The sequence below is a fragment of the Zoogloea sp. genome, from assembly GCF_041914405.1.
Taxonomy (GTDB): Bacteria; Pseudomonadota; Gammaproteobacteria; order Burkholderiales; family Rhodocyclaceae; genus Zoogloea.
This window is the reverse complement of sequence record NZ_JAYSDK010000024.1, coordinates 1-52,619: the sequence shown is the minus strand read 5'-3', so window position 1 is coordinate 52,619 and position 52,619 is coordinate 1. Positions and strand designations below refer to the sequence as shown.

The 52,619-nt window shown below is 65.7% G+C and carries 40 protein-coding genes and 2 pseudogenes; 28 read left to right on the top strand and 14 right to left on the bottom strand.

The window, feature by feature from the left end:
- A pseudogene (locus tag ACE3RX_RS14965) lies at positions 1-988 on the top strand (hypothetical protein); the annotation flags it as partial.
- A gap of 284 nt (positions 989-1,272) precedes the next feature.
- Here the strand turns inward: ACE3RX_RS14965 and ACE3RX_RS14960 are convergent.
- Both ACE3RX_RS14960 and ACE3RX_RS14955 read right to left on the bottom strand, forming a co-directional pair.
- Positions 1,273-1,953, bottom strand: a complete 681-nt coding sequence (locus ACE3RX_RS14960) for a Crp/Fnr family transcriptional regulator (protein ID WP_374485335.1) — start codon at positions 1,951-1,953, stop codon at positions 1,273-1,275.
- Positions 1,954-2,076: 123 nt separating this feature from the next.
- Positions 2,077-3,828, bottom strand: coding sequence for a DUF4214 domain-containing protein (locus ACE3RX_RS14955; RefSeq protein WP_374485333.1), 1,752 nt, complete (start codon positions 3,826-3,828; stop codon positions 2,077-2,079).
- Between the two features lie 190 nt (positions 3,829-4,018).
- Here ACE3RX_RS14955 and ACE3RX_RS14950 point away from each other — a divergent pair, with 190 nt between their 5' ends.
- The gene (locus ACE3RX_RS14950; RefSeq protein ID WP_374485330.1) at positions 4,019-5,143 is read left to right on the top strand and encodes an acyltransferase family protein; all 1,125 of its coding nucleotides are present in this window, start codon (positions 4,019-4,021) and stop codon (positions 5,141-5,143) included.
- Positions 5,144-5,153: 10 nt separating this feature from the next.
- Here ACE3RX_RS14950 and ACE3RX_RS14945 read toward each other — a convergent pair whose 3' ends face one another.
- The 3 genes from ACE3RX_RS14945 to ACE3RX_RS14935 are packed head-to-tail and all read right to left on the bottom strand — an operon-like array spanning position 5,154 to position 8,869.
- On the bottom strand, positions 5,154-6,437 hold the full coding sequence (locus ACE3RX_RS14945; RefSeq protein WP_374485327.1) for a hypothetical protein: 1,284 nt from the start codon (positions 6,435-6,437) through the stop codon (positions 5,154-5,156).
- The gene (locus ACE3RX_RS14940; RefSeq protein WP_374485323.1) at positions 6,434-7,486 is read right to left on the bottom strand and encodes a glycosyltransferase family 4 protein; all 1,053 of its coding nucleotides are present in this window, start codon (positions 7,484-7,486) and stop codon (positions 6,434-6,436) included. Before ACE3RX_RS14940 ends, ACE3RX_RS14945 begins: the two co-directional genes overlap by 4 nt.
- A gap of 24 nt (positions 7,487-7,510) precedes the next feature.
- Positions 7,511-8,869: a class I SAM-dependent methyltransferase gene (locus ACE3RX_RS14935; protein WP_374485319.1), complete on the bottom strand. Its 1,359-nt coding sequence runs from the start codon at positions 8,867-8,869 to the stop codon at positions 7,511-7,513.
- 177 nt (positions 8,870-9,046) lie between these two features.
- Here ACE3RX_RS14935 and ACE3RX_RS14930 point away from each other — a divergent pair, with 177 nt between their 5' ends.
- Positions 9,047-10,168 (top strand): acyltransferase family protein, encoded by a 1,122-nt coding sequence (locus ACE3RX_RS14930; RefSeq protein WP_374485317.1) that lies wholly within the window; start codon positions 9,047-9,049, stop codon positions 10,166-10,168.
- Positions 10,169-10,219: 51 nt separating this feature from the next.
- Here the strand turns inward: ACE3RX_RS14930 and ACE3RX_RS14925 are convergent, their stop codons facing one another.
- From ACE3RX_RS14925 to ACE3RX_RS14915, 3 genes are read right to left on the bottom strand one after another with little or no spacing between them, the layout of a single operon-like run.
- Entirely contained in the window at positions 10,220-11,467 is a 1,248-nt protein-coding gene (locus ACE3RX_RS14925) for an ABC transporter ATP-binding protein (protein WP_374485315.1), read from the bottom strand.
- Positions 11,464-12,264 carry an ABC transporter permease gene (locus ACE3RX_RS14920; protein WP_374485313.1) on the bottom strand — a complete coding sequence of 267 codons (801 nt, stop codon included), beginning with the start codon at positions 12,262-12,264 and terminating at the stop codon, positions 11,464-11,466. The genes ACE3RX_RS14925 and ACE3RX_RS14920 overlap by 4 nt, the downstream gene beginning before the upstream one ends.
- A 20-nt stretch (positions 12,265-12,284) precedes the next feature.
- A complete protein-coding gene (locus tag ACE3RX_RS14915) occupies positions 12,285-12,605 on the bottom strand; it encodes a hypothetical protein (RefSeq protein ID WP_374485309.1) in 321 nt (106 codons plus the stop codon).
- 100 nt (positions 12,606-12,705) lie between these two features.
- On the opposite strand from ACE3RX_RS14915, the gene ACE3RX_RS14910 reads away from it, so the two are divergent.
- Positions 12,706-13,815, top strand: a complete 1,110-nt coding sequence (locus ACE3RX_RS14910; RefSeq protein WP_374485305.1) for a glycosyltransferase — start codon at positions 12,706-12,708, stop codon at positions 13,813-13,815.
- On the opposite strand, the gene ACE3RX_RS14905 is transcribed toward ACE3RX_RS14910, so the two are convergent.
- Positions 13,785-14,933, bottom strand: coding sequence for a glycosyltransferase family 4 protein (locus tag ACE3RX_RS14905; RefSeq protein ID WP_374485302.1), 1,149 nt, complete (start codon positions 14,931-14,933; stop codon positions 13,785-13,787). The two genes, ACE3RX_RS14910 and ACE3RX_RS14905, sit on opposite strands and share 31 nt — an antisense overlap.
- Positions 14,934-14,964: 31 nt before the next feature.
- Here ACE3RX_RS14905 and ACE3RX_RS14900 point away from each other — a divergent pair, with 31 nt between their 5' ends.
- Positions 14,965-15,831 (top strand): DNA ligase, encoded by an 867-nt coding sequence (locus ACE3RX_RS14900; protein ID WP_374485298.1) that lies wholly within the window; start codon positions 14,965-14,967, stop codon positions 15,829-15,831.
- Positions 15,828-16,793 carry an NAD-dependent epimerase/dehydratase family protein gene (locus ACE3RX_RS14895; protein WP_374485295.1) on the top strand — a complete coding sequence of 322 codons (966 nt, stop codon included), beginning with the start codon at positions 15,828-15,830 and terminating at the stop codon, positions 16,791-16,793. The genes ACE3RX_RS14900 and ACE3RX_RS14895 overlap by 4 nt, the downstream gene beginning before the upstream one ends.
- A 75-nt stretch (positions 16,794-16,868) precedes the next feature.
- On the opposite strand, the pseudogene ACE3RX_RS14890 reads toward ACE3RX_RS14895, so the two are convergent.
- Positions 16,869-17,066 (bottom strand): annotated as a pseudogene (locus ACE3RX_RS14890) (ISAs1 family transposase); the annotation flags it as partial.
- Between the two features lie 809 nt (positions 17,067-17,875).
- Between ACE3RX_RS14890 and ACE3RX_RS14885 the strand changes: the two are divergent.
- The 10 genes from ACE3RX_RS14885 to ACE3RX_RS14840 all read left to right on the top strand — a co-directional run bounded on the left by ACE3RX_RS14885 (position 17,876) and on the right by ACE3RX_RS14840 (position 33,661).
- Entirely contained in the window at positions 17,876-19,144 is a 1,269-nt protein-coding gene (locus ACE3RX_RS14885) for a hypothetical protein (protein ID WP_374485291.1), read from the top strand.
- Positions 19,145-19,150: 6 nt separating this feature from the next.
- Positions 19,151-19,582, top strand: coding sequence for a hypothetical protein (locus ACE3RX_RS14880; RefSeq protein WP_374485287.1), 432 nt, complete (start codon positions 19,151-19,153; stop codon positions 19,580-19,582).
- Positions 19,579-21,897: an ATP-binding protein gene (locus tag ACE3RX_RS14875; RefSeq protein ID WP_374485284.1), complete on the top strand. Its 2,319-nt coding sequence runs from the start codon at positions 19,579-19,581 to the stop codon at positions 21,895-21,897. The genes ACE3RX_RS14880 and ACE3RX_RS14875 overlap by 4 nt, the downstream gene beginning before the upstream one ends.
- 87 nt (positions 21,898-21,984) lie before the next feature.
- Complete coding sequence (locus ACE3RX_RS14870) at positions 21,985-25,965, top strand: PAS domain S-box protein (RefSeq protein ID WP_374485280.1); 3,981 nt, start codon at positions 21,985-21,987, stop codon at positions 25,963-25,965.
- On the top strand, positions 25,962-27,176 hold the full coding sequence (locus ACE3RX_RS14865; RefSeq protein ID WP_374485276.1) for a response regulator: 1,215 nt from the start codon (positions 25,962-25,964) through the stop codon (positions 27,174-27,176). Before ACE3RX_RS14870 ends, ACE3RX_RS14865 begins: the two co-directional genes overlap by 4 nt.
- Before the next feature lie 361 nt (positions 27,177-27,537).
- Positions 27,538-28,176: a hypothetical protein gene (locus tag ACE3RX_RS14860; protein ID WP_374485272.1), complete on the top strand. Its 639-nt coding sequence runs from the start codon at positions 27,538-27,540 to the stop codon at positions 28,174-28,176.
- A gap of 246 nt (positions 28,177-28,422) precedes the next feature.
- On the top strand, positions 28,423-30,798 hold the full coding sequence (locus ACE3RX_RS14855) for a TonB-dependent receptor plug domain-containing protein (RefSeq protein ID WP_374485268.1): 2,376 nt from the start codon (positions 28,423-28,425) through the stop codon (positions 30,796-30,798).
- Positions 30,799-30,914: 116 nt separating this feature from the next.
- A complete protein-coding gene (locus tag ACE3RX_RS14850) occupies positions 30,915-31,733 on the top strand; it encodes a class II glutamine amidotransferase (protein WP_374485264.1) in 819 nt (272 codons plus the stop codon).
- 31 nt (positions 31,734-31,764) lie between these two features.
- The gene (soxC, locus tag ACE3RX_RS14845; RefSeq protein WP_374485261.1) at positions 31,765-33,075 is read left to right on the top strand and encodes a sulfite dehydrogenase; all 1,311 of its coding nucleotides are present in this window, start codon (positions 31,765-31,767) and stop codon (positions 33,073-33,075) included.
- A complete protein-coding gene (locus ACE3RX_RS14840; protein ID WP_374485257.1) occupies positions 33,062-33,661 on the top strand; it encodes a c-type cytochrome in 600 nt (199 codons plus the stop codon). Before soxC ends, ACE3RX_RS14840 begins: the two co-directional genes overlap by 14 nt.
- Before the next feature lie 103 nt (positions 33,662-33,764).
- On the opposite strand, the gene ftrA is transcribed toward ACE3RX_RS14840, so the two are convergent.
- Complete coding sequence (ftrA, locus tag ACE3RX_RS14835; RefSeq protein WP_374485253.1) at positions 33,765-34,760, bottom strand: transcriptional regulator FtrA; 996 nt, start codon at positions 34,758-34,760, stop codon at positions 33,765-33,767.
- A 141-nt stretch (positions 34,761-34,901) separates the two neighbouring features.
- Here ftrA and ACE3RX_RS14830 point away from each other — a divergent pair, with 141 nt between their 5' ends.
- Both ACE3RX_RS14830 and ACE3RX_RS14825 read left to right on the top strand, forming a co-directional pair.
- Positions 34,902-37,346 carry a TonB-dependent receptor plug domain-containing protein gene (locus ACE3RX_RS14830; RefSeq protein ID WP_374485250.1) on the top strand — a complete coding sequence of 815 codons (2,445 nt, stop codon included), beginning with the start codon at positions 34,902-34,904 and terminating at the stop codon, positions 37,344-37,346.
- A gap of 28 nt (positions 37,347-37,374) precedes the next feature.
- Positions 37,375-38,715: an aminotransferase class V-fold PLP-dependent enzyme gene (locus ACE3RX_RS14825; protein ID WP_374485248.1), complete on the top strand. Its 1,341-nt coding sequence runs from the start codon at positions 37,375-37,377 to the stop codon at positions 38,713-38,715.
- 78 nt (positions 38,716-38,793) lie between these two features.
- Here the strand turns inward: ACE3RX_RS14825 and fghA are convergent, their stop codons facing one another.
- Both fghA and ACE3RX_RS14815 read right to left on the bottom strand, forming a co-directional pair.
- Positions 38,794-39,642: an S-formylglutathione hydrolase gene (gene fghA / locus ACE3RX_RS14820; RefSeq protein WP_374485246.1), complete on the bottom strand. Its 849-nt coding sequence runs from the start codon at positions 39,640-39,642 to the stop codon at positions 38,794-38,796.
- Between the two features lie 246 nt (positions 39,643-39,888).
- Complete coding sequence (locus ACE3RX_RS14815; protein WP_374485244.1) at positions 39,889-41,007, bottom strand: S-(hydroxymethyl)glutathione dehydrogenase/class III alcohol dehydrogenase; 1,119 nt, start codon at positions 41,005-41,007, stop codon at positions 39,889-39,891.
- A 123-nt stretch (positions 41,008-41,130) separates the two neighbouring features.
- Here ACE3RX_RS14815 and ACE3RX_RS14810 point away from each other — a divergent pair, with 123 nt between their 5' ends.
- From ACE3RX_RS14810 to ACE3RX_RS14785, 6 genes are all read left to right on the top strand, one after another.
- Positions 41,131-42,039 carry a LysR family transcriptional regulator gene (locus ACE3RX_RS14810; RefSeq protein ID WP_374485242.1) on the top strand — a complete coding sequence of 303 codons (909 nt, stop codon included), beginning with the start codon at positions 41,131-41,133 and terminating at the stop codon, positions 42,037-42,039.
- A 220-nt stretch (positions 42,040-42,259) separates the two neighbouring features.
- Positions 42,260-43,429, top strand: coding sequence for a PAS domain S-box protein (locus ACE3RX_RS14805; RefSeq protein ID WP_374485240.1), 1,170 nt, complete (start codon positions 42,260-42,262; stop codon positions 43,427-43,429).
- Positions 43,426-44,058 (top strand): response regulator, encoded by a 633-nt coding sequence (locus ACE3RX_RS14800; protein ID WP_374485238.1) that lies wholly within the window; start codon positions 43,426-43,428, stop codon positions 44,056-44,058. The genes ACE3RX_RS14805 and ACE3RX_RS14800 overlap by 4 nt, the downstream gene beginning before the upstream one ends.
- Before the next feature lie 257 nt (positions 44,059-44,315).
- Positions 44,316-45,938 (top strand): methyl-accepting chemotaxis protein, encoded by a 1,623-nt coding sequence (locus ACE3RX_RS14795; protein ID WP_374485236.1) that lies wholly within the window; start codon positions 44,316-44,318, stop codon positions 45,936-45,938.
- Between the two features lie 62 nt (positions 45,939-46,000).
- The gene (locus tag ACE3RX_RS14790) at positions 46,001-46,771 is read left to right on the top strand and encodes an MBL fold metallo-hydrolase (protein WP_374485234.1); all 771 of its coding nucleotides are present in this window, start codon (positions 46,001-46,003) and stop codon (positions 46,769-46,771) included.
- Positions 46,768-48,969: a putative bifunctional diguanylate cyclase/phosphodiesterase gene (locus ACE3RX_RS14785; protein ID WP_374485232.1), complete on the top strand. Its 2,202-nt coding sequence runs from the start codon at positions 46,768-46,770 to the stop codon at positions 48,967-48,969. Before ACE3RX_RS14790 ends, ACE3RX_RS14785 begins: the two co-directional genes overlap by 4 nt.
- A 21-nt stretch (positions 48,970-48,990) precedes the next feature.
- Here the strand turns inward: ACE3RX_RS14785 and ACE3RX_RS14780 are convergent, their stop codons facing one another.
- Positions 48,991-49,926, bottom strand: a complete 936-nt coding sequence (locus ACE3RX_RS14780; RefSeq protein WP_374485230.1) for a LysR family transcriptional regulator — start codon at positions 49,924-49,926, stop codon at positions 48,991-48,993.
- 123 nt (positions 49,927-50,049) lie between these two features.
- On the opposite strand from ACE3RX_RS14780, the gene uraH reads away from it, so the two are divergent.
- From uraH to ACE3RX_RS14760, 4 genes are all read left to right on the top strand, one after another.
- Positions 50,050-50,400, top strand: a complete 351-nt coding sequence (uraH, locus tag ACE3RX_RS14775) for a hydroxyisourate hydrolase (RefSeq protein ID WP_374485227.1) — start codon at positions 50,050-50,052, stop codon at positions 50,398-50,400.
- Between the two features lie 42 nt (positions 50,401-50,442).
- Entirely contained in the window at positions 50,443-51,636 is a 1,194-nt protein-coding gene (locus ACE3RX_RS14770) for a urate hydroxylase PuuD (protein WP_374485225.1), read from the top strand.
- A gap of 44 nt (positions 51,637-51,680) precedes the next feature.
- Complete coding sequence (gene uraD / locus ACE3RX_RS14765) at positions 51,681-52,196, top strand: 2-oxo-4-hydroxy-4-carboxy-5-ureidoimidazoline decarboxylase (protein WP_374485223.1); 516 nt, start codon at positions 51,681-51,683, stop codon at positions 52,194-52,196.
- Between the two features lie 17 nt (positions 52,197-52,213).
- Positions 52,214-52,619, top strand: a 406-nt coding sequence (locus ACE3RX_RS14760; RefSeq protein ID WP_374485220.1) for a polysaccharide deacetylase family protein, incomplete at its 3' end; no start/stop codon positions are given.

The window sequence follows — 52,619 nt, the reverse complement described above, 5'->3', positions numbered from 1 at the left end:
CACAGCGGCCAACCTGGTGGCGCATCACAGCTACACCGACGCCACGGCCTACAAGCTGAGCGCGAATGCCACCGACCTGTCGACCACCGATGCGACGACCCTGGAAGGCATCACGGGGTTTGACGCCAATGGCCACACCTTCACGGTGCTGGACACGGCGGCCAACCTGGTGGCGCATCACAGCTACACCGACGCCACGGCCTACAAGCTGAGCGCGAATGCCACCGACCTGTCGACCACCGATGCGACGACCCTGGAAGGCATCACGGGGTTTGACGCCAATGGCCACACCTTCACGGTGCTGGACACGGCGGCCAACCTGGTGGCGCATCACAGCTACACCAACGCCACGGCCTACAAGCTGAGCGCGAATGCCACCGAGACCGCGACTGATGCTCATACCCTGATTGGCCTGACCGGTTTCGACGCCAATAGCCATCTCATCACCGTAAACGCGGACGGTACTGGTAGCTTGGATTTCTCATCCTTCACCGGATCACTTGCCATTATTGGTGATGCGAATGCCAACACCATCGCCGGTGGTGCTGGTGCCGACCAGCTGACTGGTGGTGCTGGTGTGGATACGTTCGTGTTTGCGACTGGTGACTCCACGTTGGCAAACATGGACACCATCACCGACTACCGTGCGGCGGGTGGCGACAACGCAGGTGCGCTGGATCTCATCGACCTGACGGGTGTTTCGGCACAGGTTGGAGATGCAACCGGTGTGGTCTTTGATTCTGTAACTGACTTCGGCCCTGGGACTACACTGGCTCAGACTTTGGATGCGGTCGCATCTGCGAATTCGGTAAACAACGGCACGTATGTATTCACCAACAATGGTGACACCTACGTCTACATTGAGTCAGCTGGTGGTGCCAATACCTACCAAGCGGGAGATACCGTGATCAAGATCATAGGGACTCCTTGGGTAGCGGGTACCGATGTCGGCACCTTGGGTGTCGACGGCATCGTCGTCGGCCCCTAATTTTCCCCGGAGACGCCGCCTACCCCTGTAGGCGGTGCTGGTGAGAACCTCGGAGCCCCTGCTGCCCAAAAGGCAGTGGGGGCTCTTTTTTGTGCGCTCGACGCCGTCGCACCCCGACCGCTCACCGCCTTAACATCCTCGTGGCCGACCTCCGCCGAGGTCACGCCGACACCGCGCCCCTTCCGGTTCCCGCCGGACGGGGCGCTTTCTTTTGTCCCGCTGACGAGGAGTCAGATGTGACTCGTTTATTTCGCCTAATTGTTATGGGGCTGCGCTGCTCGCAATCACCCCTGCCCAGCCATCTCAGCCAGTTTGTCCGGCTGGCGGATGATCAGGCGGCTCATGTCCTTTTCGACGATCCCTTGTGATAGCAGTTCGTTGAGGGCTCGGGAGACGGTTTCGCGGCTGGTGTTGATCATGATGGCGATTTCCTGCTGGGTGGGCAGGGTTTCGATCTGGATCAGGCCGCCGGGGGAGACGCGCGTCAGGCTGGCGAGGAGTGCGTAGACCCGCTGGTAGGCGTTCTGCATGCCGAGGAGGGTGCGGATGTCGGACAGTTGCCGGATGCTGCGGGCGAGGTGGGCGAACATCATCGCGGCGGCGCTGGGCTCTTGGTAGAACAGTTCTAGCGCGTGTTCCTTGGGGAGAAAGGCGACTTCCGAGTGACTGAGGGCGATGATGGACGCGGAGCGCGGGAGTCCGTCGATGACTGCGAGTTCGCCAAAGAAGGCGCCGGGGCTGATCAGGTTCAGGCCGACTTCGCGGCCGTCGGCGGTGACGCTGGTTGCCTGCAGCTGGCCGAACAGCAGGAACAGCAGTGCGTCGCCTTTCGAGCCTTTCGTGACGACGGTTTCCCTGCGGGCAAACGAGCGTACCGTCATCACCTTGGACAGTCTTTCCAGGGTGGCGGGGGATGCCTGAGATAGCAGTGGGATGCGTTTAAGGACATCCTGGGAAAGGGTCATGTCTCTATCTGGTTTCTTTTATCTGGCGAGATGCACGCAATACTATAGGGCATAGTGCAGCGAGCGTGGCGCTGCAAAGAAAAACGCCCGGTTGCCCGGGCGTTGGAAGGGGCGCTAGGCAGGTCAGACGCTGGTGTGATTTACCTGAGTGTACAGGGTGTCAGTAGTGTCTGCGTAGAAGCCGGTGGTGGTCCCTACCAGCGTAACGTCACCGGTGGTCCAGTTCAGGGCGCTGACCTTGGGGTAGTAGTAGTCGGTGCTCTTGTTGATGACCGTGGCGGTGTAGGCGGCAGTCTTCTCGTACAGCAGGAAGTCGTTGGCCATATTCGGGTTGGTGCCCTGGTTGGATTCGTACACGAACAGATGATCGCCGCTGCCGGAGTACATGGCCACGGTGTTGCCCTTGACGGACACGTCGTCGGTGCTGATCGTGTAGCCGCTGCGGTTCTGGATTGCCAGCTGCTTGTCGACCGTGAAGGTCGGGTTCTTGCCGGTGCTGTCCATGCCGATGGTGAAGAACACCTGGCTGCTGTCGTTGTTGACGACGAAATGGTTGTTGCCCAACGCTACCGGCGTGCCGTAGGGCAGGTTGGTGTCCAGGGTGGCCAGCGGGGTCAGGGTGTTGTCGTAGATGTAGGCGTTGTTACCGTTCCACACCGCCAGCGTGTGGTCGCCAAGACTGGTGATGGTATTGGCATAAATGGAGGTGGTGCCCTTGGACAGCACATTCAGGTTGCTGTCGGTAATGACGACTTCGCCGCTGTAGCCGAGCAGGGCGATCTGGCCGTTGCCCATCTGGGTGGCACTGATGAACTTCTCGTCGCTGCCGGTGGAGGTCGCATTGTCGAAACGACGCTGGCTGACGGCAGTCAGGGTGTCCTTGTCGAGCACCACGGCGAAGGCGTCGTAGCTGTCACCGATGACGTTCTCGCGGCCATAGACGAGGATGTTGCCGTTGCTCAGCTGTTTGACGCCATTGATATCTACGTAGGTGCTGGAGCTGTTGAGGTCGCCGAGGGTGACAACCTTCTGCAGGTTCAGGTTGCTGTCGAAGGTGGCGAGGTAGGCGTCGCTGTAGTTGTAGGTGCCATAAGCCACCACCTTGCCATCGTTGAGGGCTACCAGGTCGCTCAGGGTTTCGTTCTTCAGGCCGGTGGAGCCGAAGTCGATCGACTTGGCGGGCTTCATGTCAGCGCCAAGTTTGACGATCCCGACGTCGTAGGAGCTCTGGTAGTTGGTATTGGAGTGGGTGACGGAGGCGTAGCTGCCCAGATATATGGCATCTTGGCCGAGCAGTACGTCGGTGTTGTTGTACGAGAAACTCTGGTAGTCGTACTCCATGCCCTTGTAGATGGAGCCCAGCGTGCTGTTGATGCTGTTGGTGATTTCGGTGCTGCTGCTGGTGGCGGTGACCTTGCTGAGCAGGTCGCGGGTTGCCGTCAGCGCGCTGCTGTCGTAGAGGTGATCGGTGTTGGTGCTGTGCAACTGGTCGGTGAACTGCTTGCATGCTGTTAGCTTCTGGCTGATCAGCGCGGCGTCCGAGTTGGTGGCGCCGTTCAGGATGGCCAGCGCAGCGCCCTGCAGCGTGACGTGGCCGTTGCTGACCTCCCCGGCCCAGTAGTTGAGACCTGCGGTATCCGGCGCGCGGTTAAACATCTGCTGGTAGATCTTGGTGATCTTGTCGCTGGCGCTAGCGTTGCCATACAGGTTATTCGACTCCACCGAGTTGCCAAAAGCGTCGATGATGGCGGCCAGGTTGCCGCCGTTCTGATCGAGGACACTGGCCCAATATTGCTGACCTGCGTAGTCGGCTGGGCGGCCGTAAAATGCGATGTATGCTTTTTGAACAGTGTCCAGGCTGGTTTGCGTCGCCACGATTGTTGTCTTCCTTTTTGTTGTTAAAGCGGTGCGTTGGGGCAATGGATTGCTAAATTAGCATTATTGGATATGCTGAACTGTTCTGCGTTTTTAGCATATTCAAGTGATTTTGAGTGTTAAGGTTTTGTGAGCATTTTCACGTTCAATGCATCATCTGACAGTGTTTTGCACCTGAATGGAGAATTGGGTGGCGGAGAAAGATCAGCGTTGGGTTTCGCTGGATGTATTGCGTGGGCTGGCGGTTCTGCCGGTGCTGCTGCTGCATGCATCGGAAGTCATGGTGGCCATGCACGGGATGGGGAACGCATTGCAGCGAAGTTGGCTGCATGTGCTTTCGGAGTTCGATGCGGGACGTTTCGGCGTGGCGTTGTTCTTTATTGTCAGCGGTTTTGTGGTGCCGTTCAGCCTTCCGCTGGGGGGCGGGGCACGTGTCGGGACGACGCTGGCGGGTTTTGCATTGCGGCGCGCGGCGCGCTTGTACCCGGCCTATTGGGTGAGCATCCTGCTGTCGGTGGTGTGCATAAAGCTCTACCACGACAGCATTCCACTGGCCGAGTACAACTGGCATCTGCCCGCGTCCAATGTGCTGATGCTACAGCGTTTCGTGGGATGGCCCGATCTGGAGGGGATTTATTGGACCTTGCAGATTGAACTGGTTTTTTACGTTTTGTGCGCGGGGCTGTTTGCGCTGGGACGTCTGCATGGTTCCAGAGTGCCGGCATGGCTGGTCCCTGTGTGCGTGATTGCTTGGTGGCATTGGAAGACGACGCTGCATCCGGTGGTGGCGGAAACCCTGCGCCATTTGCCACTGATGTTCATGGGGGTGCTGCTGCGACGGGTCGTCGATGGCCAGGATCGCAAGACGGATAGGGTCGTGCTGGTCGCGGGCGCTTTGTTTTACTGCGTGGGCTTGCCCTTCTCGCTAATGTATGGGGCGTTGCTGTCCGGTCAGATCGAGGGGCCGTTACGGGCCGCCTTCCCGTTTGCAGGGGCGCTGGTCGTCTTCGCGTGCGGGGTGTTCGTGTTGCCGCTCCGTACCCGCTGGCTGGCCTGGGTGGGACGTATCAGCTATTCGGTCTATCTGGTGCATCCCGCGGTCATGTATGGCGTTGCGAAGGTCTATGAGAGCCGCTGGGGTAGCGGACATGGCGCGATGACGGCCCTGTTCTGGACCATCGGGCTAACGCTCGCGGCATCGGCAGCGCTGCATCAGGTGGTGGAAAAACCGGGGATCCGTGTGGGGAGTCGATTGGTCAAGCGTTGGTTCGCACCGCAGCTGGCCGGCGCTCGGCGGGCGCCGGCTGCGGGTTGAGACGTTGGCTTCAGTCGAACAGGTCGCCGATCGCGTGCGGGATGAAGGCCTGCCCGGCGATGAATTCCGCGGATAGCGCGCCTGCCCGGTGTGCCATCTGGCAAGCCAGCCAGCGGGTGTGCCAGGAGGGCAGTCCGGATCGGCACAGATCGAGGAACCGTTGCGCGTAATGCTCCGGGGCGTGTGCGGCCAGTTGGCGGGCGCCGGCTTCGCCAACAGCCTGTGCCTGGGCGGGGGTCGCAGTAAGGCGGCGGAGCAGTTGGTCGATATCCGCTGCCTCGTGCTCGGGACGGATCTTGAAGACGCTCGCGTCGGGCAGGCTGGCGTACCAGCCGGTGTCGGTGACCGCAGAGGCCAGCGCCCGCGACCAGATGCGGAGCTGGCTACCTGATGCTTCGCCCATGCTTGGGTAGCGTAGGTTTAGGGCGAGGTGGGCCTTGTCGAGCAGGTTGTCCAGTGCTTGGTGGCTGACGAATCCGTGTAGCTGAGCCTGGCCGGCTAGTCCGTGTCGGGTCAGCCGTTCGGTGACGAGGTTGGCAGCCCACAACTCGCCGCATATATCCAGCCGGATGCGCGCGCGTACGGGGCTGGCGGCCCAGGCGTCGATGAATTCGAGCAGGCGCCGGTTGGGGCCTGTAAAGCCGAAGGAGATGATGCGGAGGGGTGTGCCGTCCGGCCGCTGGGCGCTGACTGGGGTCGTGGCTTGCGGGTAGGGCAGGGGCAGGGTGTGGATGGGCACAAGTGGGAGGCGCTGGGAGAGCTCGGGCTGCAGGCACGGGTTGTGGGTTAGCACGGCGAGCGCACCGTCCAGTACGGCCTCGCAGAGGGGAAACTGTTCGGCGGCGATGGCGGGTGACAGCCTGCCGGCATTGACGGCGAGGGCGGCCTTGTAGCCGTGATCGCCGTACAGGCCGGCCATCAGTTCGATGTAGTGCTCGCTCTGTTGCGGGGTGTCCCGGTTGCCATGGACATTCAGCATGCCGCAGACGAATTCATGGACCGCGAAATCGTGTAGGACGACCAGCCCGGGATGGCGCTGCGCCGTAGTCCAGATCGCGCCGTGAAAGTCGGCGTTGTTGCCGATGTGATAGACGTTGAGGTCGGCCTGGTTCAGTTCGGTGGGGCCGAGGTCACGGATTGCCCGTACCGGGTAGGGGAAATCGACAGGTGCCTCCGGTCCGTCGTGGCAGAACACGACCTCTGCGGCCGCCGCGAGATGAGGCGCCAGCCGTGCAGTGTAGTTGGCGATGTCGGTGCGGGCCGGCGGCAGTGGCGAAAACCAGTGGATCTTCATGATGCGAGTAGGGTGTCCACGACATTGCGCCAGCTGACGTTGCGGGCGGCATAGAGGGCCTTGCCCTCCCGGCCCCAGCGCTGGGCACGGGTCCTGTCGGACCACAGTTCGTCCATGGCGGCGGCAAGCGCCTCGGCGGTGGGCGCGCAGGACAGGCCGGTCTGTCCGTTCTCGACGAATTCCAGCGGGCCACCGGCATCCTCGGTGGTGATGACGGGCTTGGCGGCGAGCATCGCCTCAAGGGTGATGTAGCCGTAGTCCTCGTCGATCGGCGGGTAGACCACGCCCATGCTGCGGGCGTAGAGGCTGAGCTTGTCTTCTTCGCTGACGCGGCCGGCCCAGGTGATCCGCGAGGCGACGCCGAGCCGTTCGGCGAGCGCCTTGAGTTCCTCGCCATAGGCCGGATTGTCTGCGGCGCCGGCAAAGACCACGCTGACGGGCTGCCGGGTGTGGGCCAGTGCTTCGATGACCAGCGATTGGCGCTTGAGCGGATTGAGGCGGCTCGGGAAATACAGGTAGGGCTCTGCGTCGGCATTGTAGAACGCCTCGGCATTGCCGGGGGGGTGATAGAGGGGCTGGCTGTCGATGCCGCAGAAGTGCTTGAGGCGGCCGGCCACGTTGCGGGAATTGGCGTAGATAGCCTTGGCTTCAGGAATGTAGCGGCGGTCAGCCTGTTCGATCGCTCCGATGACGGCACTGCCCTGTTCCTGATGAATCAGGTCGGCATACAGGGGGTGATTCTTCAGGTCGTAGGCGGTGCGGTGCTGGTGCAGGATCCACAGTACCTTGTTGGGGTGTGGAATCAGGTAGGCCGGAAACTTGAGGCCGATGACCCGGTCGATCTTCTCGCCATTGGCTTCTTCCAGGTCGAGCAGCCGGCAGGCGAGGATATGGTCGATGATCTTGGGGGCCGGGTACCACTTGAACGGGATGGCGACCATTTCCGCTTCCACGCCGCTCTGGCGTAGGGCGGCCAGCAGGTTTTCAGCGTGGATCTCGGCTCCGCCGCGGATGAACGGCACCTGGGTGGTGGCGACGACGACTTTCATGGGTGGGCAGTAAGGCGTAAGGGGTTAGCGGCGGGCGATGAGAGCGTAGTCCTGGCCGATAAACAGGCGTTCGAGCAGTTCGGCCGGGATGCCGGGCGGAAGCGTGTCGTAATTTACGTTGCCGCGGGGATGGAGGCGCAGGATGTCGACGCTGGCGAAACCGTGACTGAGCACCCGGAAACGCGTCGGCTCGGGCGGCAGAGGGTTGAGGTGGGTCGGGTCGTTGTAGAAGTTGCAACTGCCGACGATGAAGTTCTCGGGGTTCGGCGTCTCGAGAATGAGCAGCCCGCCGGGGCGGAGCGCATGCCGTGCCGAAGCGATCAGGCGGTCGAGCAGTTCGCCCGGGATGTGCTCGATCAGGTGAAAGGCGGTGATCAGATCCAGGCTGCCGGGGGACTGGCGTGCCATGTAGGCGACCGCGTCGTCGTTGAGGACGTCGAGCTGCTTGCCCTGGCACAGCTCGCAGACCACCGGATTCAGGTCGACGCCGCGCGCATTGAAGTGCTGCTCGCGCATGAGCTCGAGCCATTCGCCCCGGCCGCAGCCGATGTCGAGTACCCGGACACCTGCGTTTAGGCCGGCCTCGGCGAGTACGGGCAGGTAATCCTGCGCGAACTGCGCCTTCACGTTGGCAGGATGGCCGCGGAAGTGGTCTTCGAAGGCGACGTAACGCGCCGCATCGTTGCTGGTGACCACCGGGGGCTCGGGCAATGGGGCCGTTGGACCAGGCGGTGCCGTCGGCAATTCCATGGCGGTAGAAGTGCCGCGGTTGATGAGGAACTGGATCCACTGAGCCTGCATCTGGATCGTGCTACGGCTGACCCGCAAGTCGTCTTCCAGGTTCGAGATGCGGGCTTCCATGCGTTTCAGGTAATGAACGTCCTGGGATAGCCGCTGATTTTCCTGCTCATGGGTGGCCACCGCGGTGGTGAGCTGCTGTATATCTCGTGTGCTGGTGGAGTGCGCCGTGCGCAGGAATGCCTCGACTTCGTCCAGGTGCTCCTGCAGGTGATCACGGGACTGGGTCAGTTCATGGCTTATGAACCATTGGTTCCGCGTGTAGAGCTGCAGGAAGTCGCGCCATGCATTGAGCTGTGCGAGCCCGGCGGTGCGTTGTTCCCGGAACAGCAGTTCGTAGAGGCGGAGAACGAGCTTTCTGACCGGTTTGAAGCGGAGCAGGGGGAGCCGTTCCAGCCGGCCCGGCAGGCTGGAGCGTACCTGGTACTTGTTGGCCGCCTGGTCCAGGTGGGATTCGATCAGTGCGATTAGCCGTTCCATGTCCGGCGCGCTTGAGCGGGCATCCTGTCCGGCGGTTCGTCTGCGCTGTTCAAAGGCTTGCAGGAAGGCTTGTGCTGCCTGCTGCTTCAGTTCGTTGTTATGCATCAGTCAATTCTCTTGGCATTCCGGTACGTGCCGGCCTGCGCCGTTCAGTCGGCTGCGATGATAACCCGCTACCCGTACGCTTCGCATCGGGCGGGCGCGGGCGCACATTGATTTGATATAGTCTGGGCGCCCTCATAACTGACTATTTCGAGCTGTCGGCCGGCGTTTGAGTCGTGTTTGCCGGATGACGACGGGTACTGGATCTCCATGCGTTCTCTCAATCTGGCTTACGAGCCCAGGCTGGACCACATCCGCTGTCTGGCGGCGTCAATGCTGTTCCTGTTTCATCTCTATCACTTGAACTACCTGCACTGGCAGCCGGCGGCGGACCGGCCATGGCTGGCGCTGCTGGTCGAGGGGCATACCGGCGTCGGCCTGTTCTTCACGCTGTCTGGCTTTCTGTTCATGTCGATCGCGCTGCACTACGATCACCTGAATTATGCGGACTTCGTGCGCAACCGGTTCCTGCGCATCTTCCCGCTTTTCGTAACGGTGTATTTCATCGCCATCTCGGTGAGCCGCGACCGCTTCAATGCCCAGGATTTTCTATATCTGTTCTTCTCGAACCTGGGACAGGCTCCGACCTCGAATTCCTTCATCACCGGTGCGGCGTGGACGATTTCGGTGGAGTTCACCTTCTACCTCGTATTTCCCTTCTTGGCACGCTTTGCAAAGGAGCAGGGCGCGCCCTATCTGCTCCGCCTGCTGGTGCTGATGCTGGTGTTCAAGGTGGGCGCCTATTTCGTTACCGAGCACAGTACCCACATGTTTTATTCGACCTTGCTGGGGCGTTTCGACCAGTTCCTGATCGGCATGCTCGCGGCGGTGCTGTCGGTGCGCTGGAAGCCGCAGCTAGCACGCAGCGGGGGGCCGTTGCTGATCGCAGCGGTGGCCCTGGTCGTGGCGGCATGTACGGTGCAGGCGCGTTACGCCAGTTATTTCCTGCCGCAGCCGAAGCAGGTCTTCTGGATCTTTTGGTCGTTCATCGAGTCGGGCTGCTGGGCGCTGTTCATCTGCGCCTGGCTCGTTGCGCCGCTGCGCATCCCAGGCTGGCTCGACCGTGCCCTGTGCAGGGGCGGCGAGATCAGCTTCTCGTTCTACCTGCTGCATGGCCTGGTGCTGTTCATCCTCCACGAGTTGTTGGGCGAACTAAAAATAACCGGAAGAGTCTGGCTCGACGGCGGCGTCCTGGTGCTGATTGCCTATCCGCTGGTGTGGATCGTCGCCAGCCTGAGTTATCAGTCTATCGAGAAGCCTTTCCTGACCCTGCGCCGCCGTTACGGAGAAGGGGCTGTCTGAGGTGGGGGCAGCCCGGCATGGATGAGCCGCCTGCTTGGAGCGCGTCCGTGCTCAGGACGAAGTACGGGGTTCGGCCGCCAGCAGCTCGGGACGCACCTCCAGCATCGCCACACCGGCGAAGTGGTAGTCGCTGCGTTCCGCCACCTGGAAGGTGATGGCCTGGTCCCACCAGTCGTAGTTGTCGCCGATGTGGGTGTGGGCGCTGTGCAGCGCCAGGGTGACGCTGTAGCTGCCCGGGCCAAGGTTGCAGGCCGGCAGGCGGAAAGCCAGACGGTGCCGGGCCGGCCCCGGCTCCACGGGAAGCGGCAGGCCGAGGTGGAAGGTGTTGGTGCCGAAGATGTCGTTGCCCAGGCGGTCGCGGATCATCATGCCGAGGGTCAGCTCCTCTAGCGGTGCGTCGATCCTGAAGTCCACCTCCAGACTGATCGGCGTGCCGGCCGTGAAGATCGTGGCCGGTTGGCCATTGACCAGGATCTGTCCGTCGAGCAGCTTGGCTTCGCCGGTGCCGGAGCGGGTCTGCCCGCCCTGCTGGGCGATGTGCTCGCCGTGTTCGTCGGCGCGTGCTTCGTCCAGCGCGATTAGGGCGTTGTAGTAATCGAAGATCTCGTCGGGCGAGGCGTCCATCGCGATGCCGCCCTTTTCGATCAGGATGGCGCGGTCGCACAGGCTCTTGATCGCCAGTGGGTCGTGGGACACGAACAGCAGGGTCACGCCCTGTTCGCGGAAGCGCCGGATGCGCTTGAAGCACTTGTGCTGGAAATAGGCATCGCCGACCGACAGGGCTTCGTCGACGATCAGGATGTCGGGTTGGGCAGCGGTGGCGACGCTGAAGGCCAGGCGGACCTGCATGCCGCTGGAGTAGGTGCGGACCGGGTGGTCGATGGCTTCGCCGATTTCGGCGAAGGCCTCGATTTCGGGCATCAGACGGATGATCTCGTCGCGCTGCAGTCCGAGCATGTAGCCGGCCATGAAGACGTTCTGACGCCCGGAGAAATCGGGGTGGAAGCCCATGCCGAGCTCAAGCAGGGCGGCGACGCGGCCTTCCAGCGCGACCTGTCCCTCATTGGCCTTGGTGGTGCCGGTCAGTACCTTCAGCAGGGTGCTCTTGCCGGCGCCGTTGCGGCCGATGATGCCGACGGATTCGCCCGGACGGATGCGGAAGTTCAGATCGCGCAACACCCAACGGGTTTGGTGTTGAGGACGCCGGCTGAGGCCGAACCATTCGATCAGGCGGTGATGGGGGGCGGGGTAGTGCTTGAAGCACTTGCCCAGGTTGCTGACGCTGATGGCACCTTTCATAGTTCGTCCAGGATCTCGAATTGCAGGCGGCGGTGGATCAGCGTGGCAAGCATCGCCAGTGCGACGACCCACAGGCAGGGCGCGGTCAACTCGCTGACAGGCGGGAGCTGCATTTCAAGCAGCGCGCGCTGCGTGAAACCGGCGATGTGGAAGAAGGGGTTGGCGCGTACCACAGGGAGGGCCCATTCCGGTAGGACCGAGGCGGGATAGACGATCGGTGTGCACCAGAACAGCAATTGCAGCCCGGTCCCCAGGAATGGCCCCAGGTCGCGGAAGAACACGAACAGGAAGGACAGCGCATAGCCCAGGCAGCCGGCGATCGCAGTCGTCAGCAGCCAGCCGATCAGCAGTGCAAATAGCCCGGCGATCGACAGTTGAGAGGAGGCGGCGAGGAACAGCACGAACAGCACCGTGATGATGGCCCAGTTGATGCTGCCGGAGATGACCACGATGGCCGGCAGGGCGAGGCGCGGAAAGCGGGTTTTCTTGAGCAGCCCGGCGTTGTCGATGAAGATGGACTGGCAGCGCTGGGTGATCTCGGTGAACAGGTTCCACAGCAACAGCCCCGAGCACAGGTAGATGCTGTACGCGAAGGGTGTGTCGGTGCCGGGCAGGCGCGAGTGCATCACGTTGGAAAAGACCAGCGTGTAGACCAGGATCATCGTGATCGGTGGGATCAGGAGCCAGGTCGCGCCGAGGATGGAGCCTCGGTAGCGCAGGTGGAATTCGCGCAGGACGCTGGCGAGGATGAAGCCCCGATGGCGCCAGATTTCCTTGGCGTGCAGATGTATTTGCATGGATGGGTCGGGTAGGAAGGCTAGGTTGCCCAGTGGCCCAGCGCGGGAATGTGCCAGAGCCCGATTGCGTAAATAACCCCGATAAGATTGGCGAACTGGTCGTGCCAGCAGAAGCCGCTACCAAAGTGTTCGTCCCAGATCTCCTTGGCGTAGCCTACGGCCAGTGTCAGTACTGCGCTGGTCCAGGCATCGAAGCCTGCAGCCATGAAGAAGAGCTGGATGGCGAGGCTATAGAGGAAGTGCTTCTGTTTGTCTTCCTCGCCCGCCCGGACTTTCAGGTAGGTGATGAGCCTGCGGGGCAGGGAGGCGGCAGGCCGCTGAACGACTTCGGGATGACTCATGCTGCCTTTGCTCGGGCCGGAGCAAAGGCAGCATTATATTATGAAGTCCATTAGTATGCGGACCCCTGAACCATAGTCCTGCGTGGCTTCCGGATATTCAATGCGCGTATTGCATTTCTACAAGACTTTCCTGCCCGATACGACGGGGGGCGTTGAGCAGGTCATCCGCCAGTTGTGTCTGGGAGGGCGTCAGTACGGTATTGAGTCGCGCGTGCTGACCCTGTCCCGCAAGGACGGGCCACCCGAGGTGGAGGTGGACGGCATCCCGGTGACCCGCCTGCCCCAGTGGGTCGAGATCGCCTCGTGCCCGATGGCGTGGCGGGGCCTCGGCGCCTATCGGCGCCTGGCCCGCTGGGCCGACGTGATCCATCTCCATTACCCGTGGCCGTTCGGTGATCTGGTGACTCTGCTGGGGCCCCGGCGTCCGATCGTCATCACCTACCACTCCGATGTGGTGGCCCAGCAACGCCTGATGCCGCTCTACCGGCCACTGAAGAACCGCCTGTTCGAGCGGGCGTTCCGGGTGGTGGCGACGTCTCCCCAGTACGCGATGGGCAGTGCGGTCCTGCGGCGCTGGGAGTCCAAGCTCGACGTCGTGCCGCTGGGCATCGATCCGGACTCCTATCCTCAGCTGGACCCGCAGCGGCTCGCAGCCTGGCGCGCCCGGCTGGGCGAAGGCTTCTTCCTCTTCGTCGGGGTGTTCCGCCACTACAAGGGCTTGCCCTTCCTGCTCGATGCCGTGAAGGGCACCGGGCTGCAGGTGGCGATGGCTGGCGAAGGCCCGTTGTGGAACGGGGTGGCGGAACAGGTGCGGGGCTGGCCGAACGTGCATCTGCTCGGGCGCGTCAGCGACGAGGACAAGATGGCGCTGTTGTCCTTGTGTCGTGGGATCGTCTTCCCGTCCCATCTGCGGGCCGAGGCCTTCGGCGTGTTCCTGATCGAGGCTGCGATGGTCGGCAAGCCGATGATCAGTTGCGACATCGGCACCGGGTCGAGCTATGTGAACGTTGACGGAGAGACCGGATTGGTCATCCCGCCGCAGGATCCCCTGGCGCTGCGCAATGCGATGCAGCGACTGGCTGACGATGCATTGCTCGCCGAGCGACTCGGGCAGGGCGCGGCCCGCCGGTTCGACGACTTGTTTCGCATGACCAAGGTCAATGCGGCGTACGCGGCGATCTACCGCGCCGCCTGCAAGGCGTCGGCATAGACCTGCACTGTCGCATCCACGCAGCGGTCCCAGCTCATGTCGGCGGCCCGGATCGGGCCGGCGCGGCGCAGGCGGTCGCGCAGCGGGTCATCCTCGAGGAGGCGCCGAAGGTGCTCGCTGAGGCTGGCCACATCCGTCGTGTTGCAGGTCAGGGCCGCATCGCCAACCACCTCGGGGAGGGACGATGCGTTGCTCGTCAGGGTGGGAATGCCGGCCGCCATCGCCTCCAGCGCCGGCAGGCCGAAGCCCTCATAAACGGACGGATAGGCGCAGGCCCAGGCGCCGGCATACAGGGCTGGCAGATCCGCTTCCGGGACATAGCCGAGGCGGATCACGTCGCCGCGGCTTTCCAGGGCGCGCAGGCGCTGGCTGATGTTCTCGTTGAGCCAGCCGCCTGCGCCGCCGACGACGATGGGATGGCGCCTGCGCACGCCGTCGGGCAGGCGGGAGAACGCGTCGAACAGGCGCAGCAGGTTCTTTCGTGGCTCCAGTGTGCCGATGGCGAGAATGTAGTCCTTGCCTTCCAGGCCGAACTTGCGGCGAACTGCTTGCGTTTCCTCGGGCCGCATCGGATGAAAGACCGGGTCCACGCCGTTCTTGACGGCGACGACCTTGTCGGGTGGCAGGTCGAAGTGCTCCAGGACTTCATCGCGTACGAACTCGGAGACGGTGATGATGCGTGCCGCCCGTGCGAGGCTGTCGGCAAGACCCCGTTCGAGGTGCTCGACGGCGTCGGGGCGATGGAACTCCGGGTGGCGTACGTGGGATAGGTCGTGCACGGTGACCACCAGTGGGTAACGGACCCGGGCCGCGATGTAGCGCGGTTCATGATAAACCACGTCCTTGGTGGTGGGGGCCTGGCGGCTGTGCTCGCGGGCGTTGCGGACGTGTTCGTAGGTGCGCCGCAAGAGGTTCTGGAAGGGGAGTTTCTTGGCCACCCGGAGCCAGCGCGGCTCGCTGCCCAGGCGGCTGGCCAGGTCGACTTCGCGGCCGCCGGCCAGGGTGTCCAGGCGCTGGATGCGCGGGTGGGCTTGCAGGCCGGTGGCCAGTCGGAATGCGTATCGCCCGATCCCGGTTAGAGGTGGGTAAATGCAATCGGCATTAAGTAGAATATGCACGCCATAGACCAGGAAAGCGGAGAGGCGGAGAATGTTATCTGATCTGCGACGCAGATTTGTCGCGTTAATGTTGCCGGTGTGCTGGGGATGCGTGCTGGTGCCGGCCCTGGCTGGAGAAGCTGATGCACCGCCTCCGCTGCTGCTCGCGGAGGTGATGCGGGGCGATGTGGATGTCACGCGCTACTGGGTTAGCGAGAAGCTGGATGGCGTGCGCGCGGTGTGGGACGGGAAGGTGCTGCGCTTCCGCAGCGGTCGCTTGGTCAATGCGCCGGCCTGGTTCACGGACGCCCTGCCTCCGGAACCGCTCGATGGTGAGTTGTGGATGGGGCGCAGGCGTTTTGAGGCGTTGTCAGGCATCGTACGCAGGCAAGTGCCGAGGGACGAGGATTGGCGGCAGGTGAAATTCATGGTTTTCGAGCAGCCCGGCGGTGGCGGTGACTTCACCGCGCGGATCGGGGTTTTGCGCGGGCTGGTGAAACAGACCGGGGTGCCGTGGCTGGAACTCGTCGAACAGTTCCGCGTTACCGACCGCCTGGCGTTGAAGGCGAAGCTGGATGAAATCGTCGCAGGGGGGGGCGAAGGGCTGATGCTCCATCGGGCGGACGCGCCTTATCTGACCGGCCGCAGCGATGCCCTGCTCAAACTCAAGCCCATGTGGGATGCCGAAGCGACAGTCGTGGCACACGTGCCGGGACGTGGCCGGCTGACCGGCATGATGGGGGCCCTGCAGGTCGAGACGCCGGAAGGGATGCGTTTCGAGATCGGTACGGGTTTTACCGATGCGCAGCGTCGCGACCCGCCGCCGGTGGGCAGCCTGGTGACCTACCAGTATCGCGATGTGACGAAGAACGGTGTGCCGCGTTTCGTGAATTATCTGCGCCGTCGGGAGGAGCCTTGAAAGCCGCGTCCGTGCTGGTGACGGGAGGGCGTGGTTTCATCGGGCGGCGTCTCGTGCGCAGTCTGATGGAGGACGGGCAGGACGTTCGAGTGCTGACGCGCGGGTTGACGCTCGGCGAGAGCGAGGTCCAGGGCGACCTCGCCGATCCGTCTGCGCTGGCGGCCGCCTGTGCAGGGGTCGCGACGGTCTTTCATTGTGCCGGCCATGCTCACGCCTTCAAGGGGCTCAAGGCCGCGGACGATGCGCGTCATCTGGCGGTGAATCTGGAAGGTACCCGCCGGCTCGTCGATGCCGCGGCTCAGGCCGGGGTGCGGCGCCTGGTCTTCCTGTCCAGCGTGAAGGCGATGGGCGAGCCAGGCGATGCGTGCGTCGACGAGACATGGGCGCTGCCGCCGGATTCGGCTTATGGTCGTGCCAAGCGGGCGGCCGAGGATGTCGTGCTCGAAGCCGGTGTGCGGTATGGCATGCATGTGACGAACCTGCGTCTGGCCATGGTTTATGGGGCCGGTGGGCGTGGCAATCTGGAGCGGATGGCGGCCCTGGTCCGGCGGGGATGGTTCCCACCGTTGCCGGACAGTGGCAATCGGCGCTCACTTGTGCATGTGTCCGACGTTGTTTCTGCGATGAAAAAGGTTGCCGAGGAAGCCGGGGCGGACGGTGGAACTTACATCGTGGCCCATCCTGAGCCGGTTTCGGGGAGGGCTCTTTACGATGCATTGAGGGACGCACTGGGGATGCCCGCGATTGGGTGGGCCGTGCCCCGTTCCCTGTTGGAGGGACTTGCCCGTGTGGGAGATGCCTTTGAGACTGTTGGTCGCCGCAGGTTGCCATTCGACAGTGAGGTGCTTGAGCGGTTGCTGGGGGCGGCTTGCTATCTGCCGACGAAAATCGAGCGGGAACTGGGGTGGCGGGCAGAGATTCGGCTGACCACCGGGTTACGCGAGATGCTGAAGGTTTCCTGACCGGCGGGAGACTAGTCGTAAGGGGGGGAGCCACAAAAGAGGGGCTCTGCTGGTGCCGCCGTCGCAGTCGCTGTACGTGTGGGTTCCGATCGTGCGCTCGCGCTCGACGATCGCGACGCTCTTAAGGTCCGCCCACTGTTGGGCCTTTTTGAGTCGCTGCACCGCATCGCATGCCCAGCAGCGGCGGACTTCCCTACGACCATGGCCATAGTCAATGCTTTCACTCATCGAGCGTGGTCACAGTGCTCCGCCCACGCCGCCCTGGGCGAGCAGGAGTCAATCGGCCGATCTAGCGTCGAAATGCTGCCTTGAACTCATTGGGGGGCGGCGCGGCAAATACGCGTCCGAAGGTGTCACGCGCCGGGATGCCGTATTCAAGGGCCAGCCAGCCCCGCACCCCTCCACCGTCAGCAACGCCGACAGATGGTGTTTGACCTGCCGGGCATTGCACAATTTTCGGCCCGGTGATCAGAGGCTTCCTGCCGATAACACTGCAAATGGCACTCGGAATTCGGACATGCTATTTATTTTTTATTGTCCTGTTTTCCTATGAAGGAACGATCCGGATGCCCGAGGAGGCGAATTAATTTTCCCGTCTCTGCTTAATGAAATGAAAAATCACCCGACGATTGATGTTGTTTCAATGCTATTTATTTTTATGGTTTTTCGTAGTTGCTTATTGGCCGAAAACAAAATCACAGTTTTCGTTTCATTATTTTCATTATTGCTGCCGCGATTTGATTCTATTTCGGTCTGGTTCGATTTGAAGCGCCGGAGCGCGGTATTTTCTCCATCCAAACTGTTAAATTTTGGGTGTTTGCACGGGATGCAGCATGGCTATAGTGTCCAGGTGTGCGGTGTCTGGCTATGATGAACGTGGTCACGAGGGGCGCAGACTTCACTGACCGATCCTTCCCCAGCTTCAACCGGTTTTCTCGAGTTCCAGGTGCCATGCCGATGTGCGACGACGTCGATCTCCACGCCTCGATGCGCCGTTGCGGCGAAGGCGGCCAGGGAATTGCGTCCGTCATCCGTGGTGGCGGGGAAAGTGACGATCTGATCATGGCGCCTGGTACTCCATCATGTTGCGCGCGCTAGCCAGGCTCATCGTGGCGGCGGCCATCCTGCCGTCCTGCTCCGTCCATGCCGAGGACGCGGCGTCCCAGGTGGCGGACTGGCCGGTGACGTTCAAGGGCTTCGGCACCCTCGGGGTGGCGCGGTCGGACAGCAATGACGCCGAGTTCGTGCGGGATCTGTCGCAGCCGCGCGGGGTCTCGCGGCAGTGGACGACCCGCAACGATTCGGTGCTGGGCGTGCAGATGAACCTGCGCTTCGGGCCGCAAACCGAGGGGGTCTTGCAGGTGATCACCCGCTATCGCCCGGAAGGCAACCACACGCCGGAAGTGTCCTGGGCTTTTCTGCGCCATGAGTTCTCGCCGGATCTGCAGGTTCGCGTCGGGAGGCTGGCGCCGGAGATCTACATGCTGGCCGATTCACGGCTGGTCGGTTATTCGAACATCGCCATTCGCCCACCGGTTGATTTTTATGGTTCGCTGGTGTTTGCGTATTTCGACGGCGCCGACGTGATGGCGAGCACTGGCTTGGGGGATGGGGTGCTGCGCGCCAAGCTGTATGGCGGACGCTCTCCGGAAAGAACCGGTTTCTTCGATCCGGTGACCTGGGACATCAGGGGATCGCAGCTGTTCGGCGGTTACATGGATTATCTGAAGGGGCCGTGGCAGTTGCGGGTCACCCACATGGAGGCGAAGTTCTCGTCGCCCGAACTGCCCCTCAATTACCTGATCAATCGCCTGATCGCCTCGAGTCCGGCGTTGGCGCCGCTCAAGTCGATCGCCCCGGTCGATCTCACCGGCCAGTTGCCGGAGCTCAGCACCGTCGATACCCGCTCCCGCTTCGATTCGGTGGGTGTGGTGTACGACAAGGGGGCGCTGCAGCTCCAGGGGATGATCGGCCGGATCAAGCATCAGAGCGAGTCCTACGAGGACAGCCGGGCCGGCTTCGTGCTCGGCGCCTACCGCTTCGGCGTGCTGACGCCCTATTTGGGGTATTCCTGGGTGAAGAGCACGCCGGCCCGGGTCACCACGGTGCCGGCCGGCCCCTTCGGGCCTATCTTGAATGCGCTCGGTAAGGAAATTGTCGCGGTCACCCATTTGCAGCAGCACACGGTAACGCTGGGGGTGCGCTGGGATTTCCGGCCCAACTGGGCCCTCAAGCTCCAGGCCGATGCCATCCGCGGCAGTACCGATTCGATATTCCTGTTTCGCGGTCCCAACGTTCATTGGGACGGGCACATGAATGTCGTCAGTGCCGCACTGGATTTTGCCTACTGATCGGCCATGGCTAAGCTGCGCACCTTCCTGTTTGCCCTGCTGGCCTTGCTGGCACCGACATCGGTGCTGGCGGAAGTGGTCGTGGTGGTGGGGGCCGGCAGCGGCATCAAGTCGCTGACGCAGGATGAGGTCATCAACATCTTCCTCGGCCGTTACCGGAAGCTGCCGTCGGGGGGGCTGGCGAGGCCCTACGACCTGCCCGCCAGCGACGAGACGCGCACGGCGTTCTATCGCCGCCTGGTGGACAAGAACCCGGCCGAAATCAGCGCTTACTGGGCGCGTCTTTATTTCTCCGGCAAGACCAAGCCGCCCGAGGTCAGCCCGTCTCCCCAGGAACTCATCAAGGCGGTGGCCAGCGTCGAGGGCGCGGTGGGCTACGTCGAACGCAGCCAGGTCGATGAGCGGGTGCGGGTCGTCCTGTCGCTGGGGAATCCATGAACGCGCCAGAGGCCAGCGCAGCGGGAGCACGGCAACCCGTCATGGCGGGCCTGTGGAACCGTGGCATCACGGTGCATGCGGCGGCGGTGACGGTCATCGCCTTCCTGGTCGCCAGCATCTTCTCGATGACCTACACCGCCCACGTGACCGGCGAGCGGGCCACCCGAACCATCGAGGCCCGCCTCGAGCGCCTGCTGGGAACCGTGGAGAGCGCCCTCAAGGTGGTGTGCTACGTGCAGGACCGCGAACTGGCCAGGGAGGTGGCCCAGGGCCTGATGAGCAATCCCGAGGTGCTCAGCGTGGTGATCCGCAGCGATGCCGAGCTTCTGGCGCAGCTCGACCGCGGGACGGCCGGCCGCGGCGCTGAGGCCAGCCACGTCAAACCCATCACCCGGCGCATCGGCTCGCCGTTCAGCAAGGACAAGACGATCGGTGAGATCACCCTGCTGGCGGACGGGCAGGTGGTGGCCGCCCTGCGCGAGTCCGATATCCGCCTGGCCCTGCAGCAGCTGGCGCTGCAGCTGCTGTTCGTGCTGCTGGTTCTCGTCGCGGCCTTCGGGCAGTTCTTCATCCGCCCGTTGCTGCGGATCTCCTCCGACCTGAAACGCAAGACCCCCGGCGACCGCCAGATGCTGTCGGTCCCGCGCGGGCATGAGGGCACCGAACTGGGCCAGCTGGTGGCCGACATCAACGCGCTGTCGGACCGGCTGGCCGACGCCATGGACGAGTCGGAGCGGGCGCGGCAGCTGGCGGAGGCGGCCTCGGAGGCCAAGGGTACCTTTCTGGCCAACATGAGCCATGAGATCCGGACGCCGATGAACGCGGTGCTGGGGCTGGCGCGTATCGGCGCGCGGGACAGCCCGGATGGGGCCGGGCGGGAGCACTTCCGGCGCATCCTGGCGGCCGGGGAGCATCTGCTGGGAGTGCTCAACGACGTCCTGGACTTCTCACGCATCGAGGCCGGCAAGCTCGACATCGATCCGGCCCCCGTCAGCCTGAGCAGCTTGATGGCCGAGACCGGCGAGCTGGTGCGGGCGCGCAGCCAGGAGAAAGGCCTCGATCTGGTGGTGGCGTCGGCCGAAGGCTTGCCGGCGTGGGTCGAGGGGGATGCGTTGCGCATCCGGCAGATCCTGGTGAACCTGCTGTCCAACGCGATCAAGTTCACCGCCAGGGGGCGGGTGTTGCTGGCGGTCCGTGCCGAAGGCAGCGAGCTGCTGTTCGAGGTCGCCGACGAAGGCATCGGCATGACCCGGGAGCAGCTCGGGCGGATCTTCCTGCCCTTCGAGCAGGCCAACAACCAGACCACCCGCAACTTCGGCGGCACCGGGCTGGGGCTGGCGATCTCGCTGCGCCTGGCGCAGCTGATGGGGGGGCGGATCGAGGTGCGGAGCCGGATCGGGGAGGGCAGCTGCTTCAGCCTGCGGCTTCCCCTCGTCGAGGCCCCGGCGCCCGAATCCGGCGCGGCATGCCCGGCGCCGGAGCTGCCGGCGGCGCAGCGGCTGGCGGGCCTGCGGGTGCTGGCCGCCGAGGATGTCGAGCTCAACCGGGTGGTGCTGGAGGATCTGCTGCAGCACGAAGGCGCCCACTGTCATTTTGCCGAGAACGGCCGCCAGGCCGTCGATTGCCTCGCCCAGCAGCCCACCGCCTACGACGTGGTGCTGATGGACATCCAGATGCCGGAAATGGATGGCTATGAGGCGACCCGCCTGATTCGCGAGCTGGCCCCCGGCCTGCCGGTGATCGGCCTCACCGCCCACGCGGTGCAGCAGGAGCGGGAGCGCTGTTTCGCGGCAGGCATGGTGGCCCATGTGGCCAAGCCGGTCGAGCCGGACCAGCTGGTGGCGGCGATCCGGCAGGTGGTCGATTTCCGCCTGATCGAGCCGCGCCCGGCTGCGTTGCCGGGCGCACCGGTGCCGGACGCGGCCAGTCCGTCCGGGCCTGCCGGCGCCGGTGTGCTCGACTGGTCGGCCTTGCGGCAGCGCTTCGATGGCCGTCCGGGCCTGATCGACAAGCTGTTGCGCCGGGCGGTGGACGATTATGCCGAGATGCCGGCCACCTTGCGCCGGCTGGGGGCCGAGGCGGACTTTGCCGAGCTCCGCTTCATTGCCCACCGCCTGTGCGGGGTCAGCGGCAATCTGTCCGCCACGTCGTGCCAGGCGCTGGCCATGCGGCTGGAACGTGCCGCCGCGGAGTCCAGCCCCGAGTGCCAGCAACTGGCCGGACAACTGGCCGACGCATTCGAGGCGCTGCGGAGCGAGATCCAGGCCTGTCTCGATCCGGCGGGCGGGCCGGCCGGGCCTATGCGGTCGGGTTGACTTACCTTTTGACAGAGCTTTCAGGGGCGGGGCCGGGCGTCATGCACAATAATGATGCAAGTGCTTATCTGGCTTGTCTCTGCGCCCATGCCCCCGTTCGTCCCTGTCCCATCCTTCCTGCGCAGTGTCCGCAGCCCGTTGTCGCTGGGACTCGGCGGCATTGCGCTGGTCATGCTGGTGGCGACGATGCTCTATTTCGGCCAGCTCATCGCCGAGCAGGCCGTCCGCAATGCGACTCAGGGCCTGCAGGGCAGCGCGGCGATGGCGGCCGACCTGCTGGCGGTGGGCCTGCAGGAGCGGCGCCGGGAGGTCGTGCTGCTGAGCTCCAGCCCGGTGTTGCAGCAGGGGGATCTGGCGGCGCCGGCGATGCGGGCGCTCCTCGAAAAGCATCAGGCGCTGCGTAGCGATTTCGTGTGGATCGGCCTGGCCGATCCGGATGGAAAAGTCCTCCAGGCCACCGGGCAGCTGCTGGTGGGGGAAAACGTCAGCGGCCGCCCGTGGTTCAAGGCCGGCCTGGCCGGCCCCTTCGTCGGCGACGTGCATGATGCGGTCCTGCTGGCCCGCCATCTGGCCAGGCCGGGGGACGCCGAGCCCCTGCGTTTCATCGATGTCGCCGCCCCGATCCACGATGGCAAGGGGCAGCTGAAGGGCGTGCTGGCCGCGCATGTTCCGTGGGGCTGGGTGACCGCGACAGTCGAGAAGGCCATCGCCCGGACCGACGTCACCCGGCCGGAGGTCTTGATCGCCAGCGCCCAAGGTGTTGCGTTGTATCCCTACGGCCGCCTCGGGGCCGTCATCGTGCCGGCGGGGCTACAAGGGGCGCAGGGGGTGTTCGACGAGGTCATCGACGGGGTGCGCTATCTCACCGCTGTCGTGCCGGTGCCGGGCGAGGACAACGGCCTGGGCTGGCACATCGTGCTGCGCGAGCGCTTCGATGACGCGATGGGCGAGCTGCGGGCCTTGCGGCAACGCATGTTGCTGATCGGGCTGGCGGTGGTGGTGGTCTTCGTCCTGCTCGCCTACCAGTTTGCCGTCCAGGTGGCGTCCCGCACGGGGGAGCTTGAGGCGTCGCGGGGCGGCTTCCAGCTGCTCGCCGAGAACGCCTCGGACGTGGTCTTCAAGGCCAGCCACGACGGTGTGCTGGAGTGGATCTCGCCGTCGGTGACCGGCCAGCTCGGCTGGGCGCCGGAGGAGATGGTCGGCAAGCCCTTTGCCGATTTCGTCAGCCCGGACGACCGTGCCGCGGTGCTGGATTTCCGCGAGGGCTTGCAGCCGGGGCGCTCGGGGGTCTTCGAGGCGCGACTGCGCAAGCGCGACGGCAGCTATTGCTGGGTGTCCGTGCGGATCAATCCCGTTGGCGATGCCGACGGCCAGCTGCACGCCTGTGTCGGCGGCTGGCGCAACATCGATTCCGAGCGGCGCTACCGGGCCGAATGGCTCAACGCCCAGGAGGTGGCGGAGCAGGCCATGCAGCTCACCCAGGAGTCGGAGCAGCGCTTCCGCACCATCTTCGACGAGGCGCCGGTGGGGATCGCGCTGATCGACTCCCGGAGCGGGCGCATCCAAGAGGTGAACCCGAAGTTTGCGGCGATTGCCGGGCGCACACGGGACGAGATGCTGAGGGTCGACTGGATGGCCATCACCCATCCCGACGATCTCCCGGAAGACCTGGCCAACATGGCCCGCCTCAACGTCGGCGAGATCTCCTTCTTCGAGATGGACAAGCGCTACCTCCGCCCGGACGGCAGTCCGGTGTGGATCCGCATGAAGGTTGCGCCGGTGCAGGTGGCGCCGGGGGAGCGGCCGCGCCACCTGTGCATGGTCGAGGACATCACGGAGCGCAAGCAGGCCGAGAAGCGCCAGCAGCAGATCCAGAAGCACCTGCGCGACGCCCAGAAGATCGCCAATCTGGGCAGCTGGACCTGGGATGTGGCGTCCGGCGCCAATGAGTGGTCGAACGAGCTGTTCCGCCTCTTCGGCTATGAGCCGGGGGAGGTCGAAGCCAGCTACGACCACTTCTTCGAGCTGGTGGTGCCGGAGGATCACGCCAAGGTCAAGGCGGCCATCGCCGAGACCTTGGCCGGCCGGGCCACCTACCGGGTCGAGTGCCGCATCAACCGCAAGGACGGCACCCAGCGCACGATCCTGTCCCAGGGTGAGGTCCAGCGCGACGCGGCCGGCGTGCCGGTCAGCATGACCGGGACAGTTCTCGACATGACCGAGCAGAAGCTCGTCGAGCAGGCGCTGGTGATGGCCAAGCACGCCGCCGAGGATGCCAGCCGGGCCAAGGGGGAATTCCTGGCCTTCATCAGTCATGAGCTGCGCACGCCCATGAACGCGGTGCTCGGCATGTCCCTGCTGCTCGAGCAGACCGCCCTCGACGACGAGCAGCGGGCCACCCTGGGCAAGATCCAGATCGCCGGCCGGACGCTGCTGACCATCATCAACGACACGCTGGACCTGTCGAAGATCGAGGCCGGCGAGCTGGCGCTGGAGAACCGGCCCTTCAGCCTGCCGGCGCTGCTGGAGGAGCTGCGCTCGGTGTTCGCGGTGCAGGCGGTCGACAAGGGGCTGGCCTTTGACGTGGTGCCGCTGCCGGAGGGGATTCCGCCGGTGGTGCTGGGCGATGAGACGCGGCTGCGCCAGGTCTTGATGAACCTGCTCAGCAACGCGATCAAATTCACCGCCCGGGGCCAGGTCCGCATGAGCCTGCAGGCTGTGGAGGGGACGCCGCGGCTGCTGCGCTGCGAAGTGGCGGACAGCGGCATCGGCATCCGGCGCGAGGCCATCGACTCCCTGTTCGCGCCCTTCACCCAGGCCGAGGCATCCACCACCCGCCGCTTTGGCGGCACCGGGCTGGGCCTGTCCATCGTCCGCAAGCTGGCCGAGCTGATGGGCGGCCGGGTCGGGGTGAGCAGCGAACTCGGGCAGGGCAGCGTGTTCTGGGTCGAGATTCCGCTGATCGCCGCCGATCCGGCGGCGCTGCCCCAGGCCGAGGCCCGGCTGGATCTCAAGGGCTTCCAGTGGCTGAGCGGGGTGCGGGCGCTGGTGGTGGACGACAGCGAGATGAATCTCGACGTCGCCTTCAACATCCTGAGCCGCCAGGGCGCGGAGGTGAGCCTGTGCATGAACGGGCAGCAGGCGCTGGACTGGCTGGCGATGCACGCCGGGGCCGTCGATATCGTGCTGATGGACATGCAGATGCCGGTGATGGACGGCTTCACCGCCACCCGGCGGATCCGCGAGGACAGCCGCCTGAGCCAGATTCCCATCGTCGCCTTCACGGCCGGTGCGCTGGCCAGCCAGAAAGAGCAGGCCCTGGCGGCCGGTGCCTCCGCCTTCCTGACCAAGCCGGTCGATCCGCAACAGCTGATTGCCACCCTGCGGGCCGAACTGGAGCGCCGCCGCGGCGTGCCACCGGAGGCCCGGCCGCTGGCCCGGGGTGGCGGGGAGCCGTCCGGCGGCTGGCCTGAGATCGCCGGGCTCGACACGGCGGCGGCCCGGCACCGGCTGGGTGACGACGTCGAGCTCTACGTCTCGATGGTGGATCGCTTTCTCGGAGAGTTCACCGAGGCGCCTGCCGATGGGGCTGTGCCGGCGGGCGAGGCCCTGGCGAAGCGCATGCACAAGCTGGTCGGGAACGCCGGCCTGATCGGCGCCGTCGATATCGCGCGGCGCGCGGCCCAGGTCGAGAGCCTGGCCCAGGCCGGCGATGCGGCCGGGCTGGCGCCGGCCTGGCAGGCCCTCAGCGCGGCGCTGGCCGGCTTGCGGGAGGCGGCCGGGCCGGTGATCGCCGCCCGCCAGGACGCGGCCGCGCGGGCCCTCGAACTGGCCAGCCAGGCGGCGGGGCCGGTGGACCGGAGGCAGATCGACACCCTGTGCGCCTTGCTGGAAGCGCAGGATTTCGAGGCCGGGGCCTGTTTCGACGCGCTGGCGCCGGCCTTGCGCGCCCACATCGGCGCTACACTGTTTGACGAATTGGCTGGCTGCATGGCCCGACTGGACTTCAGAGGGGGGCACCAGTTGCTCAAGCCCTATGGAACCGGGGAAACCGACCTGCCGACATGACCACCAAGCCGCTGATCCTGATCGTCGATGACGCGCCGAGCAATGTGCAGGTCCTGGCGCACATCCTGTCCGACCGCTGCAAGGTCAGTTTCGCGTTGTCCGGCGAGCAGGCGCTTGAGTTCATCGCCCGGACCCCGCCCGAGCTGATCCTCCTCGACGTGCAGATGCCCGGCATGGACGGCTACGAGGTCCTGCGCCAGCTGAAGGGCGAGCCGGCGACCCGTGACATCCCGGTCATCTTTGTGACGGCGATGAGCGACTCGGCCAGCGAGTCCGCGGCCCTCGCCGCCGGTGCGATGGACTTCATCCACAAGCCGATCAATCCGGACGTGGTGCGGGCGCGGGTGGACGTGCAGCTGGCGCTGCGGGCCAAGGAGGTGGCGCTGCGGCTTTACAACGACAAGCTGGAGGAGCTGGTCGCCGAGCGCACCACGGCGCTCCGCAAGGCCCAGCTGGCGGCCGAGGCGGCCAGCGTCGCCAAGACCCATTTCCTTGGCAACATGTCCCATGAGCTGCGCACCCCGCTGCACCAGCTGTCGGCGATGATCCATCTGCTGCAGCGCACCGAGCTGTCGGACAAGCAGAAGAACCTGACGGACAAGATGGTGCCGATCCACAAGCGGCTCATCGACCTGGTGGACGGCATCCTCAAGCTGACCGAGCTGGAGTCGCGGACCATCGTGCTGCGCGAGGAACCCTTCGATGCCGGCGCGGTGGTGGAGGAGGTGGTGGAGGAGAGCCAGGCGCGGGCCACGGCCAAGCAGCTGCAGCTCGTCGCCGACGCGGACGCGCTGCTCGGGCTGGTGGTCACCGGCGATCCCGCCAACCTGCGCATCGCGCTGCAGTGCTATCTCGGCAACGCCCTCACCTACACCGAGAAGGGCTCGGTCTGTGTCGTCGCGACGCGGGAGGCCGAGGCGCAGGATGCCTCGGGCGGCCTGGCCGCCGTCACCCTGCGCTTCGAGGTGCGCGACACCGGCATCGGCATCCCGGCGGACGCGGTGCCGCGCCTGTTTTCCATCTTCGAGCAGGTGGACAATTCGCCGACCCGGCGCTTCGGCGGCACCGGCATCGGCCTGGTGACGGTGAAGAAACTTGCCGAGGCGATGGGCGGCACGGCCGGCTGTTCGAGTGAGGTGGGACAAGGCAGCCGCTTCTGGTTCACGATCCGGGTCCGGTGTGCCGGAGTCATTCATGCTGATTCTGTTTGACGTCCTTGTCCAGCAAGTATCCCGCGATCGCTCCGAACCGGCCGACTAGCGCAGGTAAGCCCTAATCCGTGGGGGCGAATTCATTCGCCCGCAGGCGTCATTGAAGGGACGGAGGGCGAATGAATTCGCCCCCACTGGGTGCGTGCGGCACGCCTGGCCTGAACAGCAACCGGCCTACCGACATCTGCTTCTCCTTCAGGGGCTTCCGGCCGGCGTCACCGACAGCGAGCGGAGGGCTGACGCGCCCTTACCTGGCAATTAGGCGCGCATGCCCTACAACACAGGGTGTCCCCCTTGCATCAGGGGGTATGCCGGCCCGCCGGATGGCCGGCGCCGACAGCGACCGTGGAGGTACTGCCAGATGGATACGCTCGCTACCACTAGCCCCAGCAATGTGGTTCAGGATCCAACCCAGACCCTGCAGCGCTTCGATCTACTCGACCTGCAGCAATACACCCAGGAGAAATCCTATTCGACCAATGCCAGCAAGGACTTCCATCTGTTCTATGTGGGCCGCGACGATGTCCATGAGATCCTCAAGCATGTGCTGTCGCGGGTCAGCGTTTCCCTTTACATGAACATGTTTGGCTTCGACGACGATGAGCTGAACGACATCCTGATGACGCTAGCAGCCGATCCGGGAATCACGATGATGATCACCCTGGACAAGAGCCAGGCCGGCGGCGTGCACGAGAAGAAGCTGCTCGACTCCGACATGGCCCGCAATCCGACTGCCTTCAACACCTACTTCGTCGTCGGCCAGTCGGCCACCCACCAGATCAGCCACACCAAGGGCTTCGTCGCCGATGGCAAGGTCGGTGGTGAAGGCTCCACCAACTGGTCGGCGTCCGGGGAGGGCACCTTCGTCGTCAAGGGCAAGGCCGGGGGGCCGGGTTACAAGGCCCAGAACAATACCCAGACCATCTTCACTGATCCGGATGCGGTGAGCCGCTTCCAGACCGAGTTGATCGCCGAGCACATGGCTGCCCGTCACGGCTGAGTGTCTGGATTGCAGCAGGGATGCCGCGAGGCTGCGCATAAGCCAGCAACGGGCGGGCATTGCACGGCATGGCGGCCTCTGCGCCTGGTGTGAGGCGGGAGCGGGCGTGCCTGCCATTTAGCGGGAAAGTAGCGGGAACGCAGGGAGCGGGCGTAGCGCTGGCGGCGAGAAACGCCAGCATGGCGCGGATTTTGCGCTGACGACGGGCTGTATCCCGTCCGTCAGAACAAGACAAGGTCCCTGTCCATGATGCCCCGTGCGCGCCGTTTTTCGCCCAGTCTCCTCGCCCTCAGCCTCGCTTCCGCCTTTGCCGGATCTGCCATCGCCCAGCAGGCGCCGGCCAAGGGTGACGGCGGCGTCGATCTCGACACCGTCATCGTCACCGGCACCCGTGCCAAGGGACGCACCGTCGCGGCATCCCTGTCGCCGATCGATCAGCTGAGCGTCAAGGATCTGGAGAGTACCGGTACCACCGAACTGGCCACCGCACTGGCCCGCCTGCTGCCGTCGCTGAACTTCCCACGCCCGTCCGTCACCGACGCCACCGACTCGGTACGCCCGGCCCAGCTGCGCGGCCTGTCGCCCGATCAGACCCTGGTGCTGGTCAACGGCAAGCGCCGCCACACGACGTCCATCCTCAATTCCAGCGGCACCCAGGGGCGCGGCTCGGCGCCGGTGGATCTCAACGCGATCCCGCTGTCGGCCATCGAGCGCATCGAGGTGCTGCGTGATGGCGCGGCGGCCCAGTACGGCTCCGACGCCATCGCCGGTGTCATCAACATCGTCCTCAAGCGCGGTGCCGAAGGGGGCGGCGTGGAGGCTTCCTATGGTAAGTACAAGGAAGGCGACGGTATCCAGAACAAGCAGAGCGTCAATTTCGGTTTGCCCCTGTCCGACCGCGGCTGGCTGCGCGTCAGCGCCGAAAAGCGCGAGCAGAACTCCACCAACCGTGCGCTGCCCGACTACCGCAACCCGCTGGAGCCCCTGTATGGCCAGGTCAGCCAGCGCTTCGGCGACCCGGATAGCGACCAGTCCTCGGTTTTTCTCAACGGCCAGCTGACGATCAACGACGACGTGGAAGCCTACGTCTTCGGCAACTACGCCAGCCGCGACACCCATGCCGCCGGTTTCTACCGCCCGGCGCTGGACAGCCGCAACATCCGGGCGATCTACCCCAACGGCTACCTGCCGATCGAGGCCAGCAACAGCCTCGACCAGTCCCTGGTGGCTGGCCTGCGCGGCACTACCGACGGCGGCTGGCGCTGGGATGTGAGCGTCAATCACGGCACCAACCGCTACCGCCTCAACATCGAGCACTCCCTCAACACCAGCCTCGGCGCCACCAGCCCGACCCGCTTCTTCGACGGTGAGTTGGAAAACACCCAGACCCTGGTCAATGCCGACTTCGCCAAGGAGTACGTACTCGGCTGGCTGGCCGGCCCGCTGACGGTGGCCTGGGGCGCCGAGTCGCGCAACGAGAAATACGCCATTTCGGCGGGTGACCCGGATTCCTATTTCGGCACTGGCGCCCAGGTCTTTTCCGGCTTCCGGCCGGCCGATGCGGGTACCCACAAGCGGGACAGCAAGGCGCTGTACCTGAATCTGGAGGCTGACATCACCAAGAAGTTCAGCGGCTCGGTGGCCCTGCGCGGCGAGAACTATTCCGACTTCGGTGACGCCACCTCGGCCAAGCTGGCCGGCCGCTACGCCGTGACGCCGGCACTGGCGCTGCGCGGCACCGTCTCCAACGGCTTCCGCGCACCGTCGCTGGTGCAGCAGTACTACTCGACGACGACCACCAGCTTCATCAGCAGCGTGCCCTACGACGTGCGCACCTTCGCGGTCAGCGATCCGGTGGCGCGCCAGCTCGGTGCCGAAAAGCTGAAGGCCGAGAAGTCCAACAACTTCAGCCTGGGCTTGCTGTTCCAGCCGAGCAAGGTGTTCACGACCTCCATCGATGCCTACCAGATCGACGTCAAGGACCGTATCGCGCTGTCCGAAAACCTCACCGGCGTGGCGGTGCGCAACTTTCTCGCCGCCAACGGCTATCCCAACACCGACGGCGGGCGCTACTTCACCAATGCGATCGATACCCGCACCCGCGGCATCGATCTGGTCAGCACCTACCGGCTCGACCTGGCCAGCCGTGGCCGCGTCGATCTGAGCCTGGGCTACAACTACAACACCACCGACATCACCCACATCGCCGCCAACCCGGCGATCCTGGCCCAGAACGGGCTGGCGGTGCAGCGCGTCGGCCGCGCCGAAGTCGGGCGCATCACCAAGGGCTCGCCCAACGACAAGCTGACCCTTGGTGCCGACTACGCCTGGAATGCCTGGGGCCTGCGCGGCCAGCTGACCCGCTATGGCGAATTCACCGCCTACCATGCCAGCAACCCGTCCCTCGACCAAACCTTCAGCGCCAGCTGGGTGCTCGACGTGGCGGCCAGCTACAAGCTCAAGCAATGGACCTTCACCGCCGGCGTGGACAACCTCACCGACAAGTACCCCGACCGCCTGACCGCCGCCACCACGCCGAACACCGTGCTGCCCTACAGCCAGAGCTCGCCCTTCGGTTTCAACGGCCGCTTCACCTACGTGAAGGCCGGCTACAGCTGGTAGGCCGGCTGGAAGGCGTCCTACAGGCCCAGCTCGACCCTGTGGGGGCGAATTTATTCGCCCGCAGACATCATTGAAGGGACAGAGGGCGAATGAATTCGCCCCCACGAATTACCGCCATGTGCCAACTGCTTGGCCTGAACAGCAACCTGCCCACCGACATCTGCTTCTCCTTCACGGGCTTCCGGGCCCGTGGTGGAGAGACGGACAAGCACGCCGACGGCTGGGGTATCGCCTTCTTCGAGGAGGGCGGCGTGCGCGTGCTGCACGACCCGCAGCCGGCCTGCTCGTCGCGGCTGGCGGCGCTGGTGGCGGATCACCCGCTGCACGCTACCACCATCATCGCCCACATCCGCAAGGCCACCATCGGGGCGATCCGTCTGGAGAACACCCATCCCTTCTCCCGTGAGCTATGGGGGCGCCAGTGGGTGTTCGCCCACAACGGCACGCTGCTCGACTTCGCGCCGGTCATCGAAGGGCGCTTCCGGCCGGCCGGCACCACCGACAGCGAGCTGGCCTTCTGCTGGCTGATGGAGGGCCTGCAGCGCCGCTTCGGCGACAGCCGGCCAGAACGGCTGGCTCTCTTCGAGTGGCTGCAGGGGGCGGCCATCGCGCTGACCCGCTTCGGCGTCATCAATTTCCTGCTGTCCGACGGCGAGCTGCTGTTCGCCCATTGTTCTACCCGCCTCAGCCACGTGACGCGCCAGGCACCCTTTGGTGACGTGCACCTGGTGGACACCGAGCTCAGCGTCGACCTCGGCCGCAGCCTCGACCCGGCAACCCGCAGCGTCATCGTCGCCACCGTGCCGCTGACCGCCAACGAGCACTGGGTGGCGATGCCGGCCGGCAGCCTGTGGTGCTTCCAGGCCGGCGAACTGGTGGCGATGGCCCCGACGCGGCCCGGCCAGGTGCCGCTGGCCACCGACGATTGCGTGTAGCCCTTTCTTTCCACGACCCCCGCGAGGACCCATGCCCCCCTATCTGCCTCCGCCCGGCCTCGATGCCGGTGCCGACCTGGTTGCCGATAAAAGTGCCAAGCCGCCTGGCCGCCGTCGCTTTTTGCAGGGGGGGGCGGCGCTGGCCGGTGGCGCTGCTGCTGCCGCATTGGCCGGTCCGGCCCGCGCCGCCGGCGACGTGCTGCCGGTGCCGGCGTGGACGCGCAGCCAGGGGCGGCCGGTGGCCAATCCCTACGGCCAGCCGTCGGGTTTCGAGGGGCGGGTGATCCGCCGCGTCCGCGAAGGCGCCCAGCCGACCTTCCCCACCGCCGCGTCGAGCCTGACGCCGCTGGCCGACATCTTCGGCACCATCACCCCCAACGGGCTGGTCTTCGAGCGCCACCACGCCGGTATTCCCGACATCGACCCGGAGCAGCACCGGCTGGTGATCCATGGCCTGGTGGAGCGGCCGCTGTCCTTCAGCCTCAACGACCTGCTGCGCTTTCCGGCGGTGTCGCGGGTGCATTTCCTCGAATGCGCCGGTAACAGCGGCAGCGAGTGGCGGCCGGCGCGCAAGCTCACCGTGCAGTCATTGCACGGCCTGCTCAGTTGCTGCGAGTGGACCGGCGTATCCCTCGGCACCCTGCTGCAGGAGGTCGGCGTGGCGCCGGAGGCCAAATGGCTGCTGGCCGAAGGGGCGGACGCGGCGGCGATGACGCGCAGCGTGCCGCTGGACAAGGCCCTCGACGATGCACTGATCGTCTACGCCCAGAATGGTGAGATGCTGCGCCCGGAGCAGGGCTACCCGCTGCGCCTGCTGCTGCCGGGTTGGGAGGGCAACATCAGCGTCAAGTGGCTGCGCCGCCTCAAGCTCGGCACCGCGCCGTGGCAGAGCCGCCAGGAAACGTCCAAATACACCGACCTGCTGCCGGACGGCAGCTCACGCCAGTTCTCCTTCGTGCTCGACGTGAAGTCGGTGATCACCGGGCCATCCGGCGGGCAGACCCTGAAGAACCGCGGCCGCCAGCAGATCACCGGCCTGGCCTGGTCCGGCCACGGGCGCATCCGCCGCGTGGACGTGTCCATCGACGGCGGCCGCAACTGGGAAGAGGCGGTGCTGCAGACGCCGGTGCTCGACCGCGCGCTGACCCGCTTCAGCCTGCCCTGGCTGTGGGACGGTGGCCCGGCGGTGCTGCAGAGCCGCGCAGTGGACAGCCACGGCAACGTGCAGCCGACCCGCAGCCAGCTCATCGCTGCCCGCGGCACCGAGTCCGCCTACCATTACAACGGCATTCAGAGCTGGCAGGTGCTGCCCAGCGGGGAGGTGCACAATGTCCATGTTTGAACGCAAGCCGCTGGCGGCCTTGCTCGGTGCGCTGGCCTTGTCGGCCGCGCTGTCCGCCTGCCACAGCCAGCCCGTGCGCAACGCCCAGCCCCTTGGTCTCGGCACGCCGGTGGACGCCACCCAGCTGGCCGCCTGGGACATCGACATCGACGCGGACGGCCGCGGCCTGCCGCCCGGTAGCGGCACGGTGGCCGCCGGCCAGCGCATCTATGAGACCCGCTGCATCGCCTGCCACGGGGCCGGCGGCCAGAACGGCATTGCCGACCGGCTGGCCGGCGGGCAGGGTAGCCTCGCCACCAAGACGCCGGTGCGTACCGTCGGCAGCTTCTGGCCCCATGCCACCACGCTGTTCGACTACGTGCGGCGGGCGATGCCCTTCGACAGCCCCCAGTCCCTGTCGCCGGACGAGGTTTATGCGGTGAGCGCCTACGTGCTGCACCTCAACGGTTTGCTGCCGGCCGACGGGCGCCTCGATGCGGCCAGTCTGCCGCGCATCGTGATGCCCAACCGGGACGGCTTCAAGGTGGACGACCGCCCGGACGTGGTCGGCACGCGCTGCATGAAGGACTGCGCGCCGGGCTCCTGAAGCGCGTATCCACCGCGCCGATCAGCAGCTTTCCGTGCGGGCCGGGCAGCAGCGCTGTGGCGGCGCTGCCCGGCCCGCAGCAGCGGGCGGCTGCGGAAGAAGCTCAGGCCGCGGCGTCCTCCGCCACGTCGTCCTGGGTCTGCAAAAAAGCGCGGCGGTAGCTCGACGGGCTGACCCGCGCGATGCGCCGGAAGTGGTGGCGGAAGGACTCCTCCGAGCCGAAGCCGGCCTGCTCGCAGATCGCCGCGATCGGCACATGCGGCGTTTCCAGCAGCTGCTTGGCCAGCGCCACCCTTTCCTGCAGCAGCCATTCGTAGGGCGACAGGCCGGTCGATTCGCGGAATTGGCGCTGCAGCGTGCGTGGGCTCATGGCGGCCCGGTCGGCCAGCGAGGCCACCGTGTGCGGGTGGCCGAGGTGCTGGCGGATCCAGTCGATCAGGCGCGACAGGCGACCGGATTCGTCGGCAGGCATCGGCCGCGACACGAACTGGGCCTGGCCGCCTTCCCGGTGCGGCGGCACGATCAGGCGCTGGGCGACCCGGTTGGCCACCCGGCTGCCGTAATCCCGCGCCACCAGGTACAGCATCATGTCCAGCCCGGCCGCCGAGCCTGCCGAGGTGAGGATCTGGCCGGCATCCACGTAGAGGGAGTCGGCCTCGACCTGGATGCTCGGGAAGCGTCGTTTCATCTTGTCCGTAAAGCGCCAGTGGGTGGTGGCGCGCTTGCCGTCCAGCAGGCCCGACCAGGCCAGCACGAACGCCCCTGAGCAGATCGAGCAGATGCGCGTGCCGCGCGCATAGGCGGCGCGCAGCTGGTCTTGCAGCGCGTCGGGCGGCGGCTCGTCCGGGTCGCGCCAGCCGGGGATGATGATGGTATGGGCCTGGTCGAGGATCTCCAGCCCGTTGGGCGCTTCGAAGCGGATGCCGCCGCTGGCGCGCAGGCTTCCGCCCTCGGCCGAGCAGACCGCGAAGCGGTACCAGTCCACATCCAGCTCCGGGCGCTGCAAGTCGAATATCTCGGTCACGCAACCGAATTCGAAGGCGCCCAGCCGGTCGTAGGCGACGGACACGACGAGCTTGTTTTTATCTTTTATTTTCATATGGATATGAGCAAGGTCTTGGCGCAATGTTGAGGTTGATTGTCCTTTCCTCCAATGCCATGCAGGAATCCTGCCAGGGATAATTTCGGCTCGTTCCGTTCATCGCAAACGGATATCCCGTCAGCACTCCAAGAGGAATCAATGAGCCCCAGCCTCCGTCCCACGACTGCCCTGCTGACCCTGCTGTCATCCGGCTACGCGCTGGCCCAGACCCCGGTCGCCGATCCCGGCGCAGCCGATCCGGCCCAGTCCTTTGATACCGTCATCATCACCGGCACCCGTCAGGCCGGCCTGAAGGCCGCCGACAGCCCGGCGCCGATCCAGATCCTCGATGCCGCCACGCTGAAGCGCAGCGGCCAGCCCGACCTGATCCAGGCCCTCACCCAGAACGTGCCGGCCTTCACGTCCGACGCCAAGGGCGGCGACGCGGCGGCGCTGACCACGGCCGCCCGCCTGCGCGGCCTCAACCCCAACCACACGCTGATCCTGGTCAACGGCAAGCGCCGTCACGGCACCTCCAACGTCAATGTTACCGGCGGCGCCTTCTCCGGCGGTGCCTCGGCCGACCTGAGCCTGATCCCGCTGTCCGCCATCGACCACATCGAGGTGCTGCAGGACGGCGCTGCCGCCCAGTACGGCTCCGACGCGATTGCCGGCGTCATCAACATCATCCTCAAGCGCAACGACCAGGGCGGCACAGTCAGCTTCGGTGGCGGCCAGTACTACGATGGCGATGGCACCAGCGGCAACCTGTCCGCCAACATCGGCTTGAAGCCCCACGAGGACGCCTTCCTGAACCTCAGCGTGGAGACCAAGTACCACGGCCACAGCGACCGCAGCGATCTCGACGCGCGCTTCGCGCCGCCCTATCTGAGCGCCGCCAACGCCAACGTGCGGAATGCGCCGGGCTATCCTTACGTGGGCCGTACCTTCGGCGATGCGGCCGTGCGCCAGACCATCCTGTCCGCCAACGGCGGCATCGACCTGTCCGGCGGTACCGAGCTGTACGGCTTCGCCACCTATGGCGCCAAGCACGCCGAGGCGATCCAGAACTACCGCGGCACCTCCACCGCACCGGGCGTCTATCCCCTCGGCTTCAGCCCGATCGAAGTCCATGACGAAGAGGATTTCGCCTTCACCCTCGGCGTGAAGGGCGAGGCGCTGGCCGGCTGGCGCTACGATCTGGCCACCACCTACGGGCGCGACTACGCCTCGGTAGGCAATATCGACTCCCTCAACGTGCAGTTGTGGAAGGACACCGGCAGCACCCAGAACCGCTTCTACGAGGGCTACCTGAAGGCCAACCAGACCACCACCAACCTGGACTTCAGCCGCGACTTCAACGTCGGCTGGGCCTCGCCGCTCAACGTGGCCTTCGGCGCCGAGCACCGGGTGGACGAATACGCCATCGGCGCCGGCGAGCCGGCCTCCATCTACCGCGGCGGCGCGGCGGCCTTCCCCGGCTACACGCCGTCCGACGCCGGCAACCACAAGCGGCGCAGCAATGCGCTGTACGTGGACGTGGCCGGTTCGCCGATCGACAAGCTGAAGCTCGACGCCGCGCTGCGCACCGAGCGCTACAGCGACTTCGGCAGCGCCACCGTCGGCAAGCTGACCGGCCGCTACGATGTGGCCCCGAGCTTCGCGCTGCGCGGCACCGTCAGCAACGGTTTCCGTGCGCCGACGCTGGCCGAGCAGAGCTATTCCGCCACCTCGGTGTCACCGACCACCGCCTCGGTGATCCTGCCAACCTCGGCCGCCGCCGCGCGCCTGCTCGGCATCGACGAGCTGAAGGCCGAGAAGTCGCGCAACCTCAGCATCGGCATCGTCGCCAAGCCGGCACCGAAGGTGACCGCCACGCTGGACCTCTATCAGATCAACATCAAGGACCGCATCCTGCAGAGCGGCTCCCTGTACGGCACCCTCAACGGCGCTGTGCGCGCCGAGGCGGTCAATGCAGCCATCGTCGCCAACGGCAACAGCATTCCGGCCGGCATGTCGTCCACCGGCGTGGTGGTCTTCTCGAATGCCGGCGATACGCGCAACACCGGCGCCGACGCGGTGGTCACCTATGCCGATGAGTACGGCCGCTTCGGTCGGGTGGACTGGAGCCTGGGTGCCAACATCAACCAGGTGAAGGTCACCAAGGTGAAGGGCGCGCCGAGCCAGCTCAACGGCCAGCAGTTCCTCGACAAGACGGCGATCAGCTACATCGAGGATTCATCGCCGGCCTTCCGCATCAACCTGGGCGCCCTGTGGCGCAAGAACGACTGGACGGTGAACCTGCGCGAGAACGTCTTCGGCCCGTCGTCCTATTACACCTCGGTGAACAACGTCACCTATTACGAGAACCGCACCGGCACCAAGTTCATCACCGACCTGGACGTGACGCGGCAGATCACCAAGGCCTGGGCCGTGACGGTGGGCGCCAACAACCTCTTCAACGTCTATCCGGACAAGCTCAACAGCGACTACCGCCAGGCCCTCAACGCCGCCGGCCGGCAGAACATCTCCCAGTACGCGTCCTTCTCGCCGATCGGCATCAACGGCGGCTACTACTACTTCAAGGCCAACTACCGCTTCTGAGCGCGTGCCGACTCACGGAGACTCCCACATGAATCCCCAACTTTCCCGCCGGGCCCTGCTGAAGGGCTCCCTCGGCCTCGCCGTGGCCGCCGCCTCCACCCTGCGCGGCGCGCCGGCCCTGGCCCAGGCGGCGCCCGCCCCGGCCACCGCTCTGTCCACGCTGCCCGCGCTGCCGGGCGGCGATGCGCTGACGGTGGCCCGCAACGAGGCCTACTGGGCGCAGATCGCCGCGCTGTATCGGCAGTCGCCCGATTTCGTCAATCTGGAGCACGGCTTCTACGGCATCATGGCGCGCCCGGTGCTGGTGGAACTGCAGCGCAACATCGAGCGCCTCAACGAGCGCAACTCCTACTTCCTGCGCCAGGAGTTCAGCCGCGAGACGGACGCCGTGCGCGGCCGCATCGCCGCGCTGCTGGGCGTGCAGGCCGACGAGATCGCGCTGACCCGCGGCGCCACCGAGGCGCTGCAAAACCTGATCACCAACTACCGCGGCCTCAAGCCCGGCGACACGGTGATGTACGCCGACCTGGACTACGACAGCGCGCAGAGCGTCTTCGACTACCTGCCGGAGCGGCGCGGCGTGAAGGTGGCGCGCATCGTGCTGCCGGAACCGGCCAGCGAGGCCAGCATCCTCGATGCCTACGCCAAGGGGCTGGCGGCCAACCCGGGCACGCGCCTGCTGCTGCTGACCCACATCAACCACAAGACCGGGCTGATCCTGCCGGTGGCGGAGATCACCCGGCTGGCCAAGGCCCGCGGCGTGGACGTGATCCTCGACGCGGCCCACTCGTGGGGCCACATCGATTTCCGCCTGCCGGAGCTGGGTGGTGTCGATTTCGCCGCCTTCAACCTGCACAAGTGGGTCGGTGCGCCCCTGGGCGTGGGCTTCCTGTACATCCGCAAGAGCCGCCTCGACGACATCGCGCCGCACCTCAGCGCGGCCGGGGAGGGCTCCGGCGACATCCGTTCGCGGGTCCATTCGGGCACCACGGCCACCGCCAACGTGATGACGGTGCCGACCGCGCTGGACTTCCAGGCCGCCATCGGCGTGCCCAACAAGGAGGCCCGTCTGCGCTACCTGCGTGACTACTGGGTGGAGCGGGTGCGGGACGTGAAGGGCGTGCAGATCCTGACGCCGGACGCGCCGCGCCTGCATGGGGCGATCAGTGCGCTGCGCATTGGGGGCCGCAGCAGCCTGGCCGACAGCCAGGCCCTGGCGCGTCGTTTGCGCGAGCAGTACGGCATCTTCACGGTGGCCCGCGGCGGCCTGGCCTCGGGCGCGGTGGTGCGCGTCACGCCAGCCATCTTCACCCGCCCGGCCGATCTGGACCGGCTGGTGACCGCGGTGCGGGAGATCGCCCGCGGCTGAGCGCGCCGGGCAGTAAGCGGCCCGGCGCATGGTCCTTCAAACAAGTCGTGGGGGCGAATTCATTCGCCCACCCCGGCCTCAGCTGTGCAAGGCCGCCGCGTGGTGGCGCAGGTGGTCTTCGATGAAGCTGGCGATGAAGTAGTAGCTGTGGTCGTAGCCCGGCTGGCGGCGGAGGGTCAGCGGATGGCCGGCAGCGCCGCAGGCGCGGGCGAGGGCGTCCGGCTTGAGCTGTTCGGCGAGGAAGCTGTCGGCCTCGCCCTGGTCTACCAGCAGCGGCAGGCGTTCGCTGGCGCCGGCAATCAGCTCGCAGGCATCCCATTCACGCCAGCTCTCCCGGTCTTCGCCGAGGTAGCGGGACAAGGCCTTGTGCCCCCACGGGCAGTCCATTGGGTTGCTGATCGGCGCGAAGGCCGATACCGACAGGTAGTGGCCGGGGTTGCGCAGCGCGCACACCAGCGCGCCGTGGCCGCCCATCGAATGCCCGGAGATCGCGCGGCGCGGGCTGACCGGCAGGTTCGCCTCGACGAGGGCCGGCAGCTCATGCACCACGTAGTCGTGCATGCGGTAGTGGGCCTTCCACGGGGCCTGGGTGGCGTTCACGTAGAAGCCGGCACCGTGGCCGAAGTCCCACGCGCCGTCCGGGTCGCCGGGGACGTTGGCGCCGCGCGGGCTGGTGTCGGGGGCGACGATGGCGATGCCCAGTTCGGCGGCAACCCGGTGGGCGCCGGCCTTCTGCATGAAATTCTCGTCGGTGCAGGTGAGACCGGACAGCCAGTACAGCACCGGTACCGGGCCGTGCTCGGCCTGCGGCGGCAGGAACACGGCGAAAGTCATGTCGCAGCCGGTGCTGGTGGCGGCGTGCCGGTAGCGGCGGTGCCAGCCGCCGAAGCTGCGGTTCTCGGAGATCAGGGTCAGGGGCGTGGTCATGATAGGTTCCGGGAAGAAGGCTGGGCCGGGGGGAGGGGCGGTCGAATGAATTCGACCCTACAAGATGTGGGGTGCGTGGGTGAAATCTGTGGGGAGACCTGTGGGGGCGAATTCATTCGCCCTCGGCGGTCGCCAAACCTGCGATGGGCGAATGAATTCGCTCCCACAGGACAGCCCCACAGGGGCCGACTCTGCGGGAAGGCTTCCCGCGGTACCGCTCCATCGGGGAGCGGCGGCGCAGGGGGCTTACTTGTCGAAGTGGATGACGGTGCGGATGCTCTTGCCTTCGTGCATCAGGTCGAAGGCCTTGTTGATGTCCTCGAGGCCCATCGTGTGGGTGATGAAGGTGTCGAGCGGGATTTCACCGCGCTGGGCTTTTTCCACATAGCCGGGCAGCTCGGAGCGGCCACGCACGCCGCCGAAGGCGGAGCCGCGCCAGACGCGGCCGGTGACCAGCTGGAAGGGGCGGGTGGAGATTTCTTCGCCGGCGCCGGCGACGCCGATGATGATCGATTCGCCCCAGCCCTTGTGGCAGCACTCCAGCGCCGAGCGCATGACCTTGGTGTTGCCGATGCACTCGAAGGAGTAATCGACGCCGCCGTCGGTGAGGTCGACGATGACTTCCTGGATCGGCTTGTCGTAGTCCAGAGGATTGATGCAATCGGTGGCGCCGAGTTGCTTGGCGATCTCGAACTTGGCCGGGTTCACGTCGATGGCGACGATGCGCGAGGCCTTGGCCATCACCGCGCCGATGACTGCCGACAGGCCGATGCCGCCGAGGCCGAAGATTGCCACGGTGGCGCCCGGCTCGACCTTGGCGGTGTTCATCACCGCGCCGATGCCGGTGGTCACGCCGCAGCCGAGCAGGCACACCTTCTCGAGCGGGGCGTCCTTGCTGATTTTGGCCACCGAGATTTCCGGCAGCACGGTGTATTCGGAGAAGGTCGAGGTGCCCATGTAGTGGTAGATGGGCTTGCCGTCCTTGCTGAAGCGGGTGGTGCCGTCGGGCATCAGGCCCTTGCCCTGGGTGGCGCGGATGGCTTGGCACAGGTTGGTCTTGCCGGACAGGCAGAACTTGCACTTGCCGCATTCCGGCGTGTACAGCGGGATCACGTGGTCGCCGACGGCGACCGAGGTGACGCCTTCGCCGATGGCTTCGACGATGCCGCCGCCTTCGTGGCCGAGGATGGTCGGGAAGATGCCTTCCGGGTCGGCGCCGGACAGCGTGAAGGCGTCGGTGTGGCAGACGCCGGTGGCCACGATGCGCACCAGCACCTCGCCGGCTTTCGGCGGGGCCACGTCCACTTCGGTGATTTCGAGGGGCTGCTTGGCGGCCCAGGCGACGGCGGCGCGGGATTTGATCATCGGTGTCTCCGGTGGAAGGCTGAAGGAAAGCGAGCAGTGTAATTTATGGACTGCTGGCGGATAATCCGGTGCTTCGTCAAAACATTGTTGCTGTTTGGCAATAATGGATCGTAGCGTGCCGTCATGAGCCGTTGGGAAGGGCTGGAAGAATTTGTGGCCGTCGCCGAGACCGGCGGCTTTTCGGCGGCGGCGCGCCGCCTGGGGCTGTCGGCCTCCCACGTGAGTCGCCAGGTGCAGCGCCTTGAGGAGCGCATGCAGACCCGCCTGTTCCACCGCAGCACGCGGCTGGTGCGTCTTACCGAGGCCGGGCAGGCCTTCTTCCAGCACTGCCGCCAGTTGCAGGACGGCTTCGACGAGGCCTTCCGCTCGGTGCTCGACCTGGAACAGAGCCCCAAGGGCCTGCTGCGTATCACCAGCTCGGCGGTGTACGGCGAGCGCTACATCGTGCCGTTGATCAACGAGCTGGTGGCCGAGCACCCGCAACTGCAGGTCGAGATGGAGCTCGACAACACGCCCCGCGACCTGGTGCAGGAGGGCTACGACATCGCGATCCGCCTCGGCCGCCTGACCGACACCCGGCTGGTGGCGGTGCGCCTGGCGCCGCGGGTGATGTACGTGTGCGCGACGCCCGACTACCTGGCCCGCCACGGCACGCCTACCAGCCTCGCCGATCTGGAGCGCCACAACTGCTTGCTCGGCATCTCCGACAGCTGGCTGTTCCAGGCCGACGGCCGCGAGCTGTCCCAGCGGGTGGCCGGCAACTGGCGCTGCAACAGCGGCCTGGCGGTGCTCGACGCGGCTTTGTGCGGCATCGGGGTGTGCCAGCTGCCCGATTACTACGTGCTGCCGCATCTGCACAGCGGTGCGCTGGTGGCGCTGCTGCCGGACTTCCAGCTGCACAGCCAGGCCCACGGCGTGTGGGCACTGATCCCACCGCGGCGCAACCTGTCGCCGAAGGTGCGTATCGTCGTCGAGCGCCTGCGCCAGCGTCTCGCGGCGCGGCCGGAGTACGCCGAGCCCGGCTTCGCCTGAGCCGCCCCTTAGCCGGAGAGCCGTGGCCGCTGCTGCTCCGGAGGGATCGGCGGGTGGGGCGGCCAACGGCGGCCAGACCGTGTTGGAGTACCGCAAACGGCCCGGGGGCTTGTGTTAACCTGCGTTTCGACAAGGGTTCACGGTCCTTCGGCGAGGCGCATACGCGCTGGCCGGAACGGCCTGATCGTGCAGCCACGGCAGGTAGTCTTTCTCTACGCGCATGGACGTATTAGCGAACATCAACCTCTCCTTCGCTGCGGCGATGACCCTGCTGAGCCTCACGACGGTGGCAGGCGCGTGTGCCGCCGTTGCCAGGTTCCGCCATGCGAAGGAGGAGATGCGCCTCAGCAAGGAATTCTTCCAGAGCACCTTCGATGCCGCCGCGGTCGGCATGGCGGTGGCCGACTTCGACGGGCGCTACATCAAGGTCAACCAGGCCATGTGCGAGTTCGTCGGCTATTCCGAGGCCGAGTTGCTGGGCATGTCCTACCACGCCATCACCCATCCGGACGATCTGGCCGACAACGTCAGTGCGCGGGCCCAGATGCTCGACGGCAAGCTGCCCAAGTTCCAGATGGAGAAGCGCTACGTGCGCAAGGACGGCCGTGTGGTGTGGGCGCTGATGGTGGTCTCCGAGATCCTCGACAAGAACGGCCGGATGATTGCCTCGGTCGGCCAGATGCTCGACATCGACACCCAGAAACGGGCCGAGCAGGCCCTGCTCGAATCACGGCGCCAGCTGCGTGAGCTGTCCCATCACCAGAAGACCCTGCTGGAGCAGGAGCGCAAGCACATCGCCCGGGAGATCCACGACGAACTCGGCCAGCGCCTGACCGCCTTGAAGATGGACATCTCGCTGCTGCGCATCGGCTTCGGCCACAACCCCGAGTTGTTCCGCATGGCCGAGCGGATGCGCGAGCTGGCTGAGGGCACCATCGAGGTGGTCCGCCAGATCGCCAGCAACCTGCGTCCGGCGGCCCTCGACCTGGGCCTGGTGCCGGCCATCGAATGGCTGCTCGACGACTTGCAGCGCCGCTCCGAGATCCGCTGCCGCCTGTATGCCTGCGACGAGGAGCTGGCGATGGACGAGGCCCGTGCGACGGTGGTGTTCCGCCTCGTGCAGGAGTCCCTGACCAATATCGCCCGCCACGCCCGCGCCCGCCAGGTGGAGGTATGGCTGGCCCGGGACGGCGACCGCCTACACCTGCGCGTCGCCGATGACGGCTGCGGTTTCGATCCGCAGCCTGCCGACAAGCTGCGCGGCTTCGGCCTGCTCGGCATGCGCGAGCGCGTGCTGGCCCTCGACGGCGACCTGGTCTTCGACAGCAGCCCCGGACGGGGCACCACGGTGTCCATCGAACTCCCGCTGGCGGCGGAGGTGCCAGCGTGATCCGGCTGATGATCGCCGACGACCACGCCATTGTGCGCAGCGGCCTCAAGCAGATCATCGCGACGACCATCGACATCGCGGTGGTGGCCGAGGCCACCCGCGGCGAAGAGATCTTCGAGCAGTTGCAGAAGGATGCCGTCGATCTGCTGTTGCTCGACATGTCGATGCCCGGGCTGGCCGGCCTGGAACTCATCGGCCGCCTGCAGAGGACGCATGCGCGGCTGCCCATCCTGGTGCTGTCGATGCACAACGAGGGGCAGATCGTGGCCCGCGCGCTGCGCGCCGGCGCCGGTGGCTACGTGACCAAGGACAGCGAGCCGGAAGTGCTGCTGGCGGCAATCCGCAAGGTGACCCATGGCGGCCGCTTCATCGACCCGGCACTGGGGAACGTGCTGGTCTTCGATCACGGGCCCGCTCGCCCGCTGGCCCACGAGGCCCTGTCCGAGCGGGAGCGCCAGGTGCTCGAAGGCATCGTTGCCGGCCTGCCCCTCGGTGAGATCGCCGACCAGCTGCACCTTAGCCCGAAGACCGTCAGCACCCACAAGATGCGCCTGATGGAAAAGCTGCAGGTGGATAACAACGCGGACCTGATCCGCTACGCCATCCGCCACGGCCTCACCGTCGATTGAGGGCGGCGGCGGCCCCACCGCCGGGGGCTTGATGGAAACCCTGTCCGAACCAGGGTTTTAGGTGCTCATTTCAGGAAAACCTGACATACACCTCCATCAAAGCTTGCTATCGTCAGGCGCGAAGCCATGAAATCCGTGGCTGACGCAAATGCCTGACACTCTATAAAAAACTACAGTCGGGCATTCCAGACAACAGTACGCGTCTCCCGGTTACCTAGCCGCCGGATCGGCCGGGAGATACCCACCAAAGACAATCCGTGAAGGTCAACCTGCCCGTTACGCAGACCGAAGTTCCCTTTCCCCAGGGCCGCTATCTGGTCTCCAAAACTGATCTTAAAGGCATCATCACCCACGCCAACGACGCATTCGTCCGCATCAGCGGCTTTCAGCGCGACGAACTGCTGGGGCGTTCCCATAACCTGGTTCGTCATCCGGACATGCCGCCGGAGGCCTTTGCCGACCTGTGGCAGACGGTGAAGAGCGGCCTGCCCTGGCATGGCCTGGTCAAGAACCGTTGCAAGAACGGTGACTATTACTGGGTGCGCGCCTTCGTCGTGCCGGTCCGCAAGAACGGGCAGACGGTGGGTTTCATGTCGGTGCGCACCGAGCCGTCCCGCGATGAGGTGAGGTCTGCCGAACACCTCTATGCGCGGGTCCGCGAGGGCCACGCCCGCTTCCCGCGGATCAACCCCGGCCTGCTGGGGCGCTTTTCCTTCAGTACCCGCTTGTGGGTCATAATGGGCGCCATGGCCACGTTGTCAGCAGGGATAATGCTCGCGAGCTTCGCCGGAGAACTGACGCCGGCACGCAGCGCCTATGTGGGTGCTGCGGCGCTGCTGTCGACGCTCGTCTCGGTCTCCGTCGGCATCTATTTCTCGCTGCGCGTCGATCGTCCGCTGGCCCGGGTGACCCAGTTCTTCGACCAGATCGCCGAAGGCAACCTGACCAACGACGTGGATGTCAGCAGCCGCGACGAGACCGGCCTGCTGTTCTGCCAATTGGGCGGCATGCAGGCCCACCTGCTGGCGATGCTCGACGACATCGCGATGGCGGCCGAGGCCATCGAGGCCCGTTGCGGCCAGCTCGACCGCCAGATGGGCCAGGTCGGCGAGAAGTCGACGCTGCAATACGACAGCGCCAAGAGCGTGGCGGCGGCCACCGAGGAACTCAGCGTGTCGGTGCGCGAGGTGGCCAGCAGCGCTGGCGATACCTCCGACGCCGCCCAGCGCGCCCAGCAGCTGATCGCAGCCGGCAATGCGCGGATCGGCGAGACCGTGCACATGACCCGCCGCGTCGTGGAGGCGGTGTCCCGCTCCGGCGACACCATCCATACCCTGTCCGAGGCCATCCATAAAATCGGCAGCATCACCCAGGTCATTGGCGATGTGGCCGGGCAGACCAATCTGCTGGCCCTCAATGCAGCCATCGAGGCGGCCCGGGCCGGTGAGCAGGGCCGCGGTTTCGCGGTGGTGGCCGACGAGGTGCGCACCCTGGCCGAGCGGACCGCGTCCAGCTCCCGCGACATCGCCGCCACGGTGGCGGCGATCCAGTCAGTCACCGCCGAGGCGGTGGAGGCGATGGCCGCCGCGCGCAGCGAGGTCGAGGCCACCATCGCGTCCCTGCAGGATGGCGCGACCAGCCTGGGGGGCGTGACCCAGGCTGCCGACGAAGTGAGCGGCATGTCGCGCAGCATCTCCGCCGCCACGGTCGAGCAGACCCAGGCCAGCGAGGACGTCGCGCGCAATATGGAACACATCACCCAGCTCATCGACGACAACCTGCAGGCCTCCCGGGAAGCCAGGCAGGCGGCGGGGGATCTCCTCGCCACCTCGGGCAGGCTCAAGGCCATGATTGGCGAGTTCAGAATTCACAAGGCATGAAAACGGCGAATCCGTCGCCGGCCATGGCCTGCGACAAGCATAGAAGGATCCTAGGAAGCAGCATGCGCAACATCCCCCTGTTCAATACTGACGATCACAAGTTCATCCTCCTGAATGAGAGCGAGCCGGGCGAAGAGGACGGCATCCGTTCCAACCAGTACCTGGTTGTCCACGGCGACGACGGCGTGCTGCTCGACCCGGGCGGCTTCGGTGTGATGCCGCGGGTGCTCTCCGAACTGCTGCGCTACGTGAGCCCCGACCGCCTGAAAGCGATCATGCTGTCCCACCAGGATCCGGACATCGTTGGCGGCCTGGCGACCTGGCTGGAGATCTCCGAGGCGCCGGTGTACGTGTCGAGTATCTGGATGCGCTTCCTGCCCCACTACGGCATCTCGTCGATGCGCCGTTTCATCGGCGTGCCCGACGAGGGCATGCAGGTCGATCTGGCCGATGGCTTCCGGCTGGATCTGGTCCCCGCGCACTTCCTGCACTCGGAAGGGCAGATCAACGTCTATGACCCGATCTCGAAGGTGCTGTTCACCGGCGACATCGGCGCGGCGATGATGCCCGACGGCGAAGACGAGCCCTATGTAGATGACTTCGCCGGCCACGTGCCGTACATCGAGGGCTTCCATCGGCGCTACATGGCGTCCAACAAGGCGGCGCGCCTGTGGGTCGAGGCGGTGTCCAGGCTCGACATCGATTTCATCGCCCCCCAGCACGGGCCCATCTACCGGGGCGCTGCGGTGCCGGCCTTCCTCGACTGGTTCCGCAATCTGGAGTGCGGCGTGGACCTGATGGTCGAGGCCGGACGTTTCCGGAGAGTCACGTGAACCTGAGACCCAATCCATTGCTGGTCATCCCGCAGCGCCAGGAGGGCATGCGCCAGCGGGTGCTGGAGAGCTTCGCGGCCCTGTTCGAGAGCCAGACGCGCAGCAGCCTGTTCGCCGCCAGCATCACCGAGCTGACCCAGAGCGTGCGGGCCGAGATCCTGCAGGGGCTGCAGGCCTCCCTCGGGCAGATCGAGGGGCTGCCGATGAGCGACGCTCAGCGTATGGAGCTGACCCGCGGCCTGGACCGGGCAGTGGCGCGCTGCGAGCGCCTCGACAAGACCCTCGAACTGCTGGTCGGCGAGCGGCGTCGGCAGCTCGGCAACAACTCCCGCGACCTGCAGCAGGTCATGCTGGAGTTCAATCGTGTCTCCAAGGACCTGGCCGGCACGCTGATCGAGAAGGACCTGCTCGAACGCCAGAGCCGGGTTCTCGAGACCATCGTGCTGTCCCATGAGAAGGTCACCCAGTGGAAGGCCTTCGTGCAGGAGGTGCTGCTCGGCTTCCACGCCTTCTTCCCCTTCGACGTCTTCTTCATCGCCTTCTCCGAAGACAACGCCCTGTCCCTGTACGTCTATTACATGGGCGAATACCCGGAGGAGGTGAAGACCTCTGCCCGCCACCGGCTGGCCCGCGACATGATCGAGCACCTCGATCTGCCGCCCGACGTGCCGCTGGATATCGAGGAATTCCAGGTCATCCGCAACCGCAAGCGCCAGGGGGTGGATGCCAGCAACATCCGCATGATCACCGTGCCGGTGCCGGACATGGATTCGTCCAACCTGTCTGGCCTGCTCGGTATCGCCTACGCGTCCCTCGACAAGCTGACGCCGCAGGAAAGCAGCGTGATCCACTCCATCCTCGCCGTGATGGTGATGGTGGTCGGGTCCAGCAAGGCGCTCAGCCGCACCCTGTCGGAGCTCGAATACTATTCGACCCACGATCCGCTGACCGGCCTGCACAACCGGCGCTATTTCAACGAGATGCTCGGCTACGAGCTCGGCCGCTCGGAGCGCCACTCGCACGAGTTCTCGATCCTGATGCTCGACCTGGACGACTTCAAGGACGTCAACGACACCTATGGCCACCCCCGTGGCGACGCGGTGCTGCAGCAGGTCGCCGAGAAGATGCGCACGGTGATGCGGCGCGGCGACCTGGCGACCCGCATCGGCGGTGACGAGTTCGCCATCATTCTGGTCGAGACCGGCCTGGACGGGGCGATGGTGGTGGCCGAGAAGCTGCGCACCGAGCTACGCCAGATGAGCTTCGAGGGTGACGACGGCAAGATCTTCCACGTCACCACCTCGATCGGCATCGTGTCCTACCCGAAGGACGCCAACAGCCTTTCCGACCTGATGGCCGGGGTGGACATCGGACTCTACCGGGCCAAGGAGCTCGGCAAGGACACCATCGGCACCTTCGAGTCGGTGAAGGACCGGGTCCATGCCAGCCGCGCGACCCGCGACTACGCCGAGAAGCTGCGCGTATCCCTGCGCGAGAAGCGGGTGGTGCCGTACTTCCAGACCATCTTCGACTGCCGCACCGGCAAGCCCTTCGCCTACGAGACGCTGGCGCGCATCATCGAGCCGGACGGCACCACCCTGTCAGCCGGCGCCTTCATCGAGACCATCGAGAAATACGGCCTCGGCCGCGATCTCGACCGGGCCATCATCGAGCAGGGCTTCGCGGCCGCGCGGGAGCGCCTGGACACGCCGGGGGCGCCGCCGTTCCGGCTGTTCATCAACCTGTCGGCCCAGGAGATCCAGGGCCGCGGCATCCTCGGCTATGCCGAGATGCTGTGTGCGCAACTGGACATTCCGCCCAACGTCATCGTCTTCGAGATCCTCGAGCGCGATGCCATCGGGGACATGACCCACATGCGCAAATTCCTCAGCGACCTGCGCAAGAAGGGCTTCCTGTTCGCCCTCGACGACTTCGGCAGCGGCTACAACTCCTTCCACTACCTGCGCGAGCTGACCTTCGACTACGTGAAGATCGACGGCGCCTTCGTGAAGAACATCGTCAAGTCGAAAGTGGACCGCACCCTGGTCCGCAACCTCACGCGCCTGTGCCAGGAGCTCGGCATCCTCACCATCGCCGAGTTCGTCGAGTCCGAGGAAATCCTCGACGAGCTGCGCGGCATGGGGGTGGACTACGCCCAGGGCTTCCACCTCGGCATGCCCGTCTCCCGCATGGCCTGACCAGGCCTGCCGGGCGGCGCCTCAACTGCCCGGCTTGATCTGCTTGCCGCAGTCGGCGAGCAGGCGGCGGATCCAGCGGTGGGCTGGCGACAGGTGGTTGCGCTCGTGCCACAGCTGGTAGAAGCGCATTGCCGGAAAAGGAATCGGCGACGGCAGGATCACCAGCGGCAGCAGGTTTGCGTAGAACTGCGCGAAATGCCGGGTGGTGGTGAACACCAGGTCGCTGTGCTGCAGCAGATACGGCGCCATCGTGAAGGACTGCACCACCACCCGCTCGTCCCGGTTCAGGCGGTGCGTCGCCAGCACCGTGTCGATCACGCCGCGCTGGCTGATCGAATAGGGCATCGGCACCACATGCACCGCCCGCTGGTAGTCGTCGGCGGTGAATCCCTTGCGGGCCAGCGGATGGTTCGCCCCCACCAGACACACGATCTCGTCTTCCAGCAGCATCGACAGGTGCATGCGGTGGGGCGGTTCCGGCCAGTTGCCGATCACCACGTCCAGATCCCCCTCGGCGAGGGAACGCTCGAAATCGAAGTTTGGCCCCAGTGACTGCAGGCTCAGGCGCAGGTTCGGGGCTTCCTTGCGGATCCGCTCGACCACGCTGGAAATGAACATCGGCGCCAGGTAGTCCGGCGCGCCGACGCGGAACTCATAGCGGCTGGTCAGCGGGTCGAAGGACTCCGGCGCGAAGGTCATCCGATCGATTTCCGCCAGCGCGCCCTTGGCGTGGGACAGCAGCGCCAGCGCCCGCTCGGTGGGCACCATGCCGCTCTTTTCCCGCACCAGCAGCGGGTCGCCGAGGATCGTGCGGAGGCGCTTCAGGGCCAGGCTCACCGCTGGCTGGGACTGGTTCAGGCGCAGCGCCGTGCGCGACACGCTGCGCTCGGTGATCAGCAGGCAGAAGATCCGCAGCAGATAGGTGTCGAGCTGGTCGTCGCTTCGTCGGGTGCTCATGGGGACGGGGGCAGGAAGATATTGAAAAGTATATATAGCTTATAAGCTCATATCCATTTCCTTAATCCCGGCCCGCTCTAAACTGCACAGCACATCCCCACACCAACAACCGGAGACACAAGCATGGGACGCCTTACCACCCACGTGCTGGACACCGCCAGCGGCAAGCCGGGTACCGGCATCGCCGTGACCCTTTACCGCCTGGACGGCGGCCGCCGCGAGATCCGCCGCGCCGTCACCAACCATGACGGACGCTGCGACAGCCCGCTGCTCGACGGCGAGGCCTTCGAGCGTGGCAGCTACGAGCTCGTCTTCGCCGCTGGCGACTACTTCCGTGCCCAGGGCCAGGCCCTGCCGGAACCCCTGTTCGTGGACGAAGTGGTGCTGCGTTTCGGCATCGCCGACCCGGCCCAGCACTATCACGTGCCGCTGCTGGTGTCCCCGTGGAGCTACTCCACCTACCGCGGCAGCTGAGCCCGAATCCGCGCACCGTTTCGCACGAGAGACTGAAGAAACATGGAAACCTATCTCCTCGACTGGGCCAACCTGCTGCTGCGCTGGCTCCACCTGATCACCGGCATCGCCTGGATCGGCGCGTCGTTCTATTTCGTGATGCTCGACAACTCCCTGCGTCCGCCGAAGAAGCCCGAGGACGCCAAGCGCGGCGTGTTCGGCGAGCTGTGGGCGGTGCATGGTGGCGGCTTCTACTGCAGCCAGAAATTCCTCACCGGCCCGCAAGGCGAGCCGCTGACCCACGACCTCCATTGGTCCAAGTGGGAGGCTTACACCACTTGGTTGTCGGGCATGAGCCTGCTGGCGGTGGTGTACTGGATCGGTGCTTCCAGCTACCTGATCGACGCCAAGGTCATGGCGCTGACGCCGCCGGCCGCGGTCGGCATCTCTATCGCCTTCCTGGCCAGCGGCTGGGTGGTGTATGACCTGCTGTGCCGCAAGCTGATGGGCCGCGACGGCCTGCTGGCGGTGCTGCTGTTCGGTTTCGTGGTTCTGGCCGATTGGCTGCTGCACCACCTGTTCTCGGCCCGCGGCGCCTACATGCACGTTGGCGCGATGCTCGGCACGATGATGGTGGCCAACGTGTTCATCCACATCATCCCCGGCCAGAAGCGCATGGTCGAGCAGATCCGCGCCGGCCAGCCGGTGGACCCGCGTCCCGGCCAGATCGGCAAGCAGCGCTCGGTGCACAACACCTACTTCACGCTGCCGGTGCTGTTCGTGATGATCAGCAACCACTACCCGATGACCTATTCCCACCCCAACGGCTGGCTGGTGCTGGTGGTCATGATGCTGGCCGGCGTGCTGATCCGTCAGTTCTTCGTGCTGCGCCATCGTGGCCAGGTGAAGTGGTGGCTGCCCGCCTCAGGAGCCGCGCTGCTGGCCCTGCTGATCGTGCTGATGGCCCCCGCGCCGGTGAAGAGCGATGGCGAGAAGGTGAGCTTCGCGGCCGTCAAGCACGTGGTCGATACCCGCTGCACCGCCTGCCACGCCGAACATCCGACCCAGGCCGGCTTCGCTCAGCCGCCCAAGGGTGTGGTGCTGCAGAGCGCCGAAGGCATTGGCCAGCATGCCGCCAAGATGGCCGAGACGGTGGCCAGCGGTTACATGCCCCTCGGCAACCTGACCGGCATTACCGACGCCGAGCGCCAGCTGATCGCCCGCTGGTACGCCCAGGGCGCCAGGCTCGCCGACTGAGATCCTGCCCCCGACCCCAGCACGACCTTGAGGACTTGAAAAAAATGAATGCGCCCACCTCCGTCGCCGCCTTGTCGGCGCTGCCGCGGGACGAGTTCGTCGCCCGCCTGGCCGACATCTTCGAACATTCCCCGTGGATCCCCGAGCGGGCCTGGGCGGCCCGCCCCTTCGCCGACGTCGAGGCGCTGCACACCGCGATGCTGGCGGTGCTCGACGCCGCCGGTGAAGAAGAAAAGCTCGGCCTGATCCGCGCCCACCCGGAGCTGGCCGGCAAGGAAGCCGCCGCCGGCACGCTGACGGTAGCCTCCACCGGCGAGCAGCGCGGTGCCGGCCTCGACCAGTGCAGTGCCGACGAACTGACCCGCCTGCGTAAGCTGAATGCCGCCTACCGGGAACGTTTCGGCTTCCCCTTCGTCATCGCGGTGAAGGGCCTGTCCCGCTACCAGATCATGGACGCGGTGGAGGCCCGCCTCGCCAACGATGCGGCCACCGAGTTCCGCACCTGCCTCGAGCAGATCGGTCGCATCGCCCGCTTCCGCCTCGACGCGCTGCTCGGCTGAGCGCAAGGAGTCCCGCCATGAGCAAGATCGATCCCGCCTATCCCCGCGACCTGATCGGCTACGGCCGCAAGCCGCCCTTTGCCGACTGGCCGGGGCAGGCCCGGGTGGCCGTCCAGTTCGTCCTCAACTACGAGGAGGGCGGTGAGAACTGCGTGCTGCACGGCGACCCCGGCAGCGAGCAGTTCCTGTCCGAGCTGTTCAACCCGGCCAGCTACCCGGACCGCCACCTGTCGATGGAGGGCGTCTATGAGTACGGCTCCCGCGTCGGCGTGTGGCGCTTCCTGCGCGAGTTCGAGCGGCGCGGTCTGCCGATGACCATCTTCGGCGTGTCGATGGCGCTGCAACGCCACCCCGAACTCACCGCCGCCTTCAAGGAGCTCGGCCACGAGATCGCCTGCCACGGCTGGCGCTGGATCCACTACC

Excerpts from the sequence above, each read along its gene's own strand:
- ACE3RX_RS14885 (WP_374485291.1), top strand. The coding sequence starts at position 17,876 with ATGTTGCGCGCGCTAGCCAGGCTCATCGTGGCGGCGGCCATCCTGCCG.
- ACE3RX_RS14825 (WP_374485248.1), top strand. The coding sequence starts at position 37,375 with ATGAATCCCCAACTTTCCCGCCGGGCCCTGCTGAAGGGCTCCCTCGGC.
- ftrA (WP_374485253.1), bottom strand. The coding sequence starts at position 34,760 with ATGAAAATAAAAGATAAAAACAAGCTCGTCGTGTCCGTCGCCTACGAC.
- ACE3RX_RS14925 (WP_374485315.1), bottom strand. The coding sequence starts at position 11,467 with ATGAAAGGTGCCATCAGCGTCAGCAACCTGGGCAAGTGCTTCAAGCAC.
- uraH (WP_374485227.1), top strand. The coding sequence starts at position 50,050 with ATGGGACGCCTTACCACCCACGTGCTGGACACCGCCAGCGGCAAGCCG.
- ACE3RX_RS14910 (WP_374485305.1), top strand. The coding sequence starts at position 12,706 with ATGCGCGTATTGCATTTCTACAAGACTTTCCTGCCCGATACGACGGGG.
- ACE3RX_RS14850 (WP_374485264.1), top strand. The coding sequence starts at position 30,915 with ATGTGCCAACTGCTTGGCCTGAACAGCAACCTGCCCACCGACATCTGC.
- ACE3RX_RS14920 (WP_374485313.1), bottom strand. The coding sequence starts at position 12,264 with ATGCAAATACATCTGCACGCCAAGGAAATCTGGCGCCATCGGGGCTTC.
- ACE3RX_RS14900 (WP_374485298.1), top strand. The coding sequence starts at position 14,965 with ATGTTATCTGATCTGCGACGCAGATTTGTCGCGTTAATGTTGCCGGTG.
- soxC (WP_374485261.1), top strand. The coding sequence starts at position 31,765 with ATGCCCCCCTATCTGCCTCCGCCCGGCCTCGATGCCGGTGCCGACCTG.
- ACE3RX_RS14840 (WP_374485257.1), top strand. The coding sequence starts at position 33,062 with ATGTCCATGTTTGAACGCAAGCCGCTGGCGGCCTTGCTCGGTGCGCTG.
- ACE3RX_RS14770 (WP_374485225.1), top strand. The coding sequence starts at position 50,443 with ATGGAAACCTATCTCCTCGACTGGGCCAACCTGCTGCTGCGCTGGCTC.
- ACE3RX_RS14935 (WP_374485319.1), bottom strand. The coding sequence starts at position 8,869 with ATGCATAACAACGAACTGAAGCAGCAGGCAGCACAAGCCTTCCTGCAA.
- ACE3RX_RS14875 (WP_374485284.1), top strand. The coding sequence starts at position 19,579 with ATGAACGCGCCAGAGGCCAGCGCAGCGGGAGCACGGCAACCCGTCATG.
- ACE3RX_RS14860 (WP_374485272.1), top strand. The coding sequence starts at position 27,538 with ATGGATACGCTCGCTACCACTAGCCCCAGCAATGTGGTTCAGGATCCA.
- ACE3RX_RS14790 (WP_374485234.1), top strand. The coding sequence starts at position 46,001 with ATGCGCAACATCCCCCTGTTCAATACTGACGATCACAAGTTCATCCTC.
- ACE3RX_RS14780 (WP_374485230.1), bottom strand. The coding sequence starts at position 49,926 with ATGAGCACCCGACGAAGCGACGACCAGCTCGACACCTATCTGCTGCGG.
- ACE3RX_RS14805 (WP_374485240.1), top strand. The coding sequence starts at position 42,260 with ATGGACGTATTAGCGAACATCAACCTCTCCTTCGCTGCGGCGATGACC.
- ACE3RX_RS14830 (WP_374485250.1), top strand. The coding sequence starts at position 34,902 with ATGAGCCCCAGCCTCCGTCCCACGACTGCCCTGCTGACCCTGCTGTCA.
- ACE3RX_RS14870 (WP_374485280.1), top strand. The coding sequence starts at position 21,985 with ATGCCCCCGTTCGTCCCTGTCCCATCCTTCCTGCGCAGTGTCCGCAGC.
- ACE3RX_RS14940 (WP_374485323.1), bottom strand. The coding sequence starts at position 7,486 with ATGAAAGTCGTCGTCGCCACCACCCAGGTGCCGTTCATCCGCGGCGGA.
- ACE3RX_RS14915 (WP_374485309.1), bottom strand. The coding sequence starts at position 12,605 with ATGAGTCATCCCGAAGTCGTTCAGCGGCCTGCCGCCTCCCTGCCCCGC.
- ACE3RX_RS14960 (WP_374485335.1), bottom strand. The coding sequence starts at position 1,953 with ATGACCCTTTCCCAGGATGTCCTTAAACGCATCCCACTGCTATCTCAG.
- uraD (WP_374485223.1), top strand. The coding sequence starts at position 51,681 with ATGAATGCGCCCACCTCCGTCGCCGCCTTGTCGGCGCTGCCGCGGGAC.
- ACE3RX_RS14865 (WP_374485276.1), top strand. The coding sequence starts at position 25,962 with ATGACCACCAAGCCGCTGATCCTGATCGTCGATGACGCGCCGAGCAAT.
- fghA (WP_374485246.1), bottom strand. The coding sequence starts at position 39,642 with ATGACCACGCCCCTGACCCTGATCTCCGAGAACCGCAGCTTCGGCGGC.
- ACE3RX_RS14880 (WP_374485287.1), top strand. The coding sequence starts at position 19,151 with ATGGCTAAGCTGCGCACCTTCCTGTTTGCCCTGCTGGCCTTGCTGGCA.
- ACE3RX_RS14855 (WP_374485268.1), top strand. The coding sequence starts at position 28,423 with ATGATGCCCCGTGCGCGCCGTTTTTCGCCCAGTCTCCTCGCCCTCAGC.
- ACE3RX_RS14810 (WP_374485242.1), top strand. The coding sequence starts at position 41,131 with ATGAGCCGTTGGGAAGGGCTGGAAGAATTTGTGGCCGTCGCCGAGACC.
- ACE3RX_RS14945 (WP_374485327.1), bottom strand. The coding sequence starts at position 6,437 with ATGAAGATCCACTGGTTTTCGCCACTGCCGCCGGCCCGCACCGACATC.
- ACE3RX_RS14815 (WP_374485244.1), bottom strand. The coding sequence starts at position 41,007 with ATGATCAAATCCCGCGCCGCCGTCGCCTGGGCCGCCAAGCAGCCCCTC.